The organism is Snodgrassella sp. B3882 (assembly GCF_026535915.1).
Classification (GTDB): domain Bacteria; phylum Pseudomonadota; class Gammaproteobacteria; order Burkholderiales; family Neisseriaceae; genus Snodgrassella.
This window is the reverse complement of the sequence record NZ_JAFNPF010000001.1, coordinates 1,360,638-1,418,308: the sequence shown is the minus strand read 5'-3', so window position 1 is coordinate 1,418,308 and position 57,671 is coordinate 1,360,638. Positions and strand designations below refer to the sequence as shown.

At 38.5% G+C, this 57,671-nt stretch carries 49 protein-coding genes and 2 tRNA genes (2 of these 51 cut by a window edge); 26 read left to right on the top strand and 25 right to left on the bottom strand.

From position 1 onward, the window contains the following. Positions 1-823, top strand: the 3' portion of a protein-coding gene (locus tag J3U68_RS06030; RefSeq protein WP_267375486.1) for a DMT family transporter. Its footprint begins 47 nt before the window's first position; the window shows 823 of its 870 coding nt (coding positions 48-870); its start codon lies off the left edge, out of view; the stop codon is at positions 821-823. 52 nt (positions 824-875) lie between these two features. On the opposite strand, the gene J3U68_RS06025 is transcribed toward J3U68_RS06030, so the two are convergent. Beyond that, positions 876-2,948 (bottom strand): LysM peptidoglycan-binding domain-containing protein, encoded by a 2,073-nt coding sequence (locus J3U68_RS06025; RefSeq protein ID WP_267375484.1) that lies wholly within the window; start codon positions 2,946-2,948, stop codon positions 876-878. A gap of 160 nt (positions 2,949-3,108) precedes the next feature. Between J3U68_RS06025 and J3U68_RS06020 the strand changes: the two genes are divergently transcribed. Next, positions 3,109-3,819, top strand: coding sequence for a class I SAM-dependent methyltransferase (locus tag J3U68_RS06020; RefSeq protein ID WP_267375483.1), 711 nt, complete (start codon positions 3,109-3,111; stop codon positions 3,817-3,819). Between the two features lie 115 nt (positions 3,820-3,934). On the opposite strand, the gene J3U68_RS06015 is transcribed toward J3U68_RS06020, so the two are convergent. Beyond that, entirely contained in the window at positions 3,935-5,266 is a 1,332-nt protein-coding gene (locus J3U68_RS06015; RefSeq protein WP_267375481.1) for a glutamine synthetase family protein, read from the bottom strand. A gap of 869 nt (positions 5,267-6,135) precedes the next feature. Further along, entirely contained in the window at positions 6,136-6,645 is a 510-nt protein-coding gene (locus J3U68_RS06010) for a hypothetical protein (RefSeq protein WP_267375480.1), read from the bottom strand. A gap of 884 nt (positions 6,646-7,529) precedes the next feature. On the opposite strand from J3U68_RS06010, the gene J3U68_RS06005 reads away from it, so the two are divergent. Beyond that, positions 7,530-7,961, top strand: coding sequence for a hypothetical protein (locus tag J3U68_RS06005; protein ID WP_267375479.1), 432 nt, complete (start codon positions 7,530-7,532; stop codon positions 7,959-7,961). Between the two features lie 381 nt (positions 7,962-8,342). Here the strand turns inward: J3U68_RS06005 and J3U68_RS06000 are convergent, their stop codons facing one another. Further along, on the bottom strand, positions 8,343-9,164 hold the full coding sequence (locus J3U68_RS06000; RefSeq protein ID WP_267375478.1) for a pyruvate, water dikinase regulatory protein: 822 nt from the start codon (positions 9,162-9,164) through the stop codon (positions 8,343-8,345). A gap of 406 nt (positions 9,165-9,570) precedes the next feature. Between J3U68_RS06000 and ppsA the strand changes: the two genes are divergently transcribed. Continuing rightward, complete coding sequence (gene ppsA / locus J3U68_RS05995; protein WP_267375477.1) at positions 9,571-11,961, top strand: phosphoenolpyruvate synthase; 2,391 nt, start codon at positions 9,571-9,573, stop codon at positions 11,959-11,961. Positions 11,962-12,138: 177 nt separating this feature from the next. Here ppsA and J3U68_RS05990 read toward each other — a convergent pair whose 3' ends face one another. From J3U68_RS05990 to gpmI, 3 genes are all read right to left on the bottom strand, one after another. After that, positions 12,139-13,665, bottom strand: a complete 1,527-nt coding sequence (locus tag J3U68_RS05990) for a S41 family peptidase (protein ID WP_267375476.1) — start codon at positions 13,663-13,665, stop codon at positions 12,139-12,141. Positions 13,666-13,798: 133 nt separating this feature from the next. Next, complete coding sequence (locus J3U68_RS05985; RefSeq protein ID WP_267375475.1) at positions 13,799-15,133, bottom strand: murein hydrolase activator EnvC family protein; 1,335 nt, start codon at positions 15,131-15,133, stop codon at positions 13,799-13,801. Continuing rightward, the gene (gene gpmI, locus J3U68_RS05980) at positions 15,133-16,656 is read right to left on the bottom strand and encodes a 2,3-bisphosphoglycerate-independent phosphoglycerate mutase (RefSeq protein ID WP_267375474.1); all 1,524 of its coding nucleotides are present in this window, start codon (positions 16,654-16,656) and stop codon (positions 15,133-15,135) included. The genes J3U68_RS05985 and gpmI overlap by 1 nt, the downstream gene beginning before the upstream one ends. 208 nt (positions 16,657-16,864) lie before the next feature. Here gpmI and J3U68_RS05975 point away from each other — a divergent pair, with 208 nt between their 5' ends. From J3U68_RS05975 to J3U68_RS05960, 4 genes are all read left to right on the top strand, one after another. Then, the gene (locus tag J3U68_RS05975; protein ID WP_416384631.1) at positions 16,865-17,443 is read left to right on the top strand and encodes a YqgE/AlgH family protein; all 579 of its coding nucleotides are present in this window, start codon (positions 16,865-16,867) and stop codon (positions 17,441-17,443) included. Further along, positions 17,436-17,897: a Holliday junction resolvase RuvX gene (gene ruvX / locus J3U68_RS05970; RefSeq protein WP_267375473.1), complete on the top strand. Its 462-nt coding sequence runs from the start codon at positions 17,436-17,438 to the stop codon at positions 17,895-17,897. The genes J3U68_RS05975 and ruvX overlap by 8 nt, the downstream gene beginning before the upstream one ends. Before the next feature lie 596 nt (positions 17,898-18,493). Further along, positions 18,494-19,393 (top strand): acetylglutamate kinase, encoded by a 900-nt coding sequence (gene argB, locus J3U68_RS05965; RefSeq protein WP_267375472.1) that lies wholly within the window; start codon positions 18,494-18,496, stop codon positions 19,391-19,393. A 115-nt stretch (positions 19,394-19,508) separates the two neighbouring features. After that, a tRNA-Asn gene (locus tag J3U68_RS05960) sits at positions 19,509-19,584 on the top strand. 48 nt (positions 19,585-19,632) lie between these two features. On the opposite strand, the gene J3U68_RS05955 is transcribed toward J3U68_RS05960, so the two are convergent. Beyond that, positions 19,633-20,169: an FKBP-type peptidyl-prolyl cis-trans isomerase gene (locus J3U68_RS05955; protein ID WP_267375471.1), complete on the bottom strand. Its 537-nt coding sequence runs from the start codon at positions 20,167-20,169 to the stop codon at positions 19,633-19,635. Between the two features lie 846 nt (positions 20,170-21,015). Between J3U68_RS05955 and rho the strand changes: the two genes are divergently transcribed. Beyond that, positions 21,016-22,278 (top strand): transcription termination factor Rho, encoded by a 1,263-nt coding sequence (rho, locus tag J3U68_RS05950; protein WP_037489654.1) that lies wholly within the window; start codon positions 21,016-21,018, stop codon positions 22,276-22,278. A 556-nt stretch (positions 22,279-22,834) separates the two neighbouring features. On the opposite strand, the gene J3U68_RS05945 is transcribed toward rho, so the two are convergent. Both J3U68_RS05945 and J3U68_RS05940 read right to left on the bottom strand, forming a co-directional pair. Beyond that, the gene (locus tag J3U68_RS05945) at positions 22,835-23,572 is read right to left on the bottom strand and encodes a UDP-2,3-diacylglucosamine diphosphatase (RefSeq protein ID WP_267375469.1); all 738 of its coding nucleotides are present in this window, start codon (positions 23,570-23,572) and stop codon (positions 22,835-22,837) included. A gap of 15 nt (positions 23,573-23,587) precedes the next feature. Further along, complete coding sequence (locus J3U68_RS05940) at positions 23,588-23,944, bottom strand: arsenate reductase (protein ID WP_267375467.1); 357 nt, start codon at positions 23,942-23,944, stop codon at positions 23,588-23,590. A 186-nt stretch (positions 23,945-24,130) separates the two neighbouring features. Here J3U68_RS05940 and J3U68_RS05935 point away from each other — a divergent pair, with 186 nt between their 5' ends. Beyond that, on the top strand, positions 24,131-24,772 hold the full coding sequence (locus J3U68_RS05935) for a hypothetical protein (RefSeq protein WP_267375466.1): 642 nt from the start codon (positions 24,131-24,133) through the stop codon (positions 24,770-24,772). A gap of 134 nt (positions 24,773-24,906) precedes the next feature. On the opposite strand, the gene secF is transcribed toward J3U68_RS05935, so the two are convergent. The 4 genes from secF to radC all read right to left on the bottom strand — a co-directional run bounded on the left by secF (position 24,907) and on the right by radC (position 28,870). Next, complete coding sequence (gene secF / locus J3U68_RS05930) at positions 24,907-25,842, bottom strand: protein translocase subunit SecF (RefSeq protein WP_267375465.1); 936 nt, start codon at positions 25,840-25,842, stop codon at positions 24,907-24,909. Between the two features lie 3 nt (positions 25,843-25,845). After that, positions 25,846-27,699: a protein translocase subunit SecD gene (secD, locus tag J3U68_RS05925; RefSeq protein WP_267375464.1), complete on the bottom strand. Its 1,854-nt coding sequence runs from the start codon at positions 27,697-27,699 to the stop codon at positions 25,846-25,848. A gap of 85 nt (positions 27,700-27,784) precedes the next feature. Beyond that, positions 27,785-28,084, bottom strand: coding sequence for a preprotein translocase subunit YajC (gene yajC / locus J3U68_RS05920; protein ID WP_267375463.1), 300 nt, complete (start codon positions 28,082-28,084; stop codon positions 27,785-27,787). Between the two features lie 111 nt (positions 28,085-28,195). Continuing rightward, entirely contained in the window at positions 28,196-28,870 is a 675-nt protein-coding gene (gene radC, locus J3U68_RS05915) for a RadC family protein (RefSeq protein WP_267375462.1), read from the bottom strand. A gap of 153 nt (positions 28,871-29,023) precedes the next feature. Here radC and radA point away from each other — a divergent pair, with 153 nt between their 5' ends. The 9 genes from radA (at position 29,024) to J3U68_RS05870 (ending at position 38,596) form a co-directional block, all read left to right on the top strand. Then, a complete protein-coding gene (gene radA / locus J3U68_RS05910; protein ID WP_267375461.1) occupies positions 29,024-30,400 on the top strand; it encodes a DNA repair protein RadA in 1,377 nt (458 codons plus the stop codon). 227 nt (positions 30,401-30,627) lie between these two features. Further along, positions 30,628-31,278: a fumarylacetoacetate hydrolase family protein gene (locus tag J3U68_RS05905; RefSeq protein WP_267375460.1), complete on the top strand. Its 651-nt coding sequence runs from the start codon at positions 30,628-30,630 to the stop codon at positions 31,276-31,278. A gap of 185 nt (positions 31,279-31,463) precedes the next feature. After that, on the top strand, positions 31,464-32,951 hold the full coding sequence (locus J3U68_RS05900; RefSeq protein ID WP_267375459.1) for a glycosyltransferase family 39 protein: 1,488 nt from the start codon (positions 31,464-31,466) through the stop codon (positions 32,949-32,951). 148 nt (positions 32,952-33,099) lie between these two features. Then, positions 33,100-34,062: a glycosyltransferase family 2 protein gene (locus J3U68_RS05895; RefSeq protein WP_267375458.1), complete on the top strand. Its 963-nt coding sequence runs from the start codon at positions 33,100-33,102 to the stop codon at positions 34,060-34,062. Next, positions 34,059-34,472, top strand: coding sequence for a GtrA family protein (locus J3U68_RS05890; RefSeq protein ID WP_267375457.1), 414 nt, complete (start codon positions 34,059-34,061; stop codon positions 34,470-34,472). The genes J3U68_RS05895 and J3U68_RS05890 overlap by 4 nt, the downstream gene beginning before the upstream one ends. Further along, positions 34,465-35,232, top strand: coding sequence for a ChbG/HpnK family deacetylase (locus J3U68_RS05885; protein WP_267375456.1), 768 nt, complete (start codon positions 34,465-34,467; stop codon positions 35,230-35,232). The genes J3U68_RS05890 and J3U68_RS05885 overlap by 8 nt, the downstream gene beginning before the upstream one ends. Positions 35,233-35,412: 180 nt before the next feature. Then, the gene (locus J3U68_RS05880) at positions 35,413-36,426 is read left to right on the top strand and encodes a methionine ABC transporter ATP-binding protein (RefSeq protein ID WP_267375455.1); all 1,014 of its coding nucleotides are present in this window, start codon (positions 35,413-35,415) and stop codon (positions 36,424-36,426) included. Beyond that, entirely contained in the window at positions 36,423-37,091 is a 669-nt protein-coding gene (locus tag J3U68_RS05875; protein WP_267375454.1) for a methionine ABC transporter permease, read from the top strand. Before J3U68_RS05880 ends, J3U68_RS05875 begins: the two co-directional genes overlap by 4 nt. A gap of 698 nt (positions 37,092-37,789) precedes the next feature. Beyond that, positions 37,790-38,596, top strand: a complete 807-nt coding sequence (locus tag J3U68_RS05870; RefSeq protein ID WP_267375453.1) for a MetQ/NlpA family ABC transporter substrate-binding protein — start codon at positions 37,790-37,792, stop codon at positions 38,594-38,596. 117 nt (positions 38,597-38,713) lie between these two features. Here J3U68_RS05870 and J3U68_RS05865 read toward each other — a convergent pair whose 3' ends face one another. Further along, positions 38,714-39,298, bottom strand: a complete 585-nt coding sequence (locus tag J3U68_RS05865; protein ID WP_267375452.1) for a superoxide dismutase — start codon at positions 39,296-39,298, stop codon at positions 38,714-38,716. A 2,051-nt stretch (positions 39,299-41,349) separates the two neighbouring features. Here J3U68_RS05865 and dnaB point away from each other — a divergent pair. The 6 genes from dnaB to J3U68_RS10625 all read left to right on the top strand — a co-directional run bounded on the left by dnaB (position 41,350) and on the right by J3U68_RS10625 (position 46,078). Beyond that, on the top strand, positions 41,350-42,741 hold the full coding sequence (gene dnaB, locus J3U68_RS05860; protein ID WP_267375451.1) for a replicative DNA helicase: 1,392 nt from the start codon (positions 41,350-41,352) through the stop codon (positions 42,739-42,741). Between the two features lie 104 nt (positions 42,742-42,845). Further along, entirely contained in the window at positions 42,846-43,583 is a 738-nt protein-coding gene (locus J3U68_RS05855) for a GspH/FimT family pseudopilin (protein WP_267375450.1), read from the top strand. A 13-nt stretch (positions 43,584-43,596) separates the two neighbouring features. Beyond that, complete coding sequence (locus tag J3U68_RS05850) at positions 43,597-44,058, top strand: type IV pilus modification PilV family protein (protein WP_267375448.1); 462 nt, start codon at positions 43,597-43,599, stop codon at positions 44,056-44,058. Next, on the top strand, positions 44,055-44,951 hold the full coding sequence (locus J3U68_RS05845; RefSeq protein WP_267375447.1) for a PilW family protein: 897 nt from the start codon (positions 44,055-44,057) through the stop codon (positions 44,949-44,951). The genes J3U68_RS05850 and J3U68_RS05845 overlap by 4 nt, the downstream gene beginning before the upstream one ends. Positions 44,952-45,015: 64 nt before the next feature. Then, positions 45,016-45,588, top strand: coding sequence for a pilus assembly PilX family protein (locus J3U68_RS05840; protein WP_267375446.1), 573 nt, complete (start codon positions 45,016-45,018; stop codon positions 45,586-45,588). Continuing rightward, positions 45,581-46,078 (top strand): prepilin-type N-terminal cleavage/methylation domain-containing protein, encoded by a 498-nt coding sequence (locus J3U68_RS10625; RefSeq protein WP_323811429.1) that lies wholly within the window; start codon positions 45,581-45,583, stop codon positions 46,076-46,078. Before J3U68_RS05840 ends, J3U68_RS10625 begins: the two co-directional genes overlap by 8 nt. 65 nt (positions 46,079-46,143) lie before the next feature. Here J3U68_RS10625 and J3U68_RS05830 read toward each other — a convergent pair whose 3' ends face one another. Further along, positions 46,144-46,545, bottom strand: coding sequence for a Spy/CpxP family protein refolding chaperone (locus J3U68_RS05830; protein WP_267375445.1), 402 nt, complete (start codon positions 46,543-46,545; stop codon positions 46,144-46,146). Positions 46,546-46,664: 119 nt separating this feature from the next. On the opposite strand from J3U68_RS05830, the gene rpe reads away from it, so the two are divergent. Further along, a complete protein-coding gene (gene rpe, locus J3U68_RS05825; RefSeq protein ID WP_267375444.1) occupies positions 46,665-47,357 on the top strand; it encodes a ribulose-phosphate 3-epimerase in 693 nt (230 codons plus the stop codon). Between the two features lie 60 nt (positions 47,358-47,417). Here rpe and polA read toward each other — a convergent pair whose 3' ends face one another. The 9 genes from polA to ubiD form a co-directional block, all read right to left on the bottom strand. Then, positions 47,418-50,228, bottom strand: coding sequence for a DNA polymerase I (gene polA, locus J3U68_RS05820; RefSeq protein WP_267375443.1), 2,811 nt, complete (start codon positions 50,226-50,228; stop codon positions 47,418-47,420). Between the two features lie 427 nt (positions 50,229-50,655). Continuing rightward, positions 50,656-51,186 carry an inorganic diphosphatase gene (locus tag J3U68_RS05815; RefSeq protein ID WP_267375442.1) on the bottom strand — a complete coding sequence of 177 codons (531 nt, stop codon included), beginning with the start codon at positions 51,184-51,186 and terminating at the stop codon, positions 50,656-50,658. Positions 51,187-51,388: 202 nt separating this feature from the next. Next, positions 51,389-52,066, bottom strand: a complete 678-nt coding sequence (locus J3U68_RS05810) for an XRE family transcriptional regulator (RefSeq protein ID WP_267375440.1) — start codon at positions 52,064-52,066, stop codon at positions 51,389-51,391. A 365-nt stretch (positions 52,067-52,431) separates the two neighbouring features. Then, a tRNA-Lys gene (locus J3U68_RS05805) sits at positions 52,432-52,507 on the bottom strand. Between the two features lie 115 nt (positions 52,508-52,622). Further along, complete coding sequence (serS, locus tag J3U68_RS05800; RefSeq protein ID WP_267375439.1) at positions 52,623-53,918, bottom strand: serine--tRNA ligase; 1,296 nt, start codon at positions 53,916-53,918, stop codon at positions 52,623-52,625. Between the two features lie 109 nt (positions 53,919-54,027). Further along, positions 54,028-55,077 (bottom strand): anthranilate phosphoribosyltransferase, encoded by a 1,050-nt coding sequence (trpD, locus tag J3U68_RS05795; RefSeq protein ID WP_267375438.1) that lies wholly within the window; start codon positions 55,075-55,077, stop codon positions 54,028-54,030. Positions 55,078-55,120: 43 nt separating this feature from the next. Further along, positions 55,121-55,714 carry an anthranilate synthase component II gene (locus J3U68_RS05790; protein ID WP_267375437.1) on the bottom strand — a complete coding sequence of 198 codons (594 nt, stop codon included), beginning with the start codon at positions 55,712-55,714 and terminating at the stop codon, positions 55,121-55,123. A 54-nt stretch (positions 55,715-55,768) separates the two neighbouring features. After that, positions 55,769-57,403 (bottom strand): phospholipase D family protein, encoded by a 1,635-nt coding sequence (locus J3U68_RS05785; RefSeq protein ID WP_267375435.1) that lies wholly within the window; start codon positions 57,401-57,403, stop codon positions 55,769-55,771. A gap of 57 nt (positions 57,404-57,460) precedes the next feature. Further along, positions 57,461-57,671, bottom strand: partial view of a 4-hydroxy-3-polyprenylbenzoate decarboxylase gene (ubiD, locus tag J3U68_RS05780; RefSeq protein ID WP_267375434.1) — the final stretch only. The gene runs 1,271 nt beyond the window's last position; 211 of the gene's 1,482 nt are visible here — the last part of the coding sequence; its start codon lies off the right edge, out of view; its stop codon occupies positions 57,461-57,463.

Genomic DNA, 57,671 nt, shown 5'->3' with positions numbered 1-57,671 from the left:
CGCAACCAAATTGGCTTATGCCATGATAGATCCTGTTTTAGTGGTTCTATTTCGGTTGCTTTTGGCTACACTTGTTACACTACCAATAAGTTATCACTATGTTAAAGACGGAAATTCACTGTCGAGACAAAAATGGATTCAAATTACTTTCCTTGGGTTGCTGACCTATCCAGTCACTTATCTATTACAGATTAGTGGACTAAAACTCATACCCGCAGTCAGTGCTGTGACAATTATAGGCATGGAACCCATCATCATTGTATTGGTCGGATTGCTTTTTTTTCGGGAGAAAACACCGGTTGTCGTATTTATACTGGGAATAGTGGCTTTTATTGGCGTATTGCTGGTAGTGGGGAAGCCTCAACAGAGCCATGATGGCATTTCATTGCTTGGCTGTGGTTTGGTATTTTCTTCAACCATAGTTATGGCTTTCTGGATTCGATTATCGCAGAAATTTATGCGATCGATGAATGTCAAAATTTATACTGCCTTAACCCTACAAACAGGAACTCTCTTTGGTTTACCCTTGATGATTCCATTGGTTGAGCAATGGCAGATGCAATTTTCCGGACAGGGAGTTGGCGCCATCATCTATTTAGGTATTGGATGTAGTCTTGTGGCGGCATGGTGTTGGAATAAAGGGCTTGAAACGGTATCCGCCAGTATCAGCGGTATATTTCTGGCGTTGGAGCCAGTATTTGGCGTGGTGTTGGCTGTTGTCTTATTAAAAGAGTCTGTTACGTTGCAATCTTTGCTTGGCATGATTATGGTTATGGGCGCTGCAACAGCATGCATATTTATTCCCAAGAAAGTTGAGCAGTAAATTAAAAAGCCAGTGCATCAGCACTGGCTTAAAAACAATCAATTTGATCCGGTTATAAACCAGTTATTTTAAGTTTCTGACCCGGACGCAGTACCTGTTTACCGTGAACTTTTTGCAATTTGCTCACCGGAATTTTCAGGCTTTTGGCAATGCTGGTTAACGTGTCACCTTTTTTTACTGTATAAGTGGCTGGAATGGTGGCTTTGGCAGCGGTTGGTTTAGACTTACTGCCTTTGCCAGCAACGGTAACAAAGCGAGCACCTTTATTGTTGCTACCACCCTTAATGTTTAATACCTGACCCACTTGAATGTTGTGACCGCGTAAGTTGTTAGCAGTAACCAGATCAGCGACATTGACATGATAGCGCTGTGCAATGGTGAATAAGCTATCTCCAGCCACAACTTTATGAACTTCCTTGCGGTTTTCTGCAACATTAATTGGTGCGCGTGAAGTATTTTTAACACTTCGTGTATCAGCAACCCGTATAGCTTGTGCTTCTTCACGGTCAGTCTGCGAAAGTACCCGCTGCACAGATGCCGCAGCTGTTTTTTGCAGATCATCGGTGTTAACTAGCGCCATCAATGCATCATCATTCGAACCTACCGGAGCAGTAATCTCAACAGTACTGCTGTCCTGAGATTTGCTCAAAGCTACATTCATCAACTTATCATTAGCGGAATTTTCTACCGGTTGGTTCAACTTAACAGTGTCGTTATTGGCCACAGTAATGGTATTGTTCACCACTGCTACACCTTGCTTAGAAGCTAAGCTATTGCTATTTGCGACAACCACTGTTTGATTAACAGCTAAGCGATCACGATTCGTTTCCACAACAACAGGTGCCACTGGAGCAGTGTTATTAACCGCTACAGTAGTGGTTTGTACTGTAGTTGTATTGGTGTTACTACGAGTAGCAAAGGTACCGGCAGGTAATACTGGCTGTGACATCGCAATATTCAGCAATGGATCATCGTCACTGTTTTTAAATGAATCCAGACCTTGAGCATTGACAGCATTTTTGCTCAAAAGCAAGCTGCGTCCAGCAGGCACAGTATTTGACGTCAGGTTGTTCAAACGTTTAATTTCAGCCGTGCTCATTCCAGATTTAGCTGCCAAATCTGCAATATTGGTGTTGGAATAAGCTTTATAAATATTCCATGAAACCAAAGTGTTTTTATCGGCTTTACGATAATTGCGTTCGAAAGTATTTACCGCAGTAATCGGCAACAGCATTTTACGGTTTTCTTTAGGTATGAAAACCGGACTCTTGAAACTTGGGTTCAAGGTTAAAAATTCAGAAGTTGAAATATTAGCCAGGCGCGCAGCTGTATCGATGTCGATGGGTTGATCGATAGTGACGGCTTCAAAATAAGGACGGTTTGGTACAGAAACCAAATCTATACCAAAAGCCTTTGGATTATCAATGATATTACGAACAGCCAATAATTTTGGTACGTAATTGCGTGTTTCGTTAGGCATGCGCAAATTTTCATAGGTTGGATCCAAACCAGCCAGTTGTGCTCGTTTGACCGCTTTGCCTACATTGCCTTCGCCCCAATTGTATGCAGCCAGTGCCAGAGACCAGTCACCAAACAAACCATACAGGTATTGTAGATAGGTCAAGGCTGCATCAGTTGCTGCATAGACGTCATGTCGTCCGTCATACAGATTGGTTTGTTCCAGCCCATATTGTCGTCCACTTTTAGGCATAAATTGCCATAAACCAGAAGCGCCTACCGGAGATTTGGCCTTGTTTACAAAGGCACTTTCAATAAATGGCAACAAAGCCACTTCTGCAGGCATTTGACGTTTTTCAGCTTCATTAACAATATGAAAGAGATAAGGTTGACTGCGCACAACCGTACGATTGAAATAAGCACTATGAGTGGAATAATAAGACTCATGTTTGCGGATTATTTCTGGGTTGACTTCAGTCATACGAAAATCTTGGCGAATACGCGCCCAGATATCATGAGATGAACTAGCCTTGCCTTTAAGTGTGGTTGCTTTCAAATTCATCATTGCCAATCCAATACCATTGCTGGTGTAAGATTGGGCAAAAGATAAGTTTGGAGCTATCACCAAACTGGATATTGCCAGTACCATATGCTTCAGTTTAGCCATTCGATTTACCGTAAAATTTGTGCAAAATCCTCTTAATTTTAAATATGATGGCGCTCGTGGTCAAGGATAAATATCTATTTTTACAGTAATCATGAAAATATAATAAAATGACAGATACAATATTGATTGGTATCAGAAGCAACTGAAAGTGAGGTTTCACATGCTCTTGTGCGGTGTGCAAAACTGGTTAGCCAAGAATGCTTTCGGAAATTATATTTCTGAATTGGAGCAACAATTTTTACAACAAAAATTAACTAATCTGCGTTTTGGTACCATCCTACAGGTCGGCTTCACTTCCTGGCAATTCAAACAGATCTTCGCTACTGAATCCCAATATATTATTCAACATCATTCTAATACTGAATACACGACAGTGATTGCCGATGTCCACGCTTTGCCATGGAGGGATCAAAGTATAGATACCTTGATTTGGCCTCATGGACTGGATGAACTGATCAACGCAGAGGATGTGTTACGAGAAGTAACCAGAATCTTGGTGCCAGGGGGATCTTTGCTATTAACCGGACTGAACAGTAGGGGTTATTGGCGTTTTTTTTACCGCCGTCAGTCCAATCTACATAATTGGCAGCCCAGATCTGCTGCTCAGGTAGCCTCTCTAATGCAAAAACATCATCTTTTTCTAACAGAAGGTCAATTCTTAGGTTATGGTTTACCTGGCTGTTACAGTAAAAATCATCAAACCATTGAACTGATGGGAAACCGATGGTGGCCACATTTGGCTGCTGTATATGGTCTGGTATTGGTTAAACGCGATATCCCGCTAACATTGATTCCAGATCAGGCCAAAAGTCGATTGGCAACCAATATTCTTGGCGTTAAAGCCGTGCCCTTATGTGCTCAAGATCAATAACTATTGCTTTATTCAAACCCTGTTTATCCCAAACTTTGTAAACCATGATATTGAGCATAGATTATTGCTATAAGATTATTGACATGTGCAGAGATGTTTTTTCAATATTGAGCAATCACACATGAAGTAATAAATACTTCCGTTCCCACGGACTAATAACACGAAAATATTCCGATACCTCTTGTTCTTTAACCGCAATATACAGTTCTACAAATCGTTCGCCTAATAAATCATAAATGGGTTCGCATTGGCGTAAACGCTCGATCGATTCTTCTACCGTTGTGGGAAATTGATAGGGTAAAGCGTAAGCACTGGTATTCATAGGTGAATTGGGGGTGATTTGTTCTTTAATACCCAAATACCCACAGGCCAGAGAGCAGGCAAAGGCCAGATAAGGATTGACATCTACCCCCGCAAGACGATTCTCAATACGTCTGGATTGACCAGCAGCACGAGGAACCCTTAAACCAACCGTGCGATTGTCATATCCCCATTCCACATTGGTCGGGGCAGCAGTATAGCGGGTTAAACGGCGAAAAGAATTAACATAGGGAGCAAAAAAAGGCATCGTTTGCGGTAAATATTTTTGGAGCCCACCGATAAAATAAAAAAACAGATCGGATGGTGAACCATCAGCATTACTAAAAGCATTCTGACCGTTGGCCCTGCGCAAACTCTGATGAATATGCATCGCACTGCCTGGTTCACATTCCATTGGTTTGGCCATAAAAGTTGCATACATATTATGATGAAATGCCGACTCCCGGACTGTACGTTTGAATAAAAATACCTGATCAGCCAAATCTAATGCATGACCATGCAAAAAATTAATTTCCATCTGGGCTGCACCAATTTCATGAATCAGGGTATCCACTTCTAAATTTTGTGCATGACAATGATCATAAATTTCTTCAAACAACGGATCGAACTCATTGACCGCATCCACTGCATAGGAGCGCCGGCCAAATTCGATCCTGCCTGTACGACCCACCGGAGGTTTTAAAGGCACATCTGGATCAGGATTTGGCGAAATTAAATAAAACTCCATTTCCGGAGCGATAATCGGTTCTAATTCTAAATTTTCAAAGCGTTTCAACACACGCTTAAGAACATTCCTTGGTGCGGTTTCAATCGGTAAAGCTTGTGGGGAATAACAATCAAAAATGATTGATGCTGTTGGATCCTGAGCCCAAGGGACAAAGCGGATAGTAGAAGAGTCTGGTTTCAACTCCATATCTGCATCGGTGGTATCCAGCAGAGAAGATTGCGGATATTCACCAGTCACTGTTTGCAACAATACCGCTTCCGGTAAGCGCATTTCTGGTTCAGAGATAAATTTATCTTTAGGAATAATCTTGCCACGTGCCACGCCGGTAATATCTGGGAGAATACATTCAACTTCTGTAATGCCGCGATCTTTAAGCCAGTTAAATATATCTTCATACATAATTCACCCAATATTTCCTTTATGGCCTAGCCAATTCAATCATTATCTAAGTAGCTACCAATAGAAGAGACAATGAACTGAACAATTAAATAACAACAACAATTAAAAATGTGGCGAAATTCTAAAATGACTTTAATTTCAGAATACTATATAACTGTAAGAAAAGATTGAGGTGCAGGAATAGGTAAAATTCAATCAAAATAATGAATCATTTTACTAACTTAGATCTATTTTCGAAATTTTCTCTGAATTTTGATAACCATTTCGTATTATGTTTCTGGCATTCATCATCTGCCTGCTTGCCATGATGCCATAAGCCTTAATCCGTTAAGATCGTCAGGCAAGTGGCGGGAAAAGGTTCGCGGAGGTAAATATAGTTATGCCGTTAGATCTATCCCCTGGTTAGCGTAAGTTGACCTGAAAAAAATGGGTTAAATGCAGCGATGAAGGCGGTCGCATCAAGTGCCGATAAGGCTTGGGCTGCTACAAATCAAAATAACTTAACTTCAAATAGTCTAGGTTTATCAATATGTGTTTTCTTGCTGAGTTATTAAAGATAGGATTACGGTTTTCCAATTAAGTATAAATAATAAATACGCTTAAATTAATCCTAGCCAACAAGATTATAAGAATTTTATTGGTGTGTTTTGTTGAGTAAAATTAAATTTTACAATCAAGTATTTATAAATTATGTTGTGAAAGATAAATAACAATGAATTTAACAGAGAATTATACATTTGAATAACTAAAAACGATCTGGAAAATTTTCTTCGTCAAAAAATAAAATTAAAAGAGTTCTATTACGTGCTAACTGGATAGGTATCTTTGGGTATATAAACTTTACTCATAGCTTTTATAAAATAATATTGTTATATCAGAATTAACATCATTGAAAATAAGAGTAAAATAACTAAAATAAAAATCACAACACTAAATAATCTAATATAATTATCAATTACTCTCTTTTTCTCTATTACATTATTAGAATTAAAATATTTCATTAATAACTTTTTGTTTTCTAAATCGGTAAAGTATATATACATCTTATTTTCTTTAGTTTTTACTCTTAATCCTAATAATTCATTGGTTACCTTAGTTAGATAATAATGTTCTATAACCGAACATGGTATCTTTTCATCTTCTATCTTTAATTCCATATCATTTAAAAATATAGCTACTTCTTTTTTTTGAACTAGTTCTATAACTCCCCAATAAATAGTTCCAAAAATCAACATATTGCCCCAAAGTATAATTTTGGAACTTAACAAACTAGATATGTAAATACCTAATATAAGAATCGGGATACTATATAAAATATATTTTTGTATTATTTTATAATTATAGGCTTTAACTTCTATTATATTATTTTTTAAATTCATATTACAACTCCACTTTTTTTAATTCAAACTTAGTAATAGTTTCGTAATTATTTTTAATCTGTTCACTTAATGGAGCACTAGCATTATAATTCTCAATTAATGTCCAAAGTGATAAGCATGGATAGTGATAGGGGCTGATGAACAATTTGCAGAAACTAACGAATTTGTTTATTTCCCTTAGATCAAACAGGAAAAGTAGATTATACATTGTATAAATAGCGATCAAAGAATCCACGCATTCCAGAAAAAGCATTAGTCAAATCATACTGAACATTCACTTTTTAAAAAGTCAAGCATAAAAGCTCTGAGTGGTTTCCATTAGCAAGATAGTTATATGCAGCAGCATTAACAACCGCTTTGACACCTTAGCCGGGGTGCAGGCATCAATCGTTACAAATGGCGCAGCAGCCAATGATGGGAGCTTCAGCTTACACGACGGCATCTGGCCAAAGCAGCGACTATTGCTGGTGCTGGTAAAATGTGTGGCTAATAGATGCCAATTCAATGTACCGTTTCGATGAGGGTGGCAAGCCAGAAATAGGGATGACAGATGGCAAGCTGTATTGAATATCAGGCAAAACAGACGAGTATGCAGCAACCGTCAAATCAATTCTAATTAAGGTTAAAATCAAAATACAATGAAATTTTGCTCCATAAAACTTAGCAAGTGGAGTTGAAGTGAGTAAACGATCAATAGATCACGAAAATAAAATGATCAGGACAGCAGTGAAAGAAGCATAACAGCAAGTAGTTAATGAGATGAGCAGTCATTCAGGCGACAAGGAACGCGCTTTGTCAATGTCGACTAATATTCGTCTAAATTATCATGGATATGAAATATTAAAACTCACAACATTAGCAAATATAAAATTTTAGGAGATATTGTGAAGAGAGTTATATTGCTAGGATTAATTGGGTTTGTTTTAACCGGCTGTGAAGAAAAGAAAGTAACCGAAGACATGCTAATTGGGGAGTGGGAATGTGATATTGACTACCAAATTGCTAAAATGAGGAATGGTATAGACCAAGATTATGCCCCCCAAGTTGGTCAAGCAGTTTTATTCGTTAAATATCTAAAAAAAGATGACCAGCTTTTTGTAGAATTTACCGATAGCGATGGTGAAATAATACAGGATTTCAAAGAATTGAACGGAGGTTTTAACTATTCTATAGGTGATAGGAAAATAGACGGATTTCGCAAGCTTGAGTACATAACAAACAATGAGTTTAAATCAATTTATGAGTCCTCGAAAACGCAGGATAAGTCAGAAGATAAGGAAAAAACTAAAATCTTGATGCATTGCACAAGAATATAACTATTGACTACAAAGCAAAACTTTCTTCGAGGGTTGATATTGCTTTTTTTTGCTTTATCTACTTCAGCTTCTCTTTGGGCAAGGCGGTTAAGTAGAACAACTATAAATTGATAAGTTTGAATATGCCAATTAAGCTTATTAGCATGTTCTACCATTAATTCGACTATTTCTTTGGTAGATTTAACTAGTGGATTTCGCGAAAAGTTAATCAAATAAAATTGGCTTACTCAGGCATAATTAAAGCTAAAGATAATTCTTTTCAATCAAAAGTAGCATTTAAAAATATATCTAACTACAATTTAGCGTCAAGCTTACCGCAGATTTACCTCTAGGCGCAGTGTTTTGCTAACACGACATATTAAAGTTAAGAAGTTAATATCATTAAATACGCCGGTGCAATTTGGCAGCAAGGATAATACTGGCGGCCAATTCTTCAATTGATTTGTGCGTCGTATTAGTAAAGGGAATATTAAAACGTCGGTACATATCTTCTGCTGTCAAAATTTCATGCCGGCAATTGTCTTTGCTGGCATAACGTGAATCTGGACGTCTTTCAGAGCGTATATGGTGCAGTCTATCCGCGTCGATGGTTAAACCATACAGCTTGGATTTAAAGGGTTTGACCATGCGTGGCAGATCGCTACTTTCTAAATCCTCAGGTATTAAAGGGTAGTTGGCTGCACGGATACCATATTGTAGTGCCAGATATAGGCAAGTAGGGGTTTTACCACTGCGAGAGACACCCATTAATATCACGTCAGCATGTTGTAGTTCGCGATCGGTAATACCATCATCGTTATTCAAAGCGAAATTAATGGCATCCATTCTTTTGTCATATTTTTCAGTATCGTGCATACCATGGGTACGACCAATAGAGTGGTTGGCTTTGGTACCAAGTTCATGTTCGAGCTCGCCAATGAACGCATCGTAAAAACTCATGTGTAAGCCGGCACTGGTCTTGATCAATTCACGTATATTTTCATCCACGATACTGGAAAAGACCAATGGGCGCACATCGCTGTGTGTGGCCGAGCGATTGATTAGGCTAACAATTTCTTCCGCTTTGGTGATGGTGTCGACAAATGGATAAGTTGCTCTTTTGAAATCGATATTGTCAAATTGATTGATTAAGGCTAATCCCATACTTTCGGCAGTTATACCGGTGCGATCGGAGATAAAAAAAACATGGCGAACTGGTTTCATGGCATTAAGAAGGTGGTCATTGTTTAGGAGCAAAGGAGTAATTGTAAATGAAGTTAGTCCACAATAAGAAGTTTATTCATTTTTTATTGAAAAATTAATTTTTTTCTGTTGCAAAAATAAAGATGAGTTTTTTTATGTAAATTAAACAATATAAATCAAAAAAATGTAGTTTTGGCGGTATTAAATAGGTTAAAAAGTAAAGAATATAAAATATATGGTTTGATATTGTGTATTTTGCATAATTTCATGTTAGTAGTTAATTGCTCATAACGAATTATTAATATTGTTTAACAATGGTTATCAAGAATAGGCAAGTTTTTGTAAGGGGAAAATGCATGACATTCTATATGTGAGCCGTTAAAATAGGTTGTCTTCAACAGCTATCTCTATGCACTGGATGCCCAAAATGAACGGCAAAAATGTAATCTGGTTTGAAAATTTACGCATGACTGACGTTGAAAGCGTTGGTGGTAAAAATGCTTCTCTCGGCGAAATGATTTCGCAATTAACGGAAAAAGGGGTACGTGTTCCTGGTGGTTTTGCCACCACTGCGGAAGCTTACCGCAAGTTTCTAGCTTATGAGGGGTTAAGTGAACGGATTAATCAAGAGTTAAATGCACTGGATGTTGATAATGTGGCGGAATTGGCTCGTGTAGGTAAGCAAATTCGTCAATGGATTATGGAAACTCCATTTCCACCTGAATTGGATGCGGATATTCAGACTGCATGGGAAAAAATGGTGGCTGATGCGGGTACAGATCATATCTCTGTTGCAGTTCGCTCTTCGGCCACAGCAGAAGATTTACCGGATGCTTCATTTGCCGGTCAGCAGGAAACCTTTCTAAATATCAGTGGGTTAGAAAATGTTAAAGAAGCAATGCACCATGTCTTTGCTTCTTTATACAATGATCGGGCAATTTCATATCGTGTGCACAAAAATTTTGCGCATGAAGCCGTGGCTTTATCTGCTGGTGTACAACGGATGGTTCGCTCTGATGAGGGTGCGTCTGGGGTTATGTTTACCATGGATACAGAATCTGGTTTTGATCAGGTGGTATTCATTACTTCTTCCTATGGCTTGGGTGAAACTGTGGTTCAAGGTGCGGTAAATCCAGATGAGTTTTATGTGCATAAACCAACTTTGCGTGCAGGTCGCCCAGCTATTTTGCGCAAAACCATGGGTTCTAAGCTCATTAAGATGGTATTTACTGATGCTGCTCAGGCCGGTAAATCAGTGCAGACAGTGGATGTTGATGTTGCAGATCGCAAGAAATTTTCCATTTCTGAAGAAGAAATTACTGAATTAGCTAAGTATGCTTTAACTATTGAAGAACATTATGGTCGCGCGATGGATATCGAGTGGGGCCGTGATGGGCAGGACGGTAAGCTCTATATTTTGCAGGCACGTCCAGAAACGGTTAAATCGCAAGAAAAATCCAACCGAGTTTTACGACGTTATCAAATCAACGAAAAATCTGCCGTTTTGGTGGAAGGTCGCGCGATTGGACAGAAAGTTGGTCAGGGCAAAGTTAGACTGGTTAAAAATGTTGATGAAATGCATAAGGTTTTACCCGGCGATGTGTTAGTCACGGATATGACTGACCCAGATTGGGAACCAGTGATGAAACGAGCTTCCGCGATTATTACCAATCGTGGTGGACGTACATGCCATGCAGCGATTATTGCGCGTGAGTTGGGTATTCCGGCAGTGGTAGGTACAGGCAATGCAACCTCGTCTTTGCAAGATGGCATTGATGTCACCGTTTCTTGTGCTGAAGGCGATACCGGTTATGTATATGAAGGTTTGTTGAAAGTAGATATCACTGATATCCCTCTGGATAATATGCCTGAAGCCCCCGCTAAAATTATGATGAATGTGGGTAATCCTGAGTTGGCATTTAGTTTTTCCAATTTGCCCGGTTATGGTATTGGTTTGGCGCGTATGGAGTTTATTATTAATCGTCAGATTGGTATTCATCCACGCGCACTACTGGAATTTGACCAGCAAGATGACGCAATGAAGGCGGAAATTACCGATCGTATCGCTGGGTATCAGTCACCTGTCAGCTTTTATGTAGATAAAATCGCCGAAGGTGTAGCCACACTTGCTGCTTCAGTTTATCCGAAAAAAGTGATTGTGCGTATGTCTGATTTTAAATCAAACGAATATGCCAATCTGTTGGGTGGTAATAAGTACGAGCCACATGAAGAAAATCCAATGCTGGGCTTCCGTGGTGCGGCACGATATGTTTCTGAAGAGTTTAAGGATTGCTTTGCACTAGAATGTCAGGCACTAAAATATGTGCGTGATGAGATGGGGCTAACCAATGTGGAAATTATGATTCCATTTGTGCGTACTTTGAAAGAAGCTGAAGCTGTGGTTCGTGCATTAAAGGATAATGGTCTTGAACGTGGTAAAAATGGTTTGCGTTTGATCATGATGTGTGAGCTACCAACTAATGCTGTGTTAGCGGAACAATTCCTGAAATATTTTGATGGCTTCTCAATTGGCTCAAATGATATGACTCAGTTAACGCTGGGGGTGGATCGCGATAGTGGTGGTCCAATAGCCAGTACTTTTGATGAGCGAGATCCAGCAGTTAAAGTGATGTTTAGTTTGGCTATTAAGGCATGCCGCAAACTGGATAAATACATTGGTATTTGTGGTCAAGGACCATCAGACCATGCCGATTTCGCTAAATGGCTCATTGAGGAAGGCATTGAAACGATTTCTCTCAATCCTGATACCGTCATCGAAACTTGGCTGTATTTGGCTAACGAGCTTAATCAGCAATAATGTATCCGTAAAAAAAGCTGCTACTTGGGTAGCAGCTTTTTTTTTGTCATAGTAAAGTGATTTGAATTTGCAGGTAAAATCTGAATCTCTAAGCAGATTCGGTAAAATGGATTTCGTACATTAAATGCAGATAAAAAAGAACAGATAGTTTAACTATCTGTTCTTTTTAAAATCCAATTATTTTTTGGATTTTTTCTCTTGTTTTGGTTTTTTATCCTCTTCTTTAGCTGCCTTATTGGCGGCCAACCCCAAGGATTGATTCCATTTAGTTGGATTCTTAACCAGATCTAAAGCGGCTTTAAGCTGAGCATCTTTGGCTGGATTGGGCTCGCGTCGTGCTAACCAATCTTCTTCTTCCTTTTTCTTGTCTTTAGGATTTGTCTCAGCATTTTTCTGTATTTGCTCAGAAGATTTGTCCGTTGGTTTTACTTCATCTTCGTTATAAAGGGATGATTTTTCGGTAATATGGGTTTCACTTTTCACCTCTTTACCCCCCAAAGGATTACTTAGGTGACCACCCAAATCGGCTTCACGACTTTCAAATTGCCGGTTTTTATCTTTCACTTCTACATCCGGTACAATACCTTTTGCTTGAATTGAACGGTCATTCGGAGTGTAATACAGAGCAGTCGTTAATTTTACGGCTCCACCATTAGATAGTGGAATCACGGATTGCACTGAACCCTTACCAAAGCTTTGTGTACCAACAATAACCGCGCGCTTATAATCTTGTAATGCGCCGGAAACAATTTCTGAAGCCGAAGCTGTACCTGAGTTAATTAAGATGGTTATCGGTATGGTTTTTAATTCTTCAGGTATATTATCCAGTGGATCATTACCTTTCATAACGTAATCACTAGGAACAGCTCTTAAAACCATCCCTTCTTGCTTATCACGATTTTTAGTGCTGACAACTTTAACACCTGGTTGTAAAAAGGCTGAGGAAACACCCACAGCACTATTTAATAAACCTCCAGGATCATCGCGCAAATCAAGTACAATGCCCTTAAGTGGTTGTTTGTTCTGTTTTCTTAGTTCTTTCAGTGCATTGGCTAATAAGCTAACTGTATGTTCCTGAAATTGCGTAATGCGGACATATCCGTAATCAGGTTCTATTAGTTTAAAGCGCACGCTTTTTACTTTAATAATGGCGCGGGTAAGATGCACAACAATAGGTTGTGGCTGATCTTTGCGTGCTAATGTTAAGGTAATGCTGGTGCCGGGTTTCCCGCGCATTTTTTTCACTGCTTCAGTGGCAGTCATGTTGCGAGTGGATTCGTTTTCAATTTTAACGATATAGTCTCCGCTTTTCAGACCTGCACGATCAGCCGGTGTATCTTCAATCGGTGCCACAATTTTAATTAAACCGTCTTCAGCACTGATTTCCATACCTAATCCACCAAATTCTCCAGAGGTACTTTCTTTTAAGTCTGAGAAATCATTAATGGTTAAGTATTCTGAGTGCGGGTCGAGATTGTTGACCATCCCTTTGATGGCGCCTTCCAGAATATTATCATCTGTTTTGCCCTCAACATAATTGGCTTTGATTTGACCATAGACTTCTGCCATGGTGTGCAATGATTGAAGGGGTAAAGCATCTGCTTTTTTGTCATTGGCATAGCCTTGTAAGCTGATGGTCAAAAGGGCTCCACTAAAGGCGCCTAAGGTATACAAGACTACTTTTTTAAAAGTTGATTTAGCCATTATTGTTCATGCTCTTTCTGATAACAACAAAGAATTAATATTTTAAAAAATTATCAGCGAGATAATTGTGTAAATTTCTGAGAAAGTTAATTTTACCTGAATATTTGAAATACGTAATCCATCTTTATTATTTTCAAACTATCCATGATAATGGATTCATGGCTTGATTATGATAGCGAATTTCAAAATATAATCCACTCAATCCATCAGGCAATTTACCACTTATTCCAATATTCTGACCAGCATTAATTGTTTTTCCAGCGGATACGTTGATGGAAGCTAAGCCGGTATAAATGCTTAAATATCCTTCACCATGATCCAGAATGACGGTATTGCCATAGCCTTGCAAGAATGCTGCGTACACCACCTGACCGTTAGCGATACTGCGAACAGCGGACGATGGAGTGGAAAAAAACAAGCCTTTCCATGTGCCGCCATTGGGTCTTTGTTCGCCAAATTTTCCTGAAATGGTGCCATTAACCGGACGGGGTAAGCGACCTTGTTTCTGCGCCAATCCTGCTGCTCTTTTTGGTTGATTGGTTTCAGTGGCTTGTAATGCCATATCTTCAGAAGTGAGCGAATAATTTCTGTTTTCTGTTGAAGTATTATCAGGATCAGGAGGGTTACCCGCGTTGGTAGTGACGTCAGAGCCGGCGCTGACGACAACTTGAATTTTGGGTTTGCTCTGGATACTGGGTTGTTTAGTTGTGTTTTTACCTTGGGTTTGGTTAGTTCGCCGAGTAGTCGATTGAGCGGATAATCGACTCAAAAGATTATTGAGGCGTTTTTCGTCTGCTTTAAGGGTTTGCAGTTGTTTATTTTGTACAGAGAGCTGTTGATCCAGTTGACTAAATTGATTTTGTTGCTGGTTATGCTGATTATGGAGTTTTTTTACAATCTGTTGTTGTTTTTGCTGCAAAGATGCTAACTGTTGACGCTGATTTGTCAACGCTTTTTGCTGCATTTCTAGATTGGTCTGTTGCTGCCGTAGTCGCTGGATGACTTGTTCATTGGCTGCATTGAGGTATCGTATGTATTGCAGTGATCGACCCTTTTGATCAATGCTGTCTTTTTTCAACCAAACATAGACGCTGTTAGGTTGTTTATTGCGATAATGGGCATTAAGTAGTCTACCTATTTGGGTTTTGGTTTCTGCGATTCGAGTTTGCGTTTTGTCGAGGTTGTTTTGTAAAGTCTGGTATTGTTTAATGCTCAGCTGTTGCTCTTTTATTATCTGTTCCAGCTCTTTTTTTGCCTGCTTGAGTTGTTGACTGGTTTGGGTTATCGACGCATCTATTTTTTTCTGCTCTGTAGCCGTCTTACTAATTTGAATCTGAGCAGCAGAAATAGCTTGATGTACTTTTTTTAAATCAATATTGGAAGGTGGTGATGCAGCTGGTTTGGCCGCCAAAGCGGAAAAGCTGATCAGAGGCAGTAAAATCAGGCTTAGCCGAATAGTTGGTTTCATTATGGTTTGTCGAATTTGATTAAGTTATGACCAGTCATTTCCGCCGGTGGCGTCAGTCCCAATGCAGTTAATAAGGAAGGTGCCACATCTTTTAAAGCACCGCCTGATTCGATTGAGGCGGGTCGACCTATATAAATAAATGGGACGGGTTCGGTAGTGTGCTGAGTGTGAGGTTGCTGGTTCTGATCATCATACATATGTTCGCAATTGCCGTGATCAGCAGTAATGATGACTTCACCACCTACGGATAAAGCTGTGTCCACCACGCGAGCTACGCAAGTATCTAACGTTTCTACTGCTTCGATGGCCGCGGGTAAAGAGCCAGTATGTCCTACCATATCTCCATTGGCAAAGTTACAGATAATAACATCATGACGATGATTAACCAGGCTATCGATGATGCTTTCGGTAATTCCTACTGCGCTCATTTCTGGCTGCAAGTCATATGTGGTTACTTTGGGTGAAGAAATCATGATGCGCTCTTCACCAATATAGGGTTCTTCTCTACCACCACTAAAAAAGTAGGTTACATGTGGGTATTTTTCAGTTTCAGCAATACGTAGTTGGCTCAAGCCTTGTGCTGCCAAAAACTCGCCCAAACCATTGCTAATTGTCTGGCGATCGAACACAACCGGGTTGGGAAATTGAGCTCCGTAGTTGGTAATGCTAGCAAAATAGCCTATGTGGATGCGATGTTTACGTTCGAATCCATGAAAATCGTCAAAAGTTAATGCTTGTGTAAGTTCGCGCGCTCGGTCGGCACGGAAATTTAAAAACAGAATCGCATCACCATCTTGTAATATTGCTTGGGAATTAGTTAAAGTTGGCTGAACAAATTCATCCGTTTCTTGACGAGCATAAGCTTCTTTTAGAGCAGCAACGGGAGAATTGGCTCGATAGTGACAATCACCAAATAGGGCGTTGTAAGCCTGTTCAACCCGATCCCAGCGATTATCCCGATCCATGGCGTAAAAGCGTCCGGTTATGGCACCGCAAAGAACCTGTGGATGTTGTTGCATATAATCTTCTAATCTTTGCAGATAGGCGAGGGCACTTTGTGGAGGGGTATCTCTACCATCGAGAAAAGGGTGGATAACAATTTTTTCCATGCCAGCTGCTAAAGCCGCATCCATGATGGCAAATAGGTGGTCAATATGGCTGTGTACACCTCCATCTGAAAATAATCCTAACAAGTGCACCGTCTTGTTTGGCGTCTGCCAGGCTTGTTTCAATGCCGGATTTTGTAATAAGGAATGATCCTCAATGGCCATATCGATTCGTGTAATATCCTGCGGTACAATGCGACCTGCTCCGATATTCAGGTGACCCACTTCGGAGTTGCCAAATTGTCCAATAGGTAACCCAACCATTCGTTCCGAAGCATCAATGGTTCCAGCAGCGTATTGTTTTATGTATTGATCAATGTGTGGTGTATGTGCCAGCAGTACAGCATTGTCATGACCATCAGTACGATGACCAAAGCCATCAAGAATAAGAAGTACAATTGGTTTGGTTAAGGACACAACATGCCTTTCTGCAAATGAATAAGATTGTAGCCAAGATTGATTGTAGTACGCTATTCATATTGAATAGAGATAAATCTAACAGCTTGTAGTATGATTGATAGAATTATAACTAAAAAGATTCAACTTGAGAAATCACTGTATTGACCCGATTTAACTCATCATCTTTCTTCTTATTATAGCAATTATTAATTTGGATAAACACAATATGGAATTGATGAAAACTGCTGCTAACTCATTTTCTCTGGCCAATCATTTTTTGATTGCGATGCCAGATATGCAAGATCAGTTTTTTAGAGAAAGCGTGGTTTACATTTGCGAACACAATGCAGATGGTGCAATGGGAATTATTGTTAATAAACCATCACCAATTATGATGGATCTGCTGTTTGACGCCGCAAAAACTCCTACGCCTGAACGATTTCATGGGCAATGGGTATTAATGGGCGGTCCTGTACAAGTTGACCGGGGTTTTCTAGTACATACACCTACAGGATCATGGGAAAGTAGTCTGTTGGTAACAGATGACATTGCGATGACTACTTCACGTGACATTATTATAGGTTTAACTCAAGATAATGAAGTCAATAAGGCATTGGCAACGATTGGATATTCAAGCTGGAGTGCAGGACAGCTTGAGCAAGAATTAGCAGCTAATAGCTGGCTTTCGGTTCCAGCTGATATGAAAGTTTTATTTGATATCCCTTATAAACAACGTTATCAAGCTGCGCTGAAACTGCTCAATATTAATGTCGCTAATTTAAGTGGGTTGGCTGGTCATGCCTAAGTTAAGCAACCATTTTTTAAACCAAGGAACGGTATTAGGTTTCGATTTTGGTGCAGCCCGCATTGGCGTTGCAGTTGGAGAAGCAGAATTGGCTACAGCTCATCCATTGACAACGATTACTGCGGTAACCAATGATGAACGTTTTATTCAGATTGCCGCATTGATAAAACAATGGCAGCCAAGTGCTTTGGTAGTTGGCCTACCGACACATGCTGATGATAGAGACGATGAAGCCTCAGCTTTGTGTCGACGTTTTGGAAACCGTTTGCATGGGCGCTTTCATCTGCCGGTTTATTGGGTGGATGAACGCTGGACATCGGTCATTGCAGAAAGTCTGTTAAGTGAAGCCAGAGTATTTGGCAAGAAACGCAAACAAGTTTTGGATCAGGTAGCGGCTCAAGCCATTTTATCAACCTTTTTTAGCCATGGTAGTATGTCTGCGAAATTGGATTAAGATCATGGACAGCTCGTTACGGGCAGTAAAGAAATTGAAACTAATTAGATAGTGATGTCACCCACCTTAAAACGCTGTGATTAAATATGACATATGTAATAAGGGGGTTTATTGTTACTTTTATAGATTTACCAACAATGGCGAAAACCATGTAACGGCTTGTCTATTTCTTAAGCTGTAGCGACGTGAGTACGCCTTTACAGCAAATTGATATTTTATAGCGATGCTCATTTCGAGTCATAGGGTCAAGACAATTGATTGATCAATGATTCAATCAATTGTCGAAGCTGTACACTCCACATCTTAGAAAATTGCCAACTTGATCTAACCCGCATAAACCTGATCAATTTGTTTAAACATGAAAGTGAATTTGCTAGTATTTTCTTTGGGCATGAAATAAAGTTGGTTTATGCTAAAAAAATGAATGATCATTCAATTTCAGTGTCTTATGTGGCTCTTGTTTGCAAAAAGACACATTCAACATAAATTTCATAGACTTTACTTCTATTTTCAATCACTATGTTTGTTTAATGTGGCTATCGTTTCCACGTCAGCAAATTTTATATGAATGATAACAGATAAACTAAGGATAATTTATGACATTAGATTACTCTACGCTAAGCGGGATTGATGCTGATACCAAAGCCAGTATACTGGCTGAAGCTTTACCTTATATTCGTCGTTTTTCTGGCTCTACTATGGTAATCAAATATGGTGGCAATGCCATGACTGAAGATCATTTAAAAGAGCAATTTGCCAAAGATATTGTTTTATTGAAATTGGTAGGCATACATCCAGTTATTGTGCATGGGGGTGGACCACAAATTAATGAAATGCTGCAAAAAATCGGCAAAGAAAATCAATTTATTCAGGGAATGCGTGTTACCGATGGCGAAACCATGAATATTGTTGAAATGGTGTTAGGTGGTTGCGTTAATAAAGAAATAGCTTCTCTATTGAACCTATATGGCGGGCATGCAGTTGGCATTACTGGGCGGGATAATCATTTCATTAAGGCAAAAAAACTACTTCTGGAGAATCAAACAGATATTGGTCAGGTAGGAGAAATTGAAAGTATTGATACTCAATTAATTGAGCAGATGGTACACCAAGGCTATATCCCTGTTGTGGCGCCAATAGGAGTGGGAAAAAATGGGGAAGCATTCAATATTAATGCGGATGTGGTGGCTGGTAAACTGGCAGAATGCCTCAAGGCGGAAAAATTGATTATGCTAACCAATACCCAGGGGGTACTGGATGAAAATAACCAGTTGATCAATAAACTGACTCCAGCAGATATTGATCGCCTCATTAATACGGGCACACTTCAAGGAGGCATGTTGCCAAAAATCAATTCAACTTTGCAAGCAGCCTTTAATGGTGTTAGTGATATTCATATTATCGATGGCAGGGTACCACATGCAATATTACTGGAAATATTCACCGACCAAGGGGTAGGTACGATGATTTTGGGGCATAATGAAAATAATGCATAAATTCCGGCATCCATTTTTTAATTATTTGATAACTTAATCTGTTATCTGATCTTGTCAATCAGGTTGAATAAAAAGACTTGACAGTAAAAAAATAGGCGTTATAATTTCGCCTCATTCCCTGATAGCTCAGTCGGTAGAGCGACGGACTGTTAATCCGCAGGTCCCAGGTTCGAGCCCTGGTCGGGGAGCCAAATTAAAAAAGCACTCATTTCTGAGTGCTTTTTGCTTTGTTTGCTGGCTTATTCGCCAACTTTAATTAATTTGACATCAAATATCAGCGTGCTATTTGCAGGGATAATGCTGGCTGGGCTTTGATTGCCGTACGCCAGATCAGCAGGGATGTAGAAGGTATAGCTGCTGCCTTCTTTCATCAGTTGCAGTCCTTCAGTCCAGCCAGGAATAACGCCATTTAATGGGAAGGTAGCCGGCTTGTTATTGTGCGGTGCTGTGCCATCAAAAACTGTTCCGTCAATCAAACGGCCTTCATATTCTACAGTGACCATATCGGTTGCTTTGGGTGATTTGCCATTGCCTTCATGGTTGATTTTATATTGTAGACCTGAAGCAGTGGTGTGCACTCCAGCTGCAGTTTTATTCTGAGAGAGGAATTTTTCTCCAGCAGTTTGAGGATCCTCAACTCTTACCTCAGAGGCAGAGGATGCTATCGAAGCAGCGGTTGATTCGCTACTGGCCTTTTGTTCTTTTTCGGCTGCATTGCAAGCAGATAAAGTAAGTAGGGTTGCTAATGCAAGTACACTCAATGATAATTTTTTCATAATTCGTCTGATAGTGTTAGCAGGAAGTTAATTATATCAGTCATTATCAGTCGTAAAAATCATTTGATATGGTAGGCTCCGTTAAGTTTGTTGAGGGCATGCAATTAAGTTAAAACTGTTTTCATTTGGTTTGTAAAGTCATCAGTTTTGCATATTAACCATGTTTGCATGTGATCATATTCCATCATGTGGATTTTTATGCAATTTTAACTAAATGTAAAATAAGTGATTATTTACTACGTAACTTTAATGTGCTAAACCGCTTTAATTTCTTTTATTATAAATGATTCATTTTATTCATTTTCGTGGAATATTGACTAAAACTGTTGTCTTTTTGATACTTAATACTTCCATGGGTTTCTTTACTTTGATGAACTTATTTTTATAATGCATATAAAGTTAATCAGGAATATCAATTATTATACATTTATCATTATTTATCCATAACAAAAAATATGCTAACTTAACCGAATATGCTACTTAGGTGATGAGTTATGCTTTTGAGTTATCCTTCGAGGCGCTTTCAATCAAATTAGATCTGAGGATGAAATGTAAATAAACTGTACTGCTTGATTGGTGCTGTTATTCTTGGCGCGGCAGTAATTAACTAAATGTAGATAATAGCTTGACATTATGTCCCAATGCGTCATAAAATTTGCCTCTATAAAAAGAGATCAATTTTAAGTCTAAGATTAATGTCTTTGTGGCAGATTTAAACAAATCGACTTTCAATATCACGCTTATCTATTGCATGATCAATGCGAGTAAACTCGTTAATTATTGTCATTACGAGTCATAAGACTATTTTTATCTGAAATTCCTATAAATAAATTCACATATATATTTATGCACGTTTCTGAATTACAAAATTTACATGTGTCTGAACTATTGGGCATAGCTGAAGAGTTTGGTATTGAAAATGCCAATCGTTTACGTAAACAAGACCTTGTTTTTGCTATTGTGCGCATAAAAATGAAACAAGGTGAAGCGTTTACCTGCTCTGGTACTCTTGAGATTTTACCAGACGGCTTTGGCTTTTTACGCAGCATGGATACTTCCTATTTGGCAGGTCCAGATGATATCTATGTTAGTCCAAGCCAAATCAGACGTTTTAACTTACACACTGGAGATACAATAGAAGGCAGTGTACGAGTCCCTAAAGATAATGAACGCTATTTTGCGCTGGTGCGGCTGGATAAAATCAATGGAGATGACCCAGATGTTTGTAAACACAAAATACTGTTTGAAAATCTGACTCCTTTATTTCCAGATCGCCAATTTGTGCTCGAACGTGATATTCGTTCTGGAGAAAATTTAACGGGACGCGCTATTGATTTGATTGCGCCAATTGGTTTTGGACAACGAGCTTTGCTGGTTGCACCGCCAAAATCGGGTAAAACGGTGATGCTGCAAAATATCGCCCATGCCATTACGGCCAATTACCCAGAAGCGGAATTAATTGTTCTTTTGATTGACGAGCGACCAGAAGAAGTCACTGAGATGACTCGTTCGGTACGTGGTGAAGTGGTTTCATCTACGTTTGATGAGCCTGCAACTCGCCATGTACAGGTTGCTGAAATGGTTATGGAAAAAGCCAAACGTCTGGTAGAACATAAAAAAGACGTAGTCATTTTGCTTGATTCTATAACTCGTCTTGCTCGTGCTTACAACACTGTTATTCCTGCTTCAGGAAAAATTTTAACGGGTGGTATTGATGCTAATGCTTTGCATCGTCCTAAACGTTTTTTCGGAGCCGCACGTAATGTTGAAGAAGGCGGGTCTTTGACTATCATTGCAACAGCTTTGGTAGAAACAGGTAGCCGAATGGATGATGTAATTTACGAAGAATTCAAGGGCACAGGTAATATGGAATTGCATCTTGATCGTCGAATGGCTGAGAAACGTTTATTCCCTGCTATTAACATTAACCGTTCCGGCACTCGTCGCGAAGAATTGCTGGTAAGTAATGATCGTTTGCAGAAAATGTGGCTATTACGTAAGTTCTTGCACCCGATGGATGATATTGAGGCTATGGAGTTTATTATTGATAAACTGAAACAGTCGAAAAATAATGCTGACTTTTTTGATCTGATGCGCGGTAGCAAATAAAGGTCATTTAGTAAAAAAAGTGCCAACTTAGTTTGGCACTTTTTTATTTATACCTTAAGGCTATATAAGTATACATAAATATATTTTTGCTTTTAAATCTTATTTAAGTCTGATTCTCTTATAGAGAGTAACTTCTAAAGTTTTTTATTCAATCAACGCAAATTTTAAAATTGAATAAATTTTTTTATGCTGGTTCCCGTCTTGAAGATAGGTGCATGTGACTGTCAAAAAAAAATGAATCTTCATATTTTGGAGTAATTTTGGATTTGCTTAGCAATATGAGGGTTTCAGGTAGAAGTTCAAAGATTTTTATTGATTCATTTTTTTAAGCAGCTCAAGCTAATTTAAAATTAACTTGTACCTTAAATTATTTTCATTTTTTGCCTGCGTATTAATGGATTTTTAAGGGATTACTTGAATTTTAAACTAAATTTTGAAGTTTATGAATCATTGAATGTTCAGGGTTTATAGACACAATTTGAAGTTGTTTAACGCAAATGCAAAAAAATAAGTTATAAATGAAATTTATAACTTATTTGGTGCAAGCTCATAAAAATTATAGTTTTAATTCATGTACGTGGACACCTGTTTCGTCTATTGCCAGGTAACCACCTTTATCATCGGCCCAGTCTTGGATAACATACCGCTTGAAGGGCACGCCATGGCAAAGATGCTCATGAACGGCGGGGCGGTGAGTGTGACCATGAATGAGAGTAGGTAAGTGTTCTTGATTTTGACTGGACATTAGGGTCTCAATGCCATTCTCGCTGGCATCTGAAATCTCACTTTTCCCTTCACTGTTTTTGCGCGTTTCGCTCATCTGACGAATTTGTCCAGCTAACATACGCCGTTCTGCCAGCGGCTTATTCAAAACTGCCATTTGCCATAAGGGATTTCTGGTTTGCATTCTGAATTGCTGATAAGCTAAGTCATTGGTACACAATTCGTCTCCATGAACCAGTAGATAATCCTGCCCGTATAGCTGTGTTAACTGAGGGGCTTCAATAAGATCAATACCGGTTTCGGCTGCAAATTGTTTTCCCAATAAAAAATCGCGATTACCGTGCATAAAATAGACCGGCGTAGACGAGGTAAATTGTTTTAATTGTGATTTGATGTTGCGAATAAAGTCGCTATCGTCATCATCGCCTATCCAAACATCGAAAAAATCGCCTAATATATACAAAGCATCTATGTTTCCTTGCCATTGATTTAAGCAACGTTGGAATAATTGATTGAGCTGGGGGGTATGCTCTGAAAGGTGTAAATCAGAAATAAAAATAGTCGTGTTCATATTTGTTTGTGCAGATTAAAGACCAAAAATTTCGGTATAACGTTGGGGATCAAAGCCTATAGTAATTTTATTGTTGTGAATCAATACTGGCCGTTTAATGATAGATGGCTGTGCCAGCATTAAATCAATAGCTGTCTGATCACTGACTAAAGCAGCTTGCTGTTCTTCGGATGAAAGTTTTCGCCAAGTAGTCCCTCTACGATTAATCAGTACCTCTTTTGGAATCTGAGTAAGCCAAAATTCAATATCATTTTGGGTTGGAGGTTGTTTTTTGAAGTCGATAAACTCGGCAACAATATGGTTCTCATCAAGCCATTGACGGGCTTTTTTGACAGTATTGCATTGGCTGATACCATATATTTTGATGGACATAGTAATATGCTGTAGGTGAAATAATTGACTATTATACCGGTTAAGTCAGACAAAACTAATATTATGTCGTTTTTATCACAATTTAAAAAAGTTACCTGGCAGGAAAAATAAGCCTATTTGCTAATATTTTGTATTAATTGTATCCTTTGCTTAGGCTAAATTTTATCAAAGTAGAAAGAGGCAAATATGAGAAAGATGAGCGTGCTTGTTATTAGCTTGATGTTAGTGGGTTGTGGTGGCAAGCAGGAAGCCAATCCATCTAACTTTTCCGAAGCCATTAATGAATTCGGAAAAAATGATCATGTTTGTTTGCCGGTCAATTTAGTATTAGATAATGTTGAAAATGGATCTAAAAACAATCCTTCTGTTGGCGCTCAGGAAATTCGCATTACTTTGAAAAATTCCAGTGGCGATCGTGTCAATAAAACTGCCTTGAATCAAATGGACATTTTGAAAGATGCGGACATATACGACCAAGCTAAAGATGAAGATTTTGTGCTGCAGAATGGTAAAAGCATACCTGTAGCGGTGTATCGTTTGTCTGACAAAGCCAAAGATAAGATTATCTCGTCTCCACAAAATCCATTATTGTGTCTTGGTACCCAAAAGGTAGAAAAGGTTGTTTTATTTACTGAACCAACTCCTGCTAATGGTGTCACTGTTTCTAAAGTAGTTTATGAAGCGAAATTGGTACCGGAAAAATGGGCGGAAAAATTACTTAAAGCAACTGATGAAAATTGGTGGAAATCTTTAAATGAGCCTCAGCGACGCTCAACGGTATTGGTGTTAACGGATAAAGGCTGGAAAGACGAGAGAGAATTACATTAAGTTATGATTGTGCATTTATCGGTCACGGATTAATGTTCAAGATTTTCTAGTTTTGTTTTTCAGAGTTTTATAATATGTAAGCACAAAAACAGCCTCATGTTAGAGGCTGTTTGTTTGTGGGCTGATTATCAGCTTTATACCACTGCTTCTTCTTTTTTCTTTTGTGGTTTAACCAGATTTTGACGATTCAAACCAAACATGATTAACAGTGGGCTAGCGACTAGCACAGAGGAATAGATACCAAATACGATACCAATGGTCAATGCCATGGCAAAACCATGTAATGCTGCGCCGCCAAAGATTAGCATGGATATAACCATGGCTTCGGTTGATCCGTGGGTAATGATGGTACGGCTCATGGTTGCGGTAATGGCATTATCTATAATGGCAGGTACGCTTTGCCCACGCATCTGTGGCTTGTGGAAATTCTCACGGATTCGGTCAAACACCACGACAGATTCGTTTACAGAATATCCCAGTACGGCCAAAATACCTGCCAGCACGGTTAGAGAAAATTCCCAATGGAAAAAAGCGAAACACCCTAGAATAATCACAACGTCATGCATATTGGCGATGATAGCTGATACGGCGAAGCGCCATTCGAAGCGCATAGATAGGTAGATGATGATGCCAATGATTACCATGCCTAAAGCCAATAAGCCATGGGTAACCAACTCTTCTCCAACCTGTGGTCCAATAAACTCTACCTGTCGCAGGATGACACCTTGCTGATGTTTTTTCAGCACATCCATAACTTGATTGGATAATTGTGCTGAAGTGACGTTGGCTTTGTTAGGCAACCGAATCATGACTTGTTTGTTGGTGCCTAATGCTTGTACCTGTATTTCGCCCAGCTTAAGTTCATCTAGCTCGTTGCGGATTAAGTTCAGATCCGCACTTTGCTTGAATTCAACTTCCATTACGGTGCCACCGGTAAATTCAACCGAAAAATTCAGTCCGCGAGTGACCAGAAAAAACACGGCAAGAATAAATGTTATCAGTGATATCGCCGTTGTAAGCTTGCCGTAACTCATGAACGGAATATCGCGTTTTATCTTGAAAAATTCCATATTTTAAGCCTTGCTGTTTCGAGCGTTGTTGTCATCTGCAATCCAGATGTGTCCGATCGACAGTGATTTAAGTTTACGTTTTCTGCCATACCACAGATTGACGATAGCGCGAGTCACCACTACTGAAGAATACATTGAGGTGATGATGCCTAAACAATGCACCACGGCGAAGCCACGAATCGGACCAGATCCGAAGATCAGCAATGCCAATCCCGCAATCAGAGAAGTGATATTGGAGTCGACGATGGTATGCCAAGCATGATCATAGCCGGCATTGATTGACATTTGCGGGGTGTTGCCATGTCGCAGTTCTTCACGAATGCGTTCATTAATTAATACATTCGAATCTATCGCCATGCCTAAGGTTAACGCTATTGCGGCGATGCCAGGCAGGGTTAAGGTGGCTTGCATTGCTGATAAGATGGCAATCAGGAATAACAAGTTGCATGATAAGGCGAGTACGGAAAATAAGCCAAAGAGGCGATAATAAATCATCATGAATACGCCAACGATGACAAAGCCCCATAGTGTGGAGTGGAAGCCTTTGCTGATGTTTTCTTTACCTAAAGAAGGACCGATGGTGCGTTCTTCTATGATTTTCATCGGCGCAGCTAATGAGCCGGCACGCAATAATAAAGATGTATCATTGGCTTCAGCAATACTCATGTTACCGGAAATAATGGTTTTTCCACCAGGTATGGCTTCATTAATCACCGGCGCCGTGATGACTTCTGATTTACCTTGATCGATTAAAACCATCGCCATGCGTTTACCAACGTTATTACGGGTCAGATCTGCAAATATACTGGCACCAGTGCTATCAAAATTCACGCTTACACCAGGCTGTCCACGGTCGTTGAAGCTAGCTTGTGCATCGTTGATATTATCACCGGTTAATTCTACTTGTTTGTTAACCAGTGTTGGCGGACCATTGCCGGCGGATGGAAGTAATTCATAGCCAGCGGGAACATTACCTTGTATCGCTTGCTGGTAGAGGTTGCTATCGTCACTTACCATGCGTACTTGAAGTGTAGCGGTACGACCAATAATGTCTTTGGCTTTTGCGGTGTCCTGAACCCCCGGTAGCTGTACTACGATGCGATCTGGACCAGCCTGTTGAATAACTGGTTCAGCTACGCCCAGTTCGTTTACCCGGTTATGTAAGGTGTTGATGTTTTGTTTTACGGCATCTGTGCGAATGCGGTTTAAAACTGCTTCACTTAAGCTCACCACCAGACGAGTATCATTTTGAGACAGGGTAGCATCATTCAGATATTTTTTAAGCTGAGGAAAAGCTGTTTTGGCATCTTCAGCAGCTAAAAAAGGAACGATTAAGGTTTGATCTTTTTTTATAATTTCGCCTGTACGTATATTGAGTTTACGCAATTGGCGGCGAATATCACCACTATAACTATCCAGAGTTTTGTCTACAGCAGACTGCATGTCAACTTGCATGGTGAAATGCACACCGCCACGTAAATCAAGACCTAAAAACATAGGTTTGGCATGAATTTTTTCCATCCAGGCCGGTGTATTGGCTAAAAGATTTAAGGCTACAATATAGCCTTCTCCAAACTGAGCAGCAATGGCATCACGTGCTTTAAGTTGGGTTTCGGTATCGTTAAAACGTACTTTAAGGCTACCGTCAGCTATAAACATGCCGTTGTGTTGAATATGGGCGGCTGCTAAGGCATCTTTAACGGTTTTTTCTGTTTGCTCATCTATGCTGATGGCTTGACGATTAGTGGAAATTTGAACTGCAGGTATTTCACCAAAAAGATTGGGAATAGTATATAAGAATCCCAATATTACGGTGACAACGATAAGCAGATATTTCCATAAAGGATATCGGTTCATATTTGCTGCCTTATTTGCAGACTAGTTATTTAAATATTGAATAAACAAACGCCGCAACGAAACGTTGCGGCAGTTAAGTGATTAATTAATCAGTAACTTTAGCGCTAATGGCACTACGTTCAAAATCAACTTCGACGTTAGGCGCAATTTCCAGTGTGAAATGCTTTTCATTGACTTTGGTGATTTTGCCGATAATGCCAGCTATAGTGATTACTTTATCACCTTTTTTAAGCTCAGCGATCATCTGTAAATGTTTTTTATGTTTTGCTTGTTGAGGACGAATCATCATGAAATAAAACAAAACGATAATCAACACAAACGGTAAAAAATTCATCAGTCCGTTAGGTGATGCAGCAGAATTAGCAGCATGGGCAAATTCGATCATGGGATACTCCGTAAGATTTGTATAATCTAAACACCAAACTATGTATTGTAATGGTCAACTGGTTTTTTATCCAGTTTTCTATGCGCTGAATGCAAATAATTATGCCTTAATTTATATTAAGTTCAAATCAGCCATGGAAGTGGTACTGTCTGTTGTGACAATAAAATGATCCAGAAGTCTAATATCCAGTAGGTTTAAAGCAGTTTTGAGCTGTTGGGTAAATTTGATATCTGTACTGGATGGTTTGGATGAGCGCCCAGGGTGATTGTGCGCTAGAATGATGGATACGGCATGGTACTTTAGCGCGGTTTTGGCTATTTCACGGGTATAAACTTTGGTTTCATTGATCGTGCCACGTGCCAGTTCTATGGTATGTAATAATTCGTTGCTTTGATTGAGCAATAAGGCTATACACACTTCTACCTCTTCATGGTTGAAGTACAAGCGAAGATATTCCGCGACAGCAGCCGGTTGGGTAAATATCGGCTGACGACGAATTTCTTCTTCCAGCATGCGTTGACTGATTTCGCGGATTACGGCGAACTGGGCATAACTGGCGATACCCATCCCTTTATATTGGCTAAGTTCTTTGAAATCGGCATTGAGCAGTGCTCTTAAACTTCCCATTTTTTCGATTAAATAGCGTGCCAGATCCACCGCTGTCATGCCTTGTGTTCCCGTGCGTAACAAAATCGCTAAAAGTTCGGTATCACTTAAGGCGGAAGCACCATATTTGATCAGTTTTTCTCTGGGGCGGTCATGTTGGGGCCAGTTTTTGATACTCATTTGATAAAGAATAATAAAAGTTTACCTTATTTTATTGAATTAATATGCCATTGTAAACCTTTGTTGCTACATGCATTGTTCAATGCTGATTGATATGGTTACAGGTTTTTGTCGTGAAATTTTGATAAAATGCTTACTTCAACTGGAAAAGTTATGGCTAAACAAAAAACTCAATTTTTATGTGATGCTTGCGGCGGCGTGTCGTCTAAATGGCAAGGACGTTGCCCGCATTGCGGAGAATGGAATACTTTATCGGAAACGGCAATTGTTGCTTCAACGGCAGCAAACAGTCGGTTTCAATCATGGGCAGCCTCGGCTTCACCAGTTCAACTTCTGGCTGATGTCAGTGCGGTGGAGGTACATCGTAATGCTACTGGAATGACTGAGCTGGATCGAGTGCTTGGTGGTGGTCTGGTGGAAGGTGCTGTCATCTTGTTGGGTGGTGATCCCGGTATTGGTAAATCGACTTTACTTTTGCAAACGATTGCCTTGATGACCGAACGTTCTTCAGTGCTATACGTTTCAGGTGAAGAATCTGCGCAGCAGGTGGCATTACGCGCCCAGCGGCTTGGTGTCAACGCAGATGGTGTACATTTGTTGGCTGAGATACGAGTTGAAGCTATTGCAGCGGCCATTTTGCAGCAAAAACCAGATGTCGTGGTGATTGATTCAATTCAAACGATGTATTCGGAAAACATCACTTCTGCGCCAGGGTCGGTTTCGCAGGTAAGGGAGTGTGCGGCTCAGTTAACTCGGTTAGCCAAACATCACGGTATCTCTATGCTGTTGGTAGGGCATGTTACTAAAGACGGTGCCATTGCTGGTCCAAGAGTACTGGAGCATATGGTCGATACGGTGCTGTATTTTGAAGGTGAAACCCACTCAAATTATCGCATGATACGCACCATGAAAAATCGATTTGGTGCAGCCAATGAATTGGGCGTATTTGCCATGACTGAAAAAGGTTTGAAGGGCGTATCTAATCCTTCAGCCTTATTTTTATCCAGTTATCGAGATGATGTTCCGGGATCTTGTGTTTTAGTAACACAAGAAGGTTCGCGACCTTTATTGGTAGAAATTCAGGCATTGGTTGATGATGCTCACGGGTTTGCGCCTAAGCGCCTCACTGTCGGACTTGCGCAGGAGCGTTTATCTATGCTTTTGGCTGTGTTGAATCGACATGCTGGCATTGCCTGTTATGATCAGGATGTATTTCTAAATGCTGTTGGCGGGGTAAAAATTAGTGAGCCAGCTGCAGACTTAGCGGTAATATTAGCTATGCTTTCTAGCTATCGTAATCGACCACTACCCGAAAAAATGATTGTCTTTGGTGAAGTCGGCCTGTCTGGGGAGATTCGTCCGGTACCGCGTGGGCAGGAGCGTTTGCGCGAAGCGGAAAAATTAGGCTTTACTCACGCCATCATTCCTTTAGCAAATTGTCCGAAAAAGACCTCCGATTTTCCTAATCTGACCATTATTGGGGTTAGTTCTGTACAAGAAGGCGTAGATGCGTGCCGTAATGACGCATGATTGATGTTATCTTACCATTGATCAAGATCTAAATAAGGTTAAGGGGTAAGAATTAAGCCTGAGTTAAACCGCCAAAGCTGTATAGTCACCATGAAGTTGTTTGCCAAATCCGGATTCAGATTATTTTCGGGTTTTGCAGCAAAATATATTCAGGTTTACGATATGATCATGATATAGACCATATAAGGTTTGGGTATTCTACTTTAAGCTAACAATAGGCCAAGATGATGAAAAAAATTAATGTAGCTGGACAAGAAGTTTTGCTGGGGAATATTTTTTGTATAGGGCGCAATTATTCTGAACATATTAAAGAATTGAATAATGCTAATCCCGGTGAGCCAGTGGTGTTTCTCAAGCCCACATCAGCATTGATTCAACCGGGGGAACAAATTCAATTGCCCTCATTTAGTCAGGATATTCATCATGAATGTGAAATAGTGATGTATATTGGCAAGGATGCTGCTAATGTTTCGCAGGAAGAGGCATTAAACTATGTGGGAGGTTATGCAATTGGTTTAGATTTAACCGCTCGTGATGTACAAACTCAGCTCAAAGCGAAAGGTTTACCATGGACTAAGGCTAAGGGTTTTCCCACTTCTGCTTGCTTATCACATTTTATTGGTTCACAAGCTGTCGAAAATATTAATGCTGAAACGTTTTACCTTAACGTCAATGGTCAGAAGCGTCAACAAGGCAATACTCAGGATATGATATTTTCTTGCGCTTATATCGTTAGTTATTTATCAACTATATATGGCTTACAGGTAGGCGATATTATTTATACGGGTACACCAGCTGGTGTGGCTGCAATTCAATCAGGTGATGAATTAGAATTAGTTTGGCCACATAAAATCACGACAAAATTTAGTGTAGCCTAGATAGATTTAAATTTTACTCTGGTGATAACCCCCAAGCTCATTCAAATTTTATTTCAGCTTGAATAGTGCTTTTCAAGTATTCATATCAAATTTAAATTTATGTGTGAGGGTTAATTCTTACATTATTTGTGGATTACCAACCTGACTATTATAATTCAGCCAATTGTGCCTACAGATAGTTTGATATGTCATCCAAACCGTTTTCAATCAGATTGCCCGCGTGGTTAATTTTATATTTTGTTATTTGGATAGTTGCACCGTTTATCCTTTCAGCCAGCTATCCATTGGATGTACCAGAAGGTATATATTGGGGGCGAGAATGGCAATGGGGTTATTATAAACATCCACCTTTTTCAAGTTGGGTATTATATTCTTTTTATTACGTATTTGGTCACATCGGTCCATACTTTCTTAGTCAATGCACCATTGTGCTAAGTTTATGGATTGCTTACTTATTTGGCACCGAGCTAATGAGCCGCCAGAGGGCTTTTATTGGGGCTTTGTTTTTGCTCGCTATCTTTTATTATACTTGGCCGTCGCTCGAATTTAATCACAATATTGCTCAAATGCCAGTATGGCTGGGGTTGGTCTATATTTTTTATCTGGCTATAAAACATAACCGGCTGCAGTATTGGCTAGTATTGGGTTTATTAGCCGGTATTGGTATGTTAATCAAATATACAGTAGCGGTACTGCTACTCAGTATATTGATTTTCTCAGTTTTGACGCATTATCGTCGAATATGGCTTAGTTTTAAACCATGGCTGGCATTAGTTATTGCTATAGCGATATTTTCTCCCAATTTATACTGGTTGATGCAGCATGACTGGATTTCCATAACGTATGCTTCAGCTCGTTCAGCAGAAGACGCCAATCGAAACGGACATTTTGCAGCGTTAGGGTATCTTGCTACCCAATTGATTAATCATTTACCGCTTTTGATTATCTTAATTTGTACGCGAACTCGGTTAAGCTTCAAACAACCTAAAAAAATAATGGGTCAAAACGACTGGTTCTACTTGTTGTGGATGGGATTATTTCCAACCGTAATGCTGGTATTGATAGGACTGGTGTTTGGAGTGGGGTTGCGAGATATGTGGGGCATGCCGATGTGGGGGCTTTCTGGTTTAATTGTTGTCGCCATGATTCCAGAGCAGCTTTGGTCCCAACAAAAATATACTTCTTTATTAAAAGGCATATCCATCTGGGTCGCCATAGTAACTTTGTTAATGATTTTATATATTAGTTTTGGTGCACGTATTCGGCATAAGCCATCTCGCATGGATTGGCCGCAAACTGCGATGGCTCATGAAGCAGATCAACAATGGCAATCCTTATCCTCTTGCCAGATGGATAATATTACTGGGTCTGACTGGCCGGTTTTGTTGATTGCATCTTACTCCAAATTTTCTCCTTCCGTCATGATCTCTGGTAAAGCTGTCTATTCACCTTGGATGAGTGAGCAACGTTTACACCAGCACGGTACTTTAGCCATATGGCTGGAGGGAGAACAGCCCAATATACCGTGGCTTAAATCTTTGGCAGCAGATCAAAACTTGACAGTAAAACAAGGGCAATGGGTCATTGGCTGGAATAAGCTACCAGAGCGGCAACCATTAAAAATCGTTTGGCAAGCCTATATTCCAAACCATTGCCTGATCAATAAAAACTAACTTTATGGTAATTTGTAAAACATTTAGCTAAATACAATGACCTTAAATTTCTATATTTTAACTTTATCTTATTAAGAAATTCATAGAAAATATCTCTGGTTAAATTCCAGTTATAATCACTGAAATTCTAGGGTAAGAGATGGTATTGATGAACGCGCAAAAAATTGGATTGAGTATTATTCTACCTATCTACAATGACGCTAAAGCTGTGGGGCAATTCTTACCCCAATTATTGGCTTTTACTGCACAGTTAGCAATGCAGAGTGAAATTATTATGATTGATGATGGTAGTAAAGATAATATTGTTGAGACCTATCAGCAAAATCTCATGCTTAAACCAAGCAATACCACATTGCGCCTTATTCAATTTTCACGTAATTTTGGTAAAGAAGCTGCATTAACTGCCGGTTTGACGGAGTCACGCGGTGAGTTAGTCAGCATGATGGATGCAGATGGTCAACATCCTATTGCCATACTGGCACAAATGCTAACCGCAATTGAGAGCAATAACGTAGATGTTGTCGCTGCAGTTCAAGAATCTCGCGAAAACGAAAGCACTTTGGCTCGTCTATTGAAAAAAAGCTTTTACTGTTTTATGCAAGATACGCATCGATACCATCTTACTCCGAATGCGGGAGATTTTCGCCTGATGAGAAGGAAAGTCGTTGATGCCATCTTGCAACTGCCAGAACGGCAACGATTCATGAAAGGATTGTACGCATGGGTTGGTTTTTCAACCCTATTTATTCCCTTTCAAGCAGATATAAGACAAGCTGGAAAAAGCAAATTCAATTACATCAGTTTATTCGAGTTAGCATTAGTTGGCATCACTTCTTTTTCGCAACGACCATTGCGCTGGATTTCTCGTATTGGAATGATCATCTCTTTGATTGCCATCATATATGGTATATATATCGTATTTGACACATTAATTTTTGGTAAAGATTTAGCTGGTTGGCCAACTTTAGCTGCAGGTATCATGTTTTCAACCGGTTTGCAGTTAATTTGTCTGGGTTTGATAGGTGAATATATTGGTCGCATTTATGAAGAGGTGAAACAACGACCGCTTTATCTCATTAATCAAGAATGGGACAGTAGCGAACCTCAATGAAACATTATTCCAAACAGGGTTTATGGTTTTGTCTCATCGGTGCAGCGGCAGCGGCCACCCATTTCATCAGCTTACTATTATTAGTACAAAACTTAAAACTCACACCGCAGTTGGCTAATCCGATAGCTTTCTTGATTGCTTTTATCATCAGCTTTATCGGTCATTTCCAGTTTACATTCCGCCATCATTTACATAAATGGCAGCATACTTTATGGCGGTGGTTTTTCAGCTCAGTTTCCGCATTCATCTTAAATCAGATATTATTTATCAACGCTTTGAAATGGCTGGGTGATCAAGCTTATTGGTGGGTATGGTTTATGGTGACTATTTTAGTCACCATCATTTCTTTTTTATTAGGTAAGTTTTGGGCATTCAGAATAAAGGACGCTAATGAAGCCAGTCATGATTAATGTTGATGATTTGGGTTTGTCAGAACCTGTCAATGAAGCGGTAGTGTTACTTGCGCAAATGCAGCGTATCCAAGCTACCAGTTTTATGAGTCAGGGAAAAATTGCTGCAGATGCGGTAAACCAATTACACCAACTAAACATTGACATCGGATTACATCTGGATTTAACCGGTTTTCAAGCCAAAGCCAGTTTAAAAAAAATTTTGTTTAGTTCTTATCTTCATTTGCTGCCAGAAAACTATTTAACCGATCTGATTAATCAACAGCTAGATAAATTTGAGGATGTAATCAATAAAAAACCCATATTTATTGATGGTCACCAGCACGTTCATCAATTTCCACAAATTCGGGAGGCACTAATCCGCATTACCGAGCAACGTTATGGTAAAAGTGTTGGGATTCGCAGCACAAAACCGATTCAACCAGATCTGAAAGCACAATTAATTTATCATTTAGGTGGCAAAAGATTAGATACCCTTCTTCAAAAACAAGGTCTACCTTATAACCCTGCTTTTGGTGGAGTGTATGATTTTAACGCTAACATAGATACACTCGAACTAAAATGGAACCAGTGGTTAAGCGCGATACCTGCACAAGGGGCTATAATCATGTGTCATCCAGCCGTGACATCATCTACATGGCAGGATGAAATCAAAACAGCTCGAGAACGTGAATGGCAATGGTTAAGCAGCAATGCTTTCGTACAATCTTGGCAGGAGCAACAATGTTATTCAATTAACTGGAAAAAATTTAGTCACTAACAGTCACATATGCGTGCTATAAAAGAACGTCAAAGTTTAAATTTGTATTTGAACCTCAAGTCAAAGCAAATTTTATCAACATAAATACATGTTTTAAGCTATGATACTTCCAAGCTTTAGGACATAATAATCCTATTTAAAACATTTAAATAAAAAGAACCATCCATAATCCGAGTGAATATGATCATATTTGAAAATATAAACAAAACCTATATAAAAAATCATCAGCATGTCCATGCGTTGAATGACATCAATCTCACCGTTGATACCGGAGATATCTTTGGTTTAATTGGCTGGAGCGGAGCAGGTAAAAGTAGTTTGATTCGTCTGGTTAACCAGTTAGAAAAACCATCATCCGGTAGCATACAAGTGGATGGCGTGAACGTGAATAGCTTAAATAGAGCAGCACAGCGTCAACATAAAAAAAAGATTGGTATGATTTTCCAGCACTTTAATTTACTGGAATCCAAAACAGTAGCACAAAATGTTGCTATTCCCTTAATCCTTCAAGGCATAAACCGTGCAGAAATACAAAAGCGTGTTGAAGCCATGTTGTCTTATGTGGACTTATCCGCTAAAAAAGACAGCTATCCTAGCCAGTTGTCTGGTGGACAAAAACAACGTGTGGGTATCGCTCGGGCATTAATCACAGAACCGACCATATTACTTTGTGATGAAGCCACTTCAGCTCTTGATCCGCAAACGACATTATCAATTTTGAAATTATTAAAACAGATTAATGATGAACGTAAAATAACCATTCTGCTGGTGACGCATGAAATGGAAGTGATTGCTTCTATCTGTAATAAAGTTGCCGTGATGGAAAAAGGGCAAATCATTGAACAAGGTTCTGTTTTAGATATCTTTTCAGCACCGCAGCAGGATACCACCAAAAAATTTGTTAGCACCGTATTAAGCCCGCAAATTCCTGAAGCAGTTCTGGCCAGCTTGCCCAGACAAGACAATATCTATCGACTTGAATTTTTAGGTGACTCTGCCAGAAAACCAGTGGTGAATGAATTAATTTTAAAACAGCTTGTAGAAATCAATATCTTATTTGGCAATATGCGTGAAATCAGTGGTGTGGTATTGGGTAGCATGTTTATCCAAATGAATGGACCTGAAGATCAAATTCAAGCAGCTGTAAAATTTCTACAAGAAAAAGGTGTTCATATTGAAAGAGGTGTGGCATGAATCAATGGTTGACAACTTCGCTGACCAAAGAACAATTTGGGATGGCTTTAGTTCAAACATTCAACATGGTAAGTGTATCCTTCGTTTTGGGGTCACTGCTGGGTATGTTGTTGGGAATTTTATTGGTACTAATACGTAAAAATGGCATTTGGCCTAAGCCATTTCTTCATAAAATACTTAATATTATCATTAATACCATACGATCATTGCCATTTATCATTTTATTAATCTGTGTTTTACCAATGGCTAGACCATTTGTGCATACATCCATTGGTACCAAAGCAATGTTTATTCCATTAATTATATTTGTTGCCCCTTATATTGCCCGATTAATTGAAAATTCTTTATTAAGTGTTCCAGCAGGTATCATTGAGGCAGCTCAGTCTATGGGGGCGACAAACTTTCAGATTATCCGCTATTTTATTTTACCTGAAGCCATGCCATCAATCGTGTTAGCTTTAACCACAGCTCTGATTGGATTAATTGATGCCACTGCCATGTCAGGTACCGTAGGTGGAGGGGGTATCGGTGATCTAGCTGTAAATTATGGTTATCAGCGTTTTGATTATGTCATTATGATCATTACCGTCATCGTACTAGTGCTGATTGTTCAAAGTGTACAAAGTCTAGGTAACTGGCTTTCAGCGAAAACCAAGAAAAATTAAAGAAAAACAGCTCGATCCAAGAGCTGTTTTTTTTAATAACAATTTTTATGCAGAAGAATAATATCTCATTCGCTACTGAGATTTTGATGATAATGACTGAATATTCACTAGATTTAGTTTCGTTCAAGATAGATTTTTTGTTATTTGAAAATAAGATCGAATTATAAGCACCACAAAATTTCTATAACCAGACCAAAAAGCCACTCTTCATAAACAGATGCTGAAGCAAGAGATTATTTAAAAACTGATCCTTTTTATCTTAACTTGATGGTTAATCATTATTGATTAGTTGCATTGAGGTCGCTGTTATGTCAGGTACAGGAAATGGCGAGATCAGTGATCTGACAGTGAATTAAGTTTATCAGCGTTTGGATTATGTCATCATGATTATGACTGTCAGCGCGTTAGTTTCGACCATTTTAATGTGCAAAGACAAGGTAAAGGGTTCAGCGGAAACCAAGAAGAATTAAAAAAATAGCTCGATCTCAGAGATATTTTTTTATAACATTTTTTTCTTAATTCAGAAGAATAAAATCTAAACGGCTGCTTAGAATTTGTTTACACTTACTTGAAATCAAATAGATTCCTTTCTGGTCAAAACACATTATATTGGTATTTGAAATTACGACTAATTTATACCTCGAACAAAACTTCCTTAACCAGAACAAAAGCCACCTTATTCAAACAGGAGTAGAAGCATGAAATTATATAAAAAGCTGATCCTTTTTCTCTTAACATGTATGTTAATTATGGCTTGTGATAAAAAAGACGATAGCCCAAATCAAATCATTATCGGAACTTCCCCAGGGCCTTATAGCCAACTGTTTTTAGATGCAGTGAAACCCATTTTAGAAAAACAGGGTTATCAAATTAAGCAAATAGATTTTTCTGATTTGTTGCAAGCAGATATAGCTTTGCAGCAAGGTAGCATAGATTTAAATGTTGATCAGCACACCGCCTACATGACAGATTTCAATCAAAATAAAACAGCCGATTTGGTAGCGTTAACCCATATACCAACAGTTCCCACAGCCATCTATTCGGCCAAATACACTAATTTGCAAGCAGTCAAGAAGGGAAGCAAAATCGCAGTGCCAAATGACCCTTCAAATACCGCAAGAGCATATCGTTTATTGGCTAAAGCTGGGTGGATTACTTTAAATCCAACAAACCAATCAAGCATCTTATCTAAAAACGATATTCAAACCAATCCTTATCAATTAGATATCGTTGAAATGGATGCAGGGAATATTCCAAGGACATTAAATGATTTTGATTACTCCGTTATTCCGGGAAGCCGGGCTTATGCTGCTAAAGTGGATCCCAAGAAAGCAATATTGAACGAAGATATTATTCCTGATTATGAATTAGTGGTGGCAGTAAAGGCAGAAAATGCTCAAAAACCATGGGCACAAGCGATAGTCAAAGCTTATCAATCTGCTGAATTCAAAAAGTATATTCAAGAGCATAATGCCGAAAATTATTGGCAAATGCCGCAAAACTAAGCTTGATTAATTGTTAAAAGATTGGTTGCTGTCTTTTTCAATCTAAAATAAAAAAAGCTGCTTGAAAAAAGCAGCTTTTTAGGCATATATTGCTTCTCTTTATGACTATTCGTACAATTAAGCAGCAAACCGCTTTTCAACTTCTTCCCAATTAACAATTTCCCAAAAATTAATTAAATAATTTGGGCGACTATTGCGGTAATCAATATAATAAGCATGTTCCCAAACATCACAAGTTAACAATGGGATATTTTCGCTCGTTAACGGTGTAGCCGCATTACTGGTTGAGACTAAATCTAATTCGCCTTTAGGAGTTTTAACTAGCCATGCCCAGCCAGAACCAAACGTACCCGCTGCAACCTGATTAAAAGCTTCTTTGAAGGCATCAAAACTTGTCCATTTTGCAACAATCGCTTTGGCTAAACTTCCTGCTTCATTTAAGGCAACGCCATTGGGTGCAAAACCAAACCAGTAAAAAGTATGATTCCAGGATTGTGCTGCGTTGTTGAAGAGACCACCAGATGATTTTTTTACAATCTCTTCTAAAGGCATGTTTTCGAATTCTGTACCCTTAATCTGATTGTTCATATTGGTAATATAGGTCTGATGGTGTTTTCCGTAATGGTATTCTAAAGTTTCCTTAGAAATATGAGGAGCAAGAGCATCTAAGCTATAAGGCAGTTCTGGTAATTTATGTTCCATGATTGTTATTCCTTCTAATAGAGTGGTGAGTTAAATTTTTATATTTTAAAATCAGCAAAAAAAAATCTGGCTGAAAATAGTTAACATAAATAAAACTATAATGATGTTATTTAATATTGTAATACAGTGTAGACCATCAATAAATAATAAGATTGTTTATAGCACATAAAAATTTATAATAAAAATAGGTAATATGGCAAAATAAGTGATTTTATAAAGGATATGTTTTTAAAAAATTTGACGGCTATTAGATGTAACGATCCTGACAATCCTATTTATAATAATAAAAAAAGAGCAAATAATTTGAGGGGAAATAGCCATTACTACAATAACCTGATAAAGCCACACAAGCTTAAAATAGCTTATAAATATGCTTAAGAATTTAGAAAAATTTAGTAAACTTAATTATTAAAATTAGGTACATCTTTATTAGTCTCAATTTCTTTAATTCTGCATGTTTTGTCTAAAAAATTTTTGCTTATAAAAATTAAATCTTAAAATCTGTAGGTCTTTTAAAAAAACTTTTGCTTACCTGTCATCTTTAGCTTTAGTTGCTAAGTGCTTGTGCTTATCGCTTCGCCTCAAATTTTACCAAATCATCTCAGAATTATTTTTTTCTAACAAATTGATCAATTTTAAAAGATTTGGATCTATGTCAATCCCTAAATTCTTCCCAATTCTGTGTTTCATTTATTATGAAGAATATTTTCTCTATTTTATTAGTTTTTGAAATATGCTCAGTAAGCATAGTGGCAACAATAAAGTTGTCAATTGTTCAAATGATGAGGTATTGGTATAGGAGAAGGCTATATTGATAAAATACAGCTAGATAACCTAAAGAGATCAATGTAAATGAAGTTCTGAGAAATGAAAATCCTTATACTGGAAGAAAAAGAATACGCTGTTAGTAATCGACTATCTGGAGAAAATATAATAGGTCATTGTTCATGCTAAAGGTATGGAAGATACCAATCATAGTACCTGGAATAGGCATCAATGTTTATAGTATGAAAAAAAAGATAATAAAGATAATTTCCAAAGCGTTGTTGTAGAACATCTTGATACAAACAAAAAGAAAATAAAGTAGTTATTAATGTTTGCACGGAGGATAGAGAAATCCGATCTTCAAAAATATAGTTGAATACTAAAAATATGAATTTAGAATAGAGTATAAGATATCCCTTGAGCATGCCTGCATGAACAATGTAATTCTTAAAACATTATTCTAATAGATTGAGTAATGCTTTTTCTGGTGTGTAAAAAAAATCTAAGCACGTGAGATAAAAATGTATATAAAGGGCTATACATCAGAATATTATATGACTTCTAGTTGACAGTTTTCCATATATGCCAACTCCTTTAACTCTCTGAAAACCAGTCGATAGAAAATTTTAAGGCTAACATATTTTGAAGCTGAAAAAGGCGTTATTAAAGCATAATTTATTGAGAAGCAGAAAGCATCTGTTAATAAAAGGTTAAACAGTATAGAAGGCTTTCCAGATTAAAAATAACCGAAAAAGGTTGGTTAAAAGATATACTCTATAGCGTTTTAATAGGTGCAGCCTAAGGAGTATCCAATGAATTTAGACCCAGAAATGATAAAAAGTTCGTGCAAAAGATAGGTTGGTAAAGGATTTATAATCAACCGTCAGGGACTTTTTCAGAAATTGGTTTTTTAAATGTATGTTTAGACCAAATTATTTTAATGAATGGTTATAATCTTAAAGACATGGGAATAAATTTATTGAATGGAAACTTCAAGAATATTGGATTCAACCCTTCCCTCATCATCAAAAATATACCATTGGCACAAATGAAGAATCATGATCTGCTATTTCTTGATCGCATCTTAGCCAATTAGCCTATGCAATTACTTTTCCCTCTACATGAAACAACTAACGAATGTTCATGCTTAGTTGCATTAAAACATCAGCAAAATTTTAAAAAAATTTACTTTGTCTGTAGCTATGATAAATCCGATTTTTTCATTAGTAGCAATGAAGTCCTAGCTTAATGGTAAAATACCTCAAAAAGGGATTAGCAGAAAAAAAATGGATGACATCACATTAACCAATGAAAACCTATCGCAACTTTCAGTTCCTCCACATTCAATGGAAGCAGAGCAATCCGTATTAGGTGGATTAATGCTGGAGAACAGTGCCTGGGATAGAATCGCCGATCTGATTAATGACGAAGATTTTTATCGACATGAACACCGATTAATATTTCGAGCCATTAAATCTTTGGTGGAATTATCACGTCCGGCCGATGTCATTACAGTACAGGAAGAACTACAACGAAAAGATGAGTTAGACAGTGCTGGGGGGTTAGAATACCTGATCACCTTAGCGCAGAATACTCCTTCTGCCGCCAATATCCGCCGTTACGGAGAAATTGTACGTGAGCGCTCGATCATGCGCCAATTGGCTCAAGTGGGTACTCAAATTGCCCGCAATGCTTATACACCGCAAGGCAAAGATGCAGCACAAATGCTTGATGAAGCAGAGAATAGCGTCTTCCAAATAGCCGAATCAACTGCCCGCTCAAAACAGGGATTTTTAACCATGCCCGTATTGTTGAAAGAAGTGGTGAGTCGAATCGATTACCTTTACTCACGCGATAACAAAAATGATGTGACTGGGGTCTCAACAGGATTTATCGATTTAGACAAAATGACTTCTGGTTTACAGGCCGGTGATTTAATCATCGTGGCAGGGCGTCCTTCAATGGGTAAAACTGCATTTTCACTCAACATTGCCGAACATGTGGCTATCGCTGAAAAACTTCCAGTAGCCGTTTTTTCCATGGAAATGGGCGGAGCGCAATTGGTCTTACGTATGCTTGGATCTGTAGGCAGAGTCGATCAAAGTGTATTGAAAACGGGACAGTTGCAAGACGAACATTGGGGTAAGCTTAACGATGCAGTAGTCAAATTAACCGATGCACCTATGTTCATTGATGAAACGCCAGGCTTAACTGCATTAGAAGTTCGTGCCCGAGCTCGTCGCTTAGCTAGGCAACAAGGTGGAAAATTGGGACTAATTGTATTGGATTACCTACAATTAATGTCTGGTTCAGGACGTTCTGATAACCGTGCATCCGAATTGGGTGAGATTTCTCGCTCACTGAAATCATTGGCTAAAGAGTTACAAGTACCCATCATAGCCTTATCACAATTGTCGCGTACCGTTGAGCAGAGAACCGACAAACGGCCCATGATGTCGGATTTACGAGAATCGGGGGCTATTGAGCAAGATGCAGATTTAATTATGTTTATGTATCGGGATGAGTATTATCATCCAGACAGCCAATTCAAAGGATTGGCTGAATGTATCATCGGTAAACATCGTAACGGCCCAACAGGAAAGGTACATCTAACCTTTCAAGGGCAATATACTAAATTTGACAATGCAGCTATTCCTGATGCATATTTTGACGAATAAAAAAATTTAATTTGGATAAAATAGTGCAAATTTCGTGAAATGATGTAAAATACCTTTTTGTAAATTTATTTCATACTTTGGTATAAATTAATAGAGTGAATTTTATGACTCAGTCTAAAGTACCTACTAAAGGTTTTACGCTTATTGAACTGCTTGTGGTCATTGTGATTACCGGTATTTTAGTCGGTATCGCCTTACCAGCCATGAATCGTTTAGTGGCGTCTCAACGTATTAACAATCGTGCTGAACAGTTGCAAGCATTAATTCAATTTGCACGTAGTGAGGCTGTTCGTACTAATAAGCCTGTTTTGATTTGCCCGTCAGTCATCCGTAAAGAGGTTGCAACCAATAATGCCTGTACTACCTTTAATGCCTATAACGATGGAAAAGGATGGCAAGGGTTTTTGGCATTCAATGACACCAATTTAAATGGAGAATATGATGCCGGTAAGGACTCTACTGTCAGAGTGGTAGCTCTCAATCAGAATTCATCAGATGAATCAAACAATCAGAATTCATCAAATAATTCAAAAATTAAAGTTAAAATAACACAGAAAATAATCTGTGCTGCCAACAACAGTAACTGCAAAACAACTTTAGACGATAAAGAAATGCTTGGTTTCTTACCCAATGGGCAGTTTGGTATCGGTTTTGGTAAAGATAGTTCTAATTGGTCTTTAGCACAATCATACTTTGTTATAGAACTAAACGATAGCAAATACACCAATATTATTAATCGCATCATTATTTTACCCAGTGGTAATGTTATATCCTGTTCCAAATATGCAAACTCTAATAATGATTTATGTTCTGAAGATATATCTTCTAAAAAAACATCATAAAAACGGATAAACTATGCATAAATTAAGCAAATCAAGACTAAAATCTTCTAAAATTTCAAGTAAAAATGACCAACGCGGTTCTACCTTAGTTGAAGTTATTGTGGCGATTTTTGTAATGTCGTTTGGTGTGATGGCTTTAATGTTAGCTCAGATCAATTCAGTTAATGTTTCCATAAACTCAGCAAATCAAAGTGAAGTTACTCGAGCTGTACAAAATTATGTAGAAGAAATGAGAGCGAAGTCTAAAATTTCTATTACAGAAACTGAAGATAGTAACGGAAGCAAAATTATTTCCGTTAACCGCGATTATAGTTCATTTCAAACCGCAGATTGCAAAACAGTTCTTAATGTCAATATTGTAAACGGAAGCATTAGCAGCTGTTCAATTTCCGCTGACGGTACAATCGAAGTTAAATGGGGTGCCACTGCATCAGATAGCAGCTTTTCCTACAAATTGCAGGCGGGTCAAGAATGAAAATTAAAACAAATAAAAATATGGCTAAATGGAATTTACCCAACAAATTATCTGGTATAACAAAAACTAATCTTGCCGTTTTGCAGCAAGGATTTACCCTGATAGAATTATTGGTTGCAACGGCAATCGGTATTATAGTGTTACTTGCAGCGAGTTCCACATTTATTACAACCTATAAATTAAATCAGGAAGTAAAAGTTCGTACGAGTTATGAACAAGATGTGCGCAATGCAGCCGATCTTTTACGCACAGATGCGCGGCAATTGGGTAATTTTGGCTGTCTTAAAGCACCTAGTACATCAGAGTTAAATTCCTTATTTGCAGGGGCATTTGCTCAAGATGCTAATAAACAGTTTGTTTCAACGACTTCTTTAACTAATGAAAAGACATTACTGGGTGTTACCCGTGTTACAGGTACTAATCCATTACTGATAACTTATATAAATGGTAAATATGCAGAAGGTATTATTGGTACAGATTGTAATGCCAGTATGAAAGGAGAAATGAAAAACAATGTAAATGCATCAGCTTATATTGTGGGAACGACAAAATATAATAAAATTTCTGGACTTTATAAAGTAAACTACGAAAACGGTCAATGGAGTGCTCCACAGTTGGTGATCAGCAATGTAACCAATATGAACACATCTTTTAGTTATGATGGTCATAATGACAGCGATTGCCCACAATCAACCAGCAGCGGATCTCTTGATCCATCTATAAATGATTCTGCAAAATTAGATACTAATTACCCTAGACCACCAATATTAATTAAGGCTACATTGACAATATGCCCAAGTGGTCAATATGACAAAAAGAATAATTGTAAAGAAAATAATACAACTGATTATTTTATCCAAGCCATGGTTAGGAAAGGTGAAGTATGTCAGTAAATAAATTTAAAAAATTTAGTTATTCAATATTCTTTCAAAATTTAAAGTGATAAACGGTTTGTTTATGAAAAACGCATATAATAAAAAGTATTTTACCAGACAGTCTGGCTTTTCGCTGTATATGGTATTGATTATAATGGTTGTAATTGCTTTTTTGGTTGTAGCAACGATGCAAAGTACATCAATGAATACTCGCACTGCTACCAATGATAGTGACTACCAGTTAGCCTTACAAAATGCCCAAGTCGGTTTGAAAGCGGCTCAGGATAAAATTAGTGCACTAGCAAGTAGTAATTCTACTGCTCAATTTACATGTAAATGTACCAATGGTCTTTGTGCGGCAAAAGGTGTTAAACCTGAAGATGCTGATTCACGTTTGGCCAAGGTTGAAGACAATTGCTCTAATCTGAAAGAAGTATGGAAAAGAGAAAATGTATTTTCAGATTCTAATGAGGATCCCTCAATTAAATCACCGAATGATAACCCTAAATATCGTTATGTGATTGAATACTTAGGACCAAATAGTGAGAATACTCCTGGAGTTTATATATTTCGTGTGACGGCGAAAGGGTGGGGGCGTAATCAACGTACAACTAGCGTGATAGAAGAGACTTTACAGGCTAATTTAAATGAATAATAGATTTTATATCAAAGACATTAAAATAGATAAGGCAGCCCTAAATAAAGGTTTTAGTATAATTGAACTAATGATTGTGTTAATAATCATGGGTGTTTTGGTAGCCATAGCTCTACCTTTATATCAAAAATACATGGAAAAAGCTGACTTAGCTGATGCTGCTACTGTGTTAATGTCAGCTAACCAAAATGTTGCAAAGAAAAAACTTACTATGTTTTCGGGCAATATTAGCGAAAACGATATTAAACCACTTATAACCCTCAATCAAAATTTAACAAATAAGTTTACAGCAGGGGTAAAATGTGGTGATGATAAAAGTGCGCCTTGTTCATCATATATTTTATATGCTGATCCGATAAGTGGTACCTATCTTAAAAAAGGGGTATGGATTTCAAGTAAGGATTCTGTTGTTTATTATTGCAAAGCAGGCAAAGAAAGTTTGTCTACAATTGCAGATGCATCAAAAAGTGCTAAATGTTCTCAACCATAAAATCTCAATTGGGTACAGCAAAATAACTTTCTCTGGATCTGTGTCATGGTGGCAGCATCATTTAATTAATGGAAACAATTATTTATCCAGTTGCGACGTTGCTGATGATTCAGAATCTGGAGAAATTCATGTTGAACTTTTAACTCATTTACATCTTGTTGCATTCTTGGCATATAATGATTTAGAACATAGCGTTTAGCTTCAGCCTCGTTAAATTTTGACTGCATCAAAATTTGATTTAGATGATCATTTTTACGAGTGTTGTTGGCAATAAGTTGTAAATTGCTTGAAGTATTACGTTTAAACTGCATACGAATCAAACGTAAACGCGCTTTTTGCATTTGAGTCAACTCAAGTTTGCGTATATCACAAGTGTTGTTATCGGCAGCCATTACAGCAAAAGAAATTGAGCTAACAAAGCACCCCAAACAAAAAGAAATAAACCATTTCCAAAATGATAAGCCCATTTTAGCTTTCCTTGATAACGCCAATATTTTTTTATTAGTATACTTATCTACTGGTCAAACGCCTATAATGGCAGTAAACTTGCGTAAATATGTTTATTTAATACAGGTATTTATGATCAATGAATGAGTTAGCTAAATCAAAATTTTTTATAGCACCCAGTATTTTATCAGCAGATTTTGCCTGTCTCGGTAATGAAATTCAGTCTGTTATCGCAGCAGGGGCAGACTGGATTCATTTTGATGTTATGGATAATCATTATGTTCCAAATCTGACTCTGGGGCCTATGGTATGTGCTGCACTTAAGCCATATGCTACTGTACCAATAGATGTTCACCTTATGGTCGAACCTGTGGATGAGATGATTTCTCGCTTTGCTTCTGCTGGAGCAGATATTATTACGTTTCATCCAGAAGCTACTAGACACATTGACCGTAGTTTAAGTTTAATTAAGGAGGCGGGATGTCAGGCTGGGTTAGTACTCAATCCAGCTACTCCTGTCTATATATTAGAGCATGTCTTGGCTAAGCTTGACGTGGTATTAATCATGTCTGTCAATCCTGGCTTTGGCGGCCAGACTTTTATTCCAGAATGTTTAAACAAAATCCGTCTTGTGCGGCAGATGATTGATCGTTATGTAGGAGAGGGTGGGCAAACAATCCGTTTGGAAGTTGATGGCGGCGTTAAAGTAGATAACATTGCACAGATTGCGCGAGCTGGCGCAGATACTTTTGTGGCTGGATCAGCAATATTTGGTAAGAAAGATTATGCGCAACAAATTACTGCTATGCGACAACAATTAGATTTGAGCTAAGTATATCTAGACGAATTTAAAAAAAGACTGATAGGAATTTATCAGTCTTTTTTTTGCTGGCTAATGAGCTTCGTCCCAGTTATCTCCAACACCAACATCTGCGATTAGCGGAACTTTTAATTGTGCTACGTTGGCCATAATTTCTGGCAATATTTTTTTTACAATGGTGACTTCACTGTCTGGTACTTCAAGTACTAATTCATCATGAACTTGCATAATTAAGCGACTTGCTAAGTTATCTTGTTCCAACCAATGCTGAACATGAATCATGGCTCGTTTAATTAAATCGGATGCGGTTCCTTGCATCGGTGCATTGATTGCTGCTCGAAATGCTCCTGCACGTTCGTTTCCATTTTGGCTTTTCAAACCCGGTAAATAAAGTCTTCTACCAAAGATCGTTTCTACATAACCGGACTGTAATGCCTGTTCTTTAATTCTCTCCATGTACTCATGTACACCAGGATAACGGTTAAAATAACGGGAAATAAAGTGTTGTGCAGCTTGTACTTCTATACCTAAGGATTTGGAAAGTCCATATTCGCTCATACCGTAAATTAAACCAAAATTAATTGTTTTGGCATATCTTCGTTGTTCTGCAGTCACATTTTTTTGATCAATGCCAAAAATTTCAGCTGCAGTGCGCTTATGAATATCTTCATTGTTTTGGAAGGATTCAATTAAGGTGGCATCATTTGAAAGATGAGCCATGATGCGCAATTCTATTTGTGAGTAGTCGGCACTAATGAGTTTGTGCTTATCTGGCGCAATAAAACTACGTCGAATGCGACGTCCTATCTCTGTACGAATAGGGATATTTTGTAGATTAGGGTTGTTACTCGCCAATCTTCCGGTGATAGCTACTGCCTGAGCATAAGTTGTATGAACTCGACCTGTTCGCGAATCAATCAATTGAGGAAGTTTATCGGTATAGGTTGATTTTAATTTAGAAAGTGTTCTTGTCTGCAAGATTAATTTGGGTAGGGGATAATCAAGCGCAAGTTTTTCTAAAACAGATTCGTTGGTTGAGTACCCCCCTGAGGCAGTTTTTTTTAAGCCTGTAGTCGGTATACCCATTTTTTCAAATAGGATTGATTGAAGTTGTTTGGGAGAATTCAAATTAAATGGTTGTCCTGCCAGATCGTAAGCTTGTTCTTCCAAAGCCAATAACTCTGTACCCAGCTCATGACTTTGTTTGTTTAGCTCGTCTCGATCAATAAGTACACCGGTTTGCTCCATGTTAAATAGTACTTGTTCAACTGGTATCTCGAGCGTTTCATAAAGGGAAAGCTGTGCAGGGTTCATTTGCTGACGTAGCAAACGTTCCAATCGAAATGCTACATCTGCATCTTCAGCAGCATAATGAACAGCATCGTCTAAGGCAACATCGGCAAAACTAATTTGCTTGGCACCTTTGCCACAAAGGTCTTCATAATGAATGGTGTTCCAATTTAGGTGTCTTAAGGCAAGTTCATCTAAACCATGTCCTAAATGGCTTTCCACAATATAAGAAGCCAGCATGGAATCACCGCTAATACCTTTAAGCTTAATATGATAATTAGCTAATACATGCTGATCATATTTGATGTTTTGACCAATTATCTTTAGATTTTCGGCCTCTAGATAAGGTTTTAATGCATTGAGCACTGTGTTTAAGGGTAATTGTTCGGCAACGGCAGTTTGGCTGTGGTCAACAGGAATATAAACTGCATCACCTGGCGCAAAGGCGATGCTAATACCAATTAGTTTTGCATTAATTGCATCTAAACTGTTGGTTTCAGTATCCAATGCAATGGTGTCAGCTTCATCCAATTGTTTCAACAAATCCTTGAGTTGCTCGGCTGTAGTGATGGCACGGTAATTTTTGGGAGCTAATTTAAGCTTATCGATCTGTGCGGACGAAATAGTAGAAGGTTCAGATGTCAACAATGATGCTGGAGGTTGGCTAAATAAATCTTCACTTGGTTGAGTATGTGTAGAATGTGATGAAACGATTGAATCTTTTTCTGCAACTTTTTGTTGCGCTTCTTTCAACCAAGTTTTGAAGCCTAGCTGTTGAAATTGGGGAATTAGGTCCGCCCATTGGGGGGAATGGCGGGTTAAATCATTTAAACCGTTTGGGAGATCATTTTGTAAATCAACATCGGTTTTAATGGTAATAAGTTGATAAGAAAGAGGTAAATCTGGGAGTGCGGCACGTAAATTTTCTCCAACTTTTCCTTTAATATGATCAGCATTTTGCATAATGTTTTGTAATGATCCATATTCCTGCAACCATTTTACCGCAGTTTTAGGACCGCATTTGTCAACACCAGGGACGTTGTCTACTTTATCTCCAATTAAAGCAAGATAATCAATAATTTGATCTGGATAGACGCCGAATTTTTCTTTTACTCCGGCAATGTCTAGACGTTCATTTTTCATGGTATTCACAAGTGTAACTTGATCATTAACCAACTGTGCCATGTCTTTGTCGCCAGTTGAGACAATGACTTTAAATCCTTCTTTCTCAGCTTGACAGGCTAATGTTCCGATCACATCATCTGCTTCAACACCTTTAACAGATAAAATTGGCCATCCCATTAATTTGACTAGTTGTGGTAAGGCTTCAGCTTGAGGACAAAGATCTTCAGGCATGGGTGGACGGTTGGCTTTATAAGCTTGATACAGCTGATGACGAAAATTTTCACCTTTAGCATCAAAGACACAACATGCATAGTCGTGCGGTGTATCCAAACGCAACCGGCGTAACATATTCAGCACCCCATATAATGCGCCTGTTGGCATACCAGTTGGACTGGTTAAAGGTGCTAATGCGTGATATGCACGGTATAAATACGAGGAACCATCGACAAGTAATAAGGTTTTATGCATGTTTTTTTCCATAGTTTTGGACTATTTCAATCCTAATATATTGTTTTAAAACATAATCAGTATTGAATTTAGAATTGATTAAGGTATCAATATGAGATTTCTGCAATCATGATACAGTTTAAAGCAACTAAAACAAATTTAAATGCATTATTTTACGCTAAAATTATCTCTAGTAGTTTTAATACTGGTTACGGTATTAAAACGTGTTTTGAGTTAAACAGATGGATGATTTAGTGATCAATGTTCCAAGGTATAGTCAATCTTAATATGGTAATTATTCTATTTTTTAATTTCGCATAATATATATTATGTTAAATTTTATGTATGGAATTGAAGCAGTATTTGATTAGCTATTCCCCTTAAGAATCAAATACTGCCCTACAATTACTCGTTTTGGCGTTAAGCCAACTTTAATTATGGATTGCTGTTACTGTTTTTTCCAGCGTTGCTGTGATTCTTTAATCACTGCTTTTGCTTCAGCAATATCGCCCCAATGTGTAACTTGTGTAGATCCGGCTTTTTTTAGATCTTTATAATGATTGAAATGGAACTCAATCTGTTTAATTAATTGTGCCGGTAAATCGTCTAATGTTTGAATGGCATTTCCTGTTTGACGATCATCAGCTGGTACTACGACAATTTTGTCATCGACTTCACCATCGTCTACAAATTTCATGACACCAATAATACGCGCTTGCATATATATTCCGGTGGCTAATGGCTGTTCTGTAATGATCAAGGCGTCTAATTCATCGCCATCTTCGTCCAAGGTTTGTGGAATAAAACCATAGTTTGTAGGTTTGGCAAAAATGATGGGTTCGACACGATCAAGTTTCATGACCCCGAGTTTTCTATCCCACTCGATTTTATGATTTGAACCTGCTGGAATTTCTACAACAATATTGATGATGCCACTGTCTACTTCTCCAGCGTCAAGAATTTGATTGAAATCTGCCATTGGTCTTTCCTAGATATTTAACAAACTCTATATTGTAAACAACCACTCTATTTTTGCCCACTATATTATGGTTATTTATTTCGTTGCGTATGATTAAAATTGATTGAATCAGGGTAATTCAAAGAAAAAAATTTAACTAACTTAGCTGTATTATTGACTAATTTCATGATTTTGAAGAAAGCAATATAAAACTCAATTATTTTTATAAAGTTTGATGAGACCAGGCTGCTTGAACTTTGGCGAAAATGTTGATTGTTTTGCGCTTGCTCATCGGTATTAACTCCGTAACATATTTTTTATTATCACTGATTATTTGTAAATCACCATTGATCATTGTTTGAAGGCGTCTAATTTTCCAGCCTTTAGGGGTATCTATAATATAAATTCCATCTTCTTTATGGCACTTACAAGATAAGTTAACGAACAATAAATCACCAGTTTCGATTGTAGGAGCCATGGAATTGTCAATTGCGGTCATAATGGCAATATGGTTAGAGATATTCCCGATGTTTTTAAGTGCCCAGCTTTTTGAAACTTCAATACTGTGTACCTCATCCTGAGTATTATTGTTTAATTCTCCAACTCCCATGGTGGCTTTTAAATCAACTCGTTTGAATTGCACAAAGCCCGATATCCCTGCATCATCCAATGAACCTGCAATACACTCTTTTTGAATTTTCATATTGCCAATGCCCGTTTCAAGCCAAACAGGATCGACATCAAGTACTTTGGCGATAGTCGCAATGTTGGTACTTTCTTTATTTCTTCCCGATTCAAGTGCAGCTATGGCAGATTGGTTCCTTCCGATTTTGGCAGCTAAATCTTTTTGACTAATCCCTTTTGCCGATCTAGCTAATTTCAACCGCTCTTTTAGGCTCATTGGTGTACCTTAAATTTGTTAAATTCGAGTTCAGGTTTAAATTGTTATTAAGATGTTTCATTAATGAAAATTTATTATCAGTTAAACGAAAAATGTCGTACTCAAATCATACATAATTAAGTTTTGCCGTTTAATATTTTATGAAATATCCTAAATTTTTCTTTGATGTCTTGTTAAATTTATTTTACGGATAGAGAAAACACCAAGAATCTGTCGGTAAGACGTAGATAGTTAATGGTAGCGAGGCTGGTAAGAAGTCGCTTAAAACCAGAGCAGAGATATTCGCGAAAAATATTCACGACTAATTGTAGTTGGAGTTCAGGATTTGAAGTTTTTGGATGATATTAAATTAATATTCTGATTTTTGGTGGGTCGTCAGGGGATCGAACCCTGGACAAATGGATTAAGAGTCCACTGCTCTACCAACTGAGCTAACGACCCAAATAATGGTGATATTTAAAAGATGTGCTAAATTATAGGTTTCTTTACAAAAACGGGCAAGTTTATCCGATTGTATCCCGAATAACTTGCCCTATTTTTTATAGCAGACTATGGGTTATACCGCTTTTAATAGGCTTTGCCCCCCTAAATATGGTTGCAATGCTTTAGGTATGTTGATGCTACCGTCGGCATTTTGATGATTCTCTAGTATGGCTACCAGAGTCCGGCCGACGGCCAAGCCTGAACCATTTAAGGTATGAACCAGTTGGTTTTTGCCCTCCTCGTCTTTGAATCGAGCCTGCATCCGGCGTGCTTGAAAATCTTCACAGTTGGAACAACTGGAGATTTCGCGGTAGGTGTTCTGTGCTGGCACCCACACTTCGAGATCATATGTTTTGGCTGCACCAAATCCCATATCACCTGTACAGAGTACGATGACGCGATATGGTAATTCGAGTAATTGCAGGATTTTTTCTGCATGTCCAACCATTTCTTCTAATGCGGCATAGGAATGTTCTGGTCGTTGAATTTGTACCATTTCAACTTTGTCGAATTGATGTTGTCGGATCAGTCCACGTGTATCTTTACCATATGACCCAGCTTCAGAGCGGAAGCATGGGGTATGTGCTGTTAATTTTTTGGGGAGTTCGTCTTTGCTTAAAACGCGTTCACGCACGGTGTTGGTGAGGGTAATTTCTGCTGTAGAAATAAGATATTGCTCTTGTTTTTGTTCATCTAAGCCACAGTCTATTTTGTACATGTCTTCGGCAAATTTAGGTAGTTGTCCGGTACCTAATAATATTTCTGGATTGACGATGTATGGGGTGTAATGCTCGATATAACCATGCTGTTGGGTATGGGTATCAAGCATGAATTGCGCCAAGGCACGATGTAAACGAGCTATTGGTCCACGCATGACGCTAAAACGTGCGCCAGACAGTTCAGATGCGGTTTTAAAATCTAATCCTAGTGGCTCACCTAAATCAACATGATCTTTGATGGGAAAATCAAATTCTCTTGGGGTGCCAACACGACGGATTTCAATGTTGTCATTTTCATCTTTACCCACTGGAACATCTACATGAGGTAAATTAGGAATGTTTAGCAACATTTCGTTGATCTGGGTTTGTATGCTTTGATATTTCTGTTCGGTATCTTCCAGTTCTATTTTAATTTTAGCCACTTCTGCCATGATCTCGTTGGCTTGATCATGTTGACCCTGTGCTTTCAATCCACCAATTTGTTTTGAAAGGTTGTTGCGTTGTGCCTGCAATTCTTCTGTTCGCAATTGCAGTTGTTTACGTTGTTGTTCTAATGATTGAAAGGTTTCGGTATCAAGTTTGAAACCTCGATTTAATAGTTTTTGGGCGACGTTATTAAGGTCTTGGCGTAATAGTTGTATGTCTAACATAATTTTAAAGTTAAGTTACAAGTTGGTTGATCGTTGGTGTGATTGATCAAGGGTTTATGATGTAAGCTGTCAAATATAGTTGCTACTCTACTATAGAAAGGTGATTCTATTAGTCATTTTTTGCTTGTTCTGCATAAAGCTGTTGTGTCGTCTGGATAAATTCTTGCTGTTTGTTTCTGGCTTTTCCTGAATCTATGGCTGATATGGCTGCATCGACGCCCTCTTCTAATGAAGAAACGACATCGGAAGCATATATGGCAGCAGCTGCATTGAGCACAACGATGTCTCGACAAGGTCCCTTTTCCCCATTGAGCACGGAATTCATGATGTTTAATGACTCCACGCTGTTGGAAACTTGTAGTGGTTTGAGATCTTCTATGACGGCCATATCAAACTGAGTAGGATGGATATCATACTCCATTATGGTGCCATTTTTAAGTTCTGCTACGCGAGTGGTTCCGGTTAAGGTTATTTCATCTAATCCATCTGAACCATGTACGACTAAGACATGTTTGCTGCCCATTTGTTGCAATACTCGCGACAGAATACCAACGAGATCCAGATGGAAAACGCCTAAAACTTGATTTGATGCCCCTGCCGGGTTAGTCAACGGACCAAGAATATTGAAGACGGTGCGTACTCCCAATGCTCTGCGTACCGGCGCAACGTATCTCATGCTGTTGTGATGATTAGGAGCATACATGAATCCGACACCTAGTTGGTTGATGCATTGCCCAACATGTTCGGGAGTTAATTCTAAAGATGCACCCATGGCTTCGATGATGTCGGCCGATCCACTAGAGGAAGATACTGAACGACCACCATGTTTGGCCACTTTGGCTCCGGCAGCGGCGACAACGAACATGCTGGTGGTGGATATGTTGAAGGTGTGAGCATTGTCCCCACCGGTGCCAACGATATCGACTAGATGGGAACGATCTTGTAAGGGTACTTTGCTGGCAAATTCACGCATGACAGACGCCGCTGCGGCAATTTCTGATACGCTTTCAACTTTGATGCGTAAGCCAATTAATATTGCAGCAATGATCTCAGGCGCTACTTCACCCTGCATGATCTGACGCATGAGGTCGGTCATTTCATCATAAAATAGTTCGTTGTTATCCAGCAGTCGGTTAAGGGCTTGTTGTGGCGTTATCATGGTGTTGTTTCTTTCCGCAGTCGATATGGTTTAAGGGTTTAGATTAATCGGCTACTAAGCTATTTGTTGAGCGATGCTGCATGAGGAAGTTTTTTAACATATCATGCCCTCTTTGTGTTAACAATCCTTCAGGGTGAAACTGAATTCCTTCAATTGCGAAGGTGCGGTGGTGGATACCCATTATTTCGTTATCATCAGATGTTGCGGTAATTTCCAGACAATCAGGAAATGTTTGCTGATCTATAACCAGGCTGTGGTAACGAGTACAGTTTACGGGATTGGGAAGATGGTTAAACATGTATTTTTGCTGATGAGAAACGGTTGAAATTTTGCCATGCATGGGTGTTTTGGCACGGATGATCTTGCCACCAAACGCAGAGGCGATACATTGGTGTCCGAGACAAATGCCCAATATGGGAATGTTACCGGCGAAATGCTTGATAATGGGAATTGATATTCCAGCGTTCTCTGGCGCACACGGTCCAGGACCAATAACAATAAATTCTGGCGCCATGGTTTCGATTTCAGCCAAGGTAATGACATCATTTTTTTTGACGATAATATCCTCACCTATCTCACCCAGGTAATGCACTATGTTGTAAGTAAAACTATCATAATTATCTATAAATAGTAACATGTGCTGACTTTCTGTTTTATTGTCAATGTTGAACTGATGCGTGCTTGTTGGATATCACAACATGCCTTCAATTGGTAATTTCGATAATATTTTCACCCATATACGTTGCCATCTGGTGGTATCGGGTTCTTTGCGATAGACCTTGGTTTGATTATTTTCATCGGTTTTAATCCATTCAAGTTTTCCATCTTCTGCTATTTTTACCTGATAACTAACATAGGGTAAAGCATCGTTGATGGCTTTATCCATGTATTGTGCCATTTCTGTTGATTGAATCACTACGCCCATTTCGGTATTAAGTCGTGAAGATCTTGGATCGAAATTTAATGAGCCAATATAAAGTTGGTTACCATCAATGGTAAATGTTTTGGCGTGTAGGCTTGATTGGGAGCCTCCACTAAAACTATGTTCTTTTTTATTTTTTACTACGCCCTGTTTTTTTAATTCATACAGTTCAACCCCATTTTGTAATAAAGGTACTCGATAGTTTATATAGCCAGAATGGACTATGGGTACATCTGTTGCAGAGAGTGAATTGGTCAAAATTTTTATATTCACGCCCTCTCGGCGTAATTTGATTAAATAGTCTAATCCTGTTTTGGTTGGAACGAAATAAGGGGTAATAACTAAAAGGTCTTTTTTGGGTTCTACGACTGATGCCGCCAGTTGGTTTAATGTTAGACTGGTATTTTTATATTTGATGATGGGTTTTTGGGGGGTATTTGCTGCGAGCATCAAATTAGTGTCTGGATTTTTCTGTTTTCTATTTTTTGGATTGGGTAAGGCTTTGGCAGGATCATCACTAACCAATGTTAAGTGTACCCATTGATAATCAAGTGTTCCGTTGGTTAATCGACTTTCAAAGTTATCTTTTACATAGGCTTGATCATAACTTTCAGCTCGTAAATAGTTATAAGTTTTACGTTTGAAAACGGGCATGTCAGCGTGCAATTTATTCCGCTTTCGATGAATTATGCTGCCCAAAGGATAAGAGGAAGGACTATTCCAATATAGATCAAAATTGTCCGACACTTGGTTGACGATAGGGCCAATGGCCATGACATCTAAGTCTACAAAGAGCATTCCTTTACCGATATCGAAATATTCATCACCAATATTTCGCCCGCCTAGTATGGTTACCTGATTGTCAGCAGTAATAGATTTATTATGCATGCGTCTATTTAGTCGAGCAAAATCGGTCAAATAACCTAAAAAACGCACATGTCGATCAGCAAAGGGATTAAATATTCGGATTTCAATATTCGGCTCTTTATTTAAGACATGTAATACAGGATCCATTCCTTTGGTGTTGTTATCATCTAAGAGTAATCTTACACGGACGCCACGCCGCGCTGCATTGACCAGTTCATGAAACAGTAATTGACCAGATGTATCATTGTGCCAAATATAGTATTGTAGGTCTAAACTGTGTTCAGCTGCTCGAATCAGTGCTCGCCGTGCAACCAATGCTTCTCTACCGTCATCAAGTGGATAAATGCCTGATAGATTAGGATGTTGGGCAATGAGAGGTGCGTTGGCATAACTTAAGGTTGAAGGATTATTGGCGGCAAAGTGGACATCTACAGTACGGTTGTCTAAAGATGGTAATGTCTGACAAGCTGCTAACAATGACAAGATACCAATAGCGAATAGTTGAGCAATACACCCGAAGTTGCTTTTATTTTTCATAGATGTTGTTAATTTACCCTGTAAATTCTAATAGTATCAAGCGCATATGATGACGGTTTATGATAAACCTAAATCTTGCCACATCGCATCAATTTTGGCTATCACGTCCGGATCTTTGTGAATGATTTTTCCCCATTCTCGATCTGTTTCACCTGGCCATTTATTGGTGGCATCAAGCCCCATCTTTCCGCCTAAGCCACTAACTGGACTGGCAAAATCCAGATAATCTATTGGAGTATGATCTATTAGGCTGGTATCACGAACGGGA

Coding starts and splice junctions, on each gene's coding strand:
- J3U68_RS06025 (WP_267375484.1), bottom strand. CDS start 2,948: ATGGCTAAACTGAAGCATATGGTACTGGCAATATCCAGTTTGGTGATA.
- J3U68_RS06020 (WP_267375483.1), top strand. CDS start 3,109: ATGCTCTTGTGCGGTGTGCAAAACTGGTTAGCCAAGAATGCTTTCGGA.
- J3U68_RS06015 (WP_267375481.1), bottom strand. CDS start 5,266: ATGTATGAAGATATATTTAACTGGCTTAAAGATCGCGGCATTACAGAA.
- J3U68_RS06010 (WP_267375480.1), bottom strand. CDS start 6,645: ATGAATTTAAAAAATAATATAATAGAAGTTAAAGCCTATAATTATAAA.
- J3U68_RS06000 (WP_267375478.1), bottom strand. CDS start 9,164: ATGAAACCAGTTCGCCATGTTTTTTTTATCTCCGATCGCACCGGTATA.
- ppsA (WP_267375477.1), top strand. CDS start 9,571: ATGAACGGCAAAAATGTAATCTGGTTTGAAAATTTACGCATGACTGAC.
- J3U68_RS05990 (WP_267375476.1), bottom strand. CDS start 13,665: ATGGCTAAATCAACTTTTAAAAAAGTAGTCTTGTATACCTTAGGCGCC.
- J3U68_RS05985 (WP_267375475.1), bottom strand. CDS start 15,133: ATGAAACCAACTATTCGGCTAAGCCTGATTTTACTGCCTCTGATCAGC.
- J3U68_RS05975 (WP_416384631.1), top strand. CDS start 16,865: ATGGAATTGATGAAAACTGCTGCTAACTCATTTTCTCTGGCCAATCAT.
- ruvX (WP_267375473.1), top strand. CDS start 17,436: ATGCCTAAGTTAAGCAACCATTTTTTAAACCAAGGAACGGTATTAGGT.
- argB (WP_267375472.1), top strand. CDS start 18,494: ATGACATTAGATTACTCTACGCTAAGCGGGATTGATGCTGATACCAAA.
- J3U68_RS05955 (WP_267375471.1), bottom strand. CDS start 20,169: ATGAAAAAATTATCATTGAGTGTACTTGCATTAGCAACCCTACTTACT.
- rho (WP_037489654.1), top strand. CDS start 21,016: ATGCACGTTTCTGAATTACAAAATTTACATGTGTCTGAACTATTGGGC.
- J3U68_RS05945 (WP_267375469.1), bottom strand. CDS start 23,572: ATGAACACGACTATTTTTATTTCTGATTTACACCTTTCAGAGCATACC.
- J3U68_RS05940 (WP_267375467.1), bottom strand. CDS start 23,944: ATGTCCATCAAAATATATGGTATCAGCCAATGCAATACTGTCAAAAAA.
- J3U68_RS05935 (WP_267375466.1), top strand. CDS start 24,131: ATGAGAAAGATGAGCGTGCTTGTTATTAGCTTGATGTTAGTGGGTTGT.
- secF (WP_267375465.1), bottom strand. CDS start 25,842: ATGGAATTTTTCAAGATAAAACGCGATATTCCGTTCATGAGTTACGGC.
- secD (WP_267375464.1), bottom strand. CDS start 27,699: ATGAACCGATATCCTTTATGGAAATATCTGCTTATCGTTGTCACCGTA.
- yajC (WP_267375463.1), bottom strand. CDS start 28,084: ATGATCGAATTTGCCCATGCTGCTAATTCTGCTGCATCACCTAACGGA.
- radC (WP_267375462.1), bottom strand. CDS start 28,870: ATGAGTATCAAAAACTGGCCCCAACATGACCGCCCCAGAGAAAAACTG.
- radA (WP_267375461.1), top strand. CDS start 29,024: ATGGCTAAACAAAAAACTCAATTTTTATGTGATGCTTGCGGCGGCGTG.
- J3U68_RS05905 (WP_267375460.1), top strand. CDS start 30,628: ATGAAAAAAATTAATGTAGCTGGACAAGAAGTTTTGCTGGGGAATATT.
- J3U68_RS05900 (WP_267375459.1), top strand. CDS start 31,464: ATGTCATCCAAACCGTTTTCAATCAGATTGCCCGCGTGGTTAATTTTA.
- J3U68_RS05895 (WP_267375458.1), top strand. CDS start 33,100: ATGAACGCGCAAAAAATTGGATTGAGTATTATTCTACCTATCTACAAT.
- J3U68_RS05890 (WP_267375457.1), top strand. CDS start 34,059: ATGAAACATTATTCCAAACAGGGTTTATGGTTTTGTCTCATCGGTGCA.
- J3U68_RS05885 (WP_267375456.1), top strand. CDS start 34,465: ATGATTAATGTTGATGATTTGGGTTTGTCAGAACCTGTCAATGAAGCG.
- J3U68_RS05880 (WP_267375455.1), top strand. CDS start 35,413: ATGATCATATTTGAAAATATAAACAAAACCTATATAAAAAATCATCAG.
- J3U68_RS05875 (WP_267375454.1), top strand. CDS start 36,423: ATGAATCAATGGTTGACAACTTCGCTGACCAAAGAACAATTTGGGATG.
- J3U68_RS05870 (WP_267375453.1), top strand. CDS start 37,790: ATGAAATTATATAAAAAGCTGATCCTTTTTCTCTTAACATGTATGTTA.
- J3U68_RS05865 (WP_267375452.1), bottom strand. CDS start 39,298: ATGGAACATAAATTACCAGAACTGCCTTATAGCTTAGATGCTCTTGCT.
- dnaB (WP_267375451.1), top strand. CDS start 41,350: ATGGATGACATCACATTAACCAATGAAAACCTATCGCAACTTTCAGTT.
- J3U68_RS05855 (WP_267375450.1), top strand. CDS start 42,846: ATGACTCAGTCTAAAGTACCTACTAAAGGTTTTACGCTTATTGAACTG.
- J3U68_RS05850 (WP_267375448.1), top strand. CDS start 43,597: ATGCATAAATTAAGCAAATCAAGACTAAAATCTTCTAAAATTTCAAGT.
- J3U68_RS05845 (WP_267375447.1), top strand. CDS start 44,055: ATGAAAATTAAAACAAATAAAAATATGGCTAAATGGAATTTACCCAAC.
- J3U68_RS05840 (WP_267375446.1), top strand. CDS start 45,016: ATGAAAAACGCATATAATAAAAAGTATTTTACCAGACAGTCTGGCTTT.
- J3U68_RS10625 (WP_323811429.1), top strand. CDS start 45,581: ATGAATAATAGATTTTATATCAAAGACATTAAAATAGATAAGGCAGCC.
- J3U68_RS05830 (WP_267375445.1), bottom strand. CDS start 46,545: ATGGGCTTATCATTTTGGAAATGGTTTATTTCTTTTTGTTTGGGGTGC.
- rpe (WP_267375444.1), top strand. CDS start 46,665: ATGAATGAGTTAGCTAAATCAAAATTTTTTATAGCACCCAGTATTTTA.
- polA (WP_267375443.1), bottom strand. CDS start 50,228: ATGCATAAAACCTTATTACTTGTCGATGGTTCCTCGTATTTATACCGT.
- J3U68_RS05815 (WP_267375442.1), bottom strand. CDS start 51,186: ATGGCAGATTTCAATCAAATTCTTGACGCTGGAGAAGTAGACAGTGGC.
- J3U68_RS05810 (WP_267375440.1), bottom strand. CDS start 52,066: ATGAGCCTAAAAGAGCGGTTGAAATTAGCTAGATCGGCAAAAGGGATT.
- serS (WP_267375439.1), bottom strand. CDS start 53,918: ATGTTAGACATACAACTATTACGCCAAGACCTTAATAACGTCGCCCAA.
- trpD (WP_267375438.1), bottom strand. CDS start 55,077: ATGATAACGCCACAACAAGCCCTTAACCGACTGCTGGATAACAACGAA.
- J3U68_RS05790 (WP_267375437.1), bottom strand. CDS start 55,714: ATGTTACTATTTATAGATAATTATGATAGTTTTACTTACAACATAGTG.
- J3U68_RS05785 (WP_267375435.1), bottom strand. CDS start 57,403: ATGAAAAATAAAAGCAACTTCGGGTGTATTGCTCAACTATTCGCTATT.